This window comes from Sphingomonas pokkalii (assembly GCF_003096275.1).
In the GTDB taxonomy this organism is placed as follows: domain Bacteria; phylum Pseudomonadota; class Alphaproteobacteria; order Sphingomonadales; family Sphingomonadaceae; genus Sphingomonas; species Sphingomonas pokkalii.
In genome coordinates this window covers 1,366,901-1,419,754 of sequence record NZ_QENQ01000001.1, presented here as the reverse complement: position 1 = coordinate 1,419,754, position 52,854 = coordinate 1,366,901, and the positions used below count along the sequence as shown (strand labels likewise).

General features: G+C 68.2%; 58 protein-coding genes and 2 tRNA genes (1 of these 60 running past the window's edge). 9 read left to right on the top strand and 51 right to left on the bottom strand.

Features of this window, described 5'->3' with window-relative positions:
• From DD559_RS06475 to DD559_RS06465, 3 genes are all read left to right on the top strand, one after another.
• Nucleotides 1-1,190 (top strand): IS3 family transposase gene (locus DD559_RS06475; protein ID WP_240610147.1). Its coding sequence is split into 2 segments (ribosomal slippage), with 1,191 coding nucleotides annotated over them: nucleotides 1-226 and nucleotides 226-1,190; the frame shifts between segments, so codons are not numbered across the junction. This gene is flagged as partial in the annotation.
• Nucleotides 1,191-2,749: 1,559 nt separating this feature from the next.
• Nucleotides 2,750-3,091 (top strand): type II toxin-antitoxin system RelE/ParE family toxin, encoded by a 342-nt coding sequence (locus DD559_RS06470; RefSeq protein WP_116468463.1) that lies wholly within the window; start codon nucleotides 2,750-2,752, stop codon nucleotides 3,089-3,091.
• Nucleotides 3,088-3,375: a helix-turn-helix domain-containing protein gene (locus tag DD559_RS06465; RefSeq protein WP_116468462.1), complete on the top strand. Its 288-nt coding sequence runs from the start codon at nucleotides 3,088-3,090 to the stop codon at nucleotides 3,373-3,375. Before DD559_RS06470 ends, DD559_RS06465 begins: the two co-directional genes overlap by 4 nt.
• Here the strand turns inward: DD559_RS06465 and DD559_RS20360 are convergent.
• From DD559_RS20360 to DD559_RS06385, 19 genes are all read right to left on the bottom strand, one after another.
• Nucleotides 3,372-3,839 carry a tyrosine-type recombinase/integrase gene (locus DD559_RS20360; protein ID WP_206364463.1) on the bottom strand — a complete coding sequence of 156 codons (468 nt, stop codon included), beginning with the start codon at nucleotides 3,837-3,839 and terminating at the stop codon, nucleotides 3,372-3,374. The two genes, DD559_RS06465 and DD559_RS20360, sit on opposite strands and share 4 nt — an antisense overlap.
• Complete coding sequence (locus DD559_RS20355) at nucleotides 3,754-4,374, bottom strand: tyrosine-type recombinase/integrase (protein ID WP_206364462.1); 621 nt, start codon at nucleotides 4,372-4,374, stop codon at nucleotides 3,754-3,756. Before DD559_RS20355 ends, DD559_RS20360 begins: the two co-directional genes overlap by 86 nt.
• A 113-nt stretch (nucleotides 4,375-4,487) precedes the next feature.
• Nucleotides 4,488-5,282: a hypothetical protein gene (locus tag DD559_RS06455; RefSeq protein ID WP_116468461.1), complete on the bottom strand. Its 795-nt coding sequence runs from the start codon at nucleotides 5,280-5,282 to the stop codon at nucleotides 4,488-4,490.
• On the bottom strand, nucleotides 5,215-5,811 hold the full coding sequence (locus DD559_RS19940) for a hypothetical protein (protein WP_206364461.1): 597 nt from the start codon (nucleotides 5,809-5,811) through the stop codon (nucleotides 5,215-5,217). The genes DD559_RS06455 and DD559_RS19940 overlap by 68 nt, the downstream gene beginning before the upstream one ends.
• A complete protein-coding gene (locus tag DD559_RS06450) occupies nucleotides 5,801-7,090 on the bottom strand; it encodes a CopD family protein (RefSeq protein WP_165831013.1) in 1,290 nt (429 codons plus the stop codon). Before DD559_RS06450 ends, DD559_RS19940 begins: the two co-directional genes overlap by 11 nt.
• Before the next feature lies 1 nt (nucleotide 7,091).
• Complete coding sequence (locus DD559_RS06445) at nucleotides 7,092-7,448, bottom strand: copper resistance CopC family protein (protein ID WP_116468459.1); 357 nt, start codon at nucleotides 7,446-7,448, stop codon at nucleotides 7,092-7,094.
• Complete coding sequence (locus DD559_RS06440) at nucleotides 7,445-8,635, bottom strand: methanobactin export MATE transporter MbnM (protein ID WP_206364460.1); 1,191 nt, start codon at nucleotides 8,633-8,635, stop codon at nucleotides 7,445-7,447. The genes DD559_RS06445 and DD559_RS06440 overlap by 4 nt, the downstream gene beginning before the upstream one ends.
• 2 nt (nucleotides 8,636-8,637) lie before the next feature.
• A complete protein-coding gene (locus DD559_RS06435; RefSeq protein ID WP_116468457.1) occupies nucleotides 8,638-9,468 on the bottom strand; it encodes an MbnP family copper-binding protein in 831 nt (276 codons plus the stop codon).
• A 2-nt stretch (nucleotides 9,469-9,470) separates the two neighbouring features.
• Nucleotides 9,471-11,462 (bottom strand): TonB-dependent receptor domain-containing protein, encoded by a 1,992-nt coding sequence (locus DD559_RS06430; protein ID WP_206364459.1) that lies wholly within the window; start codon nucleotides 11,460-11,462, stop codon nucleotides 9,471-9,473.
• A 66-nt stretch (nucleotides 11,463-11,528) separates the two neighbouring features.
• Nucleotides 11,529-11,906: a superoxide dismutase gene (locus DD559_RS06425; protein ID WP_240610146.1), complete on the bottom strand. Its 378-nt coding sequence runs from the start codon at nucleotides 11,904-11,906 to the stop codon at nucleotides 11,529-11,531.
• Between the two features lie 23 nt (nucleotides 11,907-11,929).
• A complete protein-coding gene (locus DD559_RS06420; protein ID WP_116468455.1) occupies nucleotides 11,930-14,068 on the bottom strand; it encodes a TonB-dependent receptor in 2,139 nt (712 codons plus the stop codon).
• Nucleotides 14,065-15,207, bottom strand: a complete 1,143-nt coding sequence (locus tag DD559_RS06415) for a PepSY-associated TM helix domain-containing protein (protein WP_206364458.1) — start codon at nucleotides 15,205-15,207, stop codon at nucleotides 14,065-14,067. Before DD559_RS06415 ends, DD559_RS06420 begins: the two co-directional genes overlap by 4 nt.
• On the bottom strand, nucleotides 15,204-15,731 hold the full coding sequence (locus tag DD559_RS06410) for a DUF2244 domain-containing protein (protein ID WP_116468453.1): 528 nt from the start codon (nucleotides 15,729-15,731) through the stop codon (nucleotides 15,204-15,206). The genes DD559_RS06415 and DD559_RS06410 overlap by 4 nt, the downstream gene beginning before the upstream one ends.
• Nucleotides 15,728-15,901: a hypothetical protein gene (locus tag DD559_RS19755; RefSeq protein ID WP_165831010.1), complete on the bottom strand. Its 174-nt coding sequence runs from the start codon at nucleotides 15,899-15,901 to the stop codon at nucleotides 15,728-15,730. Before DD559_RS19755 ends, DD559_RS06410 begins: the two co-directional genes overlap by 4 nt.
• Nucleotides 15,902-15,998: 97 nt before the next feature.
• Entirely contained in the window at nucleotides 15,999-16,403 is a 405-nt protein-coding gene (locus DD559_RS06405; RefSeq protein WP_116468452.1) for a hypothetical protein, read from the bottom strand.
• A 33-nt stretch (nucleotides 16,404-16,436) separates the two neighbouring features.
• The gene (locus tag DD559_RS06400) at nucleotides 16,437-17,255 is read right to left on the bottom strand and encodes a DJ-1/PfpI family protein (protein ID WP_116468451.1); all 819 of its coding nucleotides are present in this window, start codon (nucleotides 17,253-17,255) and stop codon (nucleotides 16,437-16,439) included.
• A complete protein-coding gene (locus tag DD559_RS06395; RefSeq protein WP_116468450.1) occupies nucleotides 17,255-19,336 on the bottom strand; it encodes a TonB-dependent siderophore receptor in 2,082 nt (693 codons plus the stop codon). The genes DD559_RS06400 and DD559_RS06395 overlap by 1 nt, the downstream gene beginning before the upstream one ends.
• 103 nt (nucleotides 19,337-19,439) lie before the next feature.
• Nucleotides 19,440-19,814: a hypothetical protein gene (locus tag DD559_RS06390; protein ID WP_116468449.1), complete on the bottom strand. Its 375-nt coding sequence runs from the start codon at nucleotides 19,812-19,814 to the stop codon at nucleotides 19,440-19,442.
• Nucleotides 19,815-20,276: 462 nt separating this feature from the next.
• Nucleotides 20,277-20,369, bottom strand: a tRNA-Ser gene (locus DD559_RS06385).
• Nucleotides 20,370-20,530: 161 nt separating this feature from the next.
• On the opposite strand from DD559_RS06385, the gene DD559_RS06380 reads away from it, so the two are divergent.
• Complete coding sequence (locus DD559_RS06380) at nucleotides 20,531-21,280, top strand: DUF1134 domain-containing protein (RefSeq protein WP_116468448.1); 750 nt, start codon at nucleotides 20,531-20,533, stop codon at nucleotides 21,278-21,280.
• A gap of 44 nt (nucleotides 21,281-21,324) precedes the next feature.
• Here the strand turns inward: DD559_RS06380 and DD559_RS06375 are convergent, their stop codons facing one another.
• On the bottom strand, nucleotides 21,325-22,650 hold the full coding sequence (locus DD559_RS06375; protein ID WP_116468447.1) for a dihydroorotase: 1,326 nt from the start codon (nucleotides 22,648-22,650) through the stop codon (nucleotides 21,325-21,327).
• A 46-nt stretch (nucleotides 22,651-22,696) separates the two neighbouring features.
• Here DD559_RS06375 and ygfZ point away from each other — a divergent pair, with 46 nt between their 5' ends.
• Nucleotides 22,697-23,428 (top strand): CAF17-like 4Fe-4S cluster assembly/insertion protein YgfZ, encoded by a 732-nt coding sequence (gene ygfZ, locus DD559_RS06370; protein WP_116468446.1) that lies wholly within the window; start codon nucleotides 22,697-22,699, stop codon nucleotides 23,426-23,428.
• 204 nt (nucleotides 23,429-23,632) lie between these two features.
• Here ygfZ and DD559_RS06365 read toward each other — a convergent pair whose 3' ends face one another.
• From DD559_RS06365 to DD559_RS06260, 23 genes are all read right to left on the bottom strand, one after another.
• Nucleotides 23,633-24,772, bottom strand: a complete 1,140-nt coding sequence (locus tag DD559_RS06365) for an OmpA family protein (protein WP_116468445.1) — start codon at nucleotides 24,770-24,772, stop codon at nucleotides 23,633-23,635.
• A 108-nt stretch (nucleotides 24,773-24,880) separates the two neighbouring features.
• Complete coding sequence (locus DD559_RS06360) at nucleotides 24,881-25,384, bottom strand: DUF2793 domain-containing protein (protein WP_116468444.1); 504 nt, start codon at nucleotides 25,382-25,384, stop codon at nucleotides 24,881-24,883.
• Nucleotides 25,381-27,549 carry a GTA baseplate fiber-binding domain-containing protein gene (locus DD559_RS06355; RefSeq protein ID WP_240610145.1) on the bottom strand — a complete coding sequence of 723 codons (2,169 nt, stop codon included), beginning with the start codon at nucleotides 27,547-27,549 and terminating at the stop codon, nucleotides 25,381-25,383. The genes DD559_RS06360 and DD559_RS06355 overlap by 4 nt, the downstream gene beginning before the upstream one ends.
• Nucleotides 27,549-27,953 carry an NlpC/P60 family protein gene (locus tag DD559_RS06350; RefSeq protein WP_116468442.1) on the bottom strand — a complete coding sequence of 135 codons (405 nt, stop codon included), beginning with the start codon at nucleotides 27,951-27,953 and terminating at the stop codon, nucleotides 27,549-27,551. Before DD559_RS06350 ends, DD559_RS06355 begins: the two co-directional genes overlap by 1 nt.
• The gene (locus DD559_RS06345; protein ID WP_116468441.1) at nucleotides 27,950-28,756 is read right to left on the bottom strand and encodes a phage/gene transfer agent baseplate hub protein; all 807 of its coding nucleotides are present in this window, start codon (nucleotides 28,754-28,756) and stop codon (nucleotides 27,950-27,952) included. The genes DD559_RS06350 and DD559_RS06345 overlap by 4 nt, the downstream gene beginning before the upstream one ends.
• A complete protein-coding gene (locus tag DD559_RS06340) occupies nucleotides 28,753-31,011 on the bottom strand; it encodes a DUF2460 domain-containing protein (protein ID WP_116468440.1) in 2,259 nt (752 codons plus the stop codon). The genes DD559_RS06345 and DD559_RS06340 overlap by 4 nt, the downstream gene beginning before the upstream one ends.
• Nucleotides 31,011-31,568, bottom strand: coding sequence for a tail tape measure protein (locus DD559_RS06335; RefSeq protein ID WP_116468439.1), 558 nt, complete (start codon nucleotides 31,566-31,568; stop codon nucleotides 31,011-31,013). The genes DD559_RS06340 and DD559_RS06335 overlap by 1 nt, the downstream gene beginning before the upstream one ends.
• On the bottom strand, nucleotides 31,561-31,755 hold the full coding sequence (locus DD559_RS06330; protein WP_116468438.1) for a phage tail assembly chaperone: 195 nt from the start codon (nucleotides 31,753-31,755) through the stop codon (nucleotides 31,561-31,563). Before DD559_RS06330 ends, DD559_RS06335 begins: the two co-directional genes overlap by 8 nt.
• Nucleotides 31,752-32,066: a GTA-gp10 family protein gene (locus tag DD559_RS06325; RefSeq protein ID WP_116468437.1), complete on the bottom strand. Its 315-nt coding sequence runs from the start codon at nucleotides 32,064-32,066 to the stop codon at nucleotides 31,752-31,754. The genes DD559_RS06330 and DD559_RS06325 overlap by 4 nt, the downstream gene beginning before the upstream one ends.
• Nucleotides 32,063-32,470, bottom strand: coding sequence for a phage major tail protein, TP901-1 family (locus DD559_RS06320; RefSeq protein WP_116470754.1), 408 nt, complete (start codon nucleotides 32,468-32,470; stop codon nucleotides 32,063-32,065). The genes DD559_RS06325 and DD559_RS06320 overlap by 4 nt, the downstream gene beginning before the upstream one ends.
• An 84-nt stretch (nucleotides 32,471-32,554) precedes the next feature.
• On the bottom strand, nucleotides 32,555-32,956 hold the full coding sequence (gp17, locus tag DD559_RS06315) for a tail completion protein gp17 (protein WP_116468436.1): 402 nt from the start codon (nucleotides 32,954-32,956) through the stop codon (nucleotides 32,555-32,557).
• Entirely contained in the window at nucleotides 32,953-33,162 is a 210-nt protein-coding gene (locus DD559_RS06310) for a hypothetical protein (protein WP_116470753.1), read from the bottom strand. The genes gp17 and DD559_RS06310 overlap by 4 nt, the downstream gene beginning before the upstream one ends.
• Nucleotides 33,147-33,713, bottom strand: coding sequence for a head-tail connector protein (locus DD559_RS06305; RefSeq protein WP_116468435.1), 567 nt, complete (start codon nucleotides 33,711-33,713; stop codon nucleotides 33,147-33,149). The genes DD559_RS06310 and DD559_RS06305 overlap by 16 nt, the downstream gene beginning before the upstream one ends.
• 180 nt (nucleotides 33,714-33,893) lie before the next feature.
• The gene (locus DD559_RS20260; protein WP_133243785.1) at nucleotides 33,894-35,093 is read right to left on the bottom strand and encodes a hypothetical protein; all 1,200 of its coding nucleotides are present in this window, start codon (nucleotides 35,091-35,093) and stop codon (nucleotides 33,894-33,896) included.
• Between the two features lie 2 nt (nucleotides 35,094-35,095).
• Nucleotides 35,096-35,224, bottom strand: a complete 129-nt coding sequence (locus DD559_RS20255) for a hypothetical protein (protein WP_276308174.1) — start codon at nucleotides 35,222-35,224, stop codon at nucleotides 35,096-35,098.
• Nucleotides 35,224-35,490: a spike base protein, RCAP_Rcc01079 family gene (locus DD559_RS06295; protein WP_116468433.1), complete on the bottom strand. Its 267-nt coding sequence runs from the start codon at nucleotides 35,488-35,490 to the stop codon at nucleotides 35,224-35,226. Before DD559_RS06295 ends, DD559_RS20255 begins: the two co-directional genes overlap by 1 nt.
• Before the next feature lie 15 nt (nucleotides 35,491-35,505).
• Nucleotides 35,506-36,531 carry a phage major capsid protein gene (locus DD559_RS06290; RefSeq protein WP_116470752.1) on the bottom strand — a complete coding sequence of 342 codons (1,026 nt, stop codon included), beginning with the start codon at nucleotides 36,529-36,531 and terminating at the stop codon, nucleotides 35,506-35,508.
• A 71-nt stretch (nucleotides 36,532-36,602) separates the two neighbouring features.
• A complete protein-coding gene (locus DD559_RS06285) occupies nucleotides 36,603-36,971 on the bottom strand; it encodes an HK97 family phage prohead protease (RefSeq protein WP_116468432.1) in 369 nt (122 codons plus the stop codon).
• Nucleotides 36,968-37,276 carry a DUF6127 family protein gene (locus DD559_RS06280; RefSeq protein WP_116468431.1) on the bottom strand — a complete coding sequence of 103 codons (309 nt, stop codon included), beginning with the start codon at nucleotides 37,274-37,276 and terminating at the stop codon, nucleotides 36,968-36,970. Before DD559_RS06280 ends, DD559_RS06285 begins: the two co-directional genes overlap by 4 nt.
• Nucleotides 37,273-38,373, bottom strand: coding sequence for a phage portal protein (locus tag DD559_RS06275; RefSeq protein WP_116468430.1), 1,101 nt, complete (start codon nucleotides 38,371-38,373; stop codon nucleotides 37,273-37,275). Before DD559_RS06275 ends, DD559_RS06280 begins: the two co-directional genes overlap by 4 nt.
• On the bottom strand, nucleotides 38,370-38,648 hold the full coding sequence (locus tag DD559_RS06270) for an EF-hand domain-containing protein (protein ID WP_116468429.1): 279 nt from the start codon (nucleotides 38,646-38,648) through the stop codon (nucleotides 38,370-38,372). The genes DD559_RS06275 and DD559_RS06270 overlap by 4 nt, the downstream gene beginning before the upstream one ends.
• A 178-nt stretch (nucleotides 38,649-38,826) precedes the next feature.
• Nucleotides 38,827-40,083 carry a DNA-packaging protein gene (locus DD559_RS06265; RefSeq protein ID WP_116470751.1) on the bottom strand — a complete coding sequence of 419 codons (1,257 nt, stop codon included), beginning with the start codon at nucleotides 40,081-40,083 and terminating at the stop codon, nucleotides 38,827-38,829.
• Nucleotides 40,084-40,133: 50 nt separating this feature from the next.
• Nucleotides 40,134-40,625: a hypothetical protein gene (locus DD559_RS06260; RefSeq protein ID WP_116468428.1), complete on the bottom strand. Its 492-nt coding sequence runs from the start codon at nucleotides 40,623-40,625 to the stop codon at nucleotides 40,134-40,136.
• Between the two features lie 258 nt (nucleotides 40,626-40,883).
• Between DD559_RS06260 and DD559_RS06255 the strand changes: the two genes are divergently transcribed.
• The gene (locus tag DD559_RS06255; RefSeq protein WP_116468427.1) at nucleotides 40,884-43,613 is read left to right on the top strand and encodes a TonB-dependent receptor; all 2,730 of its coding nucleotides are present in this window, start codon (nucleotides 40,884-40,886) and stop codon (nucleotides 43,611-43,613) included.
• Here DD559_RS06255 and dapF read toward each other — a convergent pair.
• A complete protein-coding gene (gene dapF, locus DD559_RS06250; protein ID WP_116468426.1) occupies nucleotides 43,610-44,554 on the bottom strand; it encodes a diaminopimelate epimerase in 945 nt (314 codons plus the stop codon). The two genes, DD559_RS06255 and dapF, sit on opposite strands and share 4 nt — an antisense overlap.
• A gap of 33 nt (nucleotides 44,555-44,587) precedes the next feature.
• Nucleotides 44,588-45,253 carry a glutathione S-transferase family protein gene (locus DD559_RS06245; RefSeq protein WP_165831008.1) on the bottom strand — a complete coding sequence of 222 codons (666 nt, stop codon included), beginning with the start codon at nucleotides 45,251-45,253 and terminating at the stop codon, nucleotides 44,588-44,590.
• A gap of 100 nt (nucleotides 45,254-45,353) precedes the next feature.
• On the opposite strand from DD559_RS06245, the gene DD559_RS06240 reads away from it, so the two are divergent.
• Nucleotides 45,354-47,843: a DUF2339 domain-containing protein gene (locus tag DD559_RS06240; protein ID WP_240610144.1), complete on the top strand. Its 2,490-nt coding sequence runs from the start codon at nucleotides 45,354-45,356 to the stop codon at nucleotides 47,841-47,843.
• On the opposite strand, the gene DD559_RS06235 is transcribed toward DD559_RS06240, so the two are convergent.
• Nucleotides 47,828-48,289 carry a DUF6456 domain-containing protein gene (locus DD559_RS06235; protein WP_206364560.1) on the bottom strand — a complete coding sequence of 154 codons (462 nt, stop codon included), beginning with the start codon at nucleotides 48,287-48,289 and terminating at the stop codon, nucleotides 47,828-47,830. The two genes, DD559_RS06240 and DD559_RS06235, sit on opposite strands and share 16 nt — an antisense overlap.
• Nucleotides 48,290-48,379: 90 nt before the next feature.
• Here DD559_RS06235 and DD559_RS06230 point away from each other — a divergent pair, with 90 nt between their 5' ends.
• Together DD559_RS06230 and DD559_RS06225 are read left to right on the top strand one after the other, a co-directional pair.
• Complete coding sequence (locus DD559_RS06230; protein ID WP_116468423.1) at nucleotides 48,380-48,943, top strand: helix-turn-helix domain-containing protein; 564 nt, start codon at nucleotides 48,380-48,382, stop codon at nucleotides 48,941-48,943.
• Nucleotides 48,944-49,012: 69 nt separating this feature from the next.
• Nucleotides 49,013-49,381, top strand: coding sequence for a hypothetical protein (locus tag DD559_RS06225; protein ID WP_116468422.1), 369 nt, complete (start codon nucleotides 49,013-49,015; stop codon nucleotides 49,379-49,381).
• A gap of 85 nt (nucleotides 49,382-49,466) precedes the next feature.
• Here the strand turns inward: DD559_RS06225 and DD559_RS06220 are convergent.
• From DD559_RS06220 to DD559_RS06200, 5 genes are all read right to left on the bottom strand, one after another.
• A tRNA-Val gene (locus DD559_RS06220) sits at nucleotides 49,467-49,542 on the bottom strand.
• A 64-nt stretch (nucleotides 49,543-49,606) separates the two neighbouring features.
• A complete protein-coding gene (locus tag DD559_RS06215) occupies nucleotides 49,607-50,392 on the bottom strand; it encodes a helix-turn-helix domain-containing protein (protein WP_240610143.1) in 786 nt (261 codons plus the stop codon).
• Nucleotides 50,393-50,695: 303 nt separating this feature from the next.
• On the bottom strand, nucleotides 50,696-52,135 hold the full coding sequence (locus tag DD559_RS06210) for an NAD(P)(+) transhydrogenase (Re/Si-specific) subunit beta (RefSeq protein ID WP_116468420.1): 1,440 nt from the start codon (nucleotides 52,133-52,135) through the stop codon (nucleotides 50,696-50,698).
• Nucleotide 52,136: 1 nt separating this feature from the next.
• On the bottom strand, nucleotides 52,137-52,418 hold the full coding sequence (locus tag DD559_RS06205; protein ID WP_116468419.1) for a proton-translocating transhydrogenase family protein: 282 nt from the start codon (nucleotides 52,416-52,418) through the stop codon (nucleotides 52,137-52,139).
• A gap of 80 nt (nucleotides 52,419-52,498) precedes the next feature.
• A protein-coding gene (locus DD559_RS06200; protein ID WP_116468418.1) for an NAD(P) transhydrogenase subunit alpha crosses the window boundary here: on the bottom strand, nucleotides 52,499-52,854 show its final stretch. Its footprint extends 766 nt past the window's final position; the window shows 356 of its 1,122 coding nt (coding positions 767-1,122); the start codon falls outside the window, past its right edge; its stop codon occupies nucleotides 52,499-52,501.

Sequence of the window (52,854 nt, the reverse complement as noted above, 5' to 3'; positions counted from 1 at the left end):
AAGCTGCGTGAGGTGGAAATTGTGCTGGGTCAGGGTGGGACGACCGCTGAGGCTTGCCGGCGTATCGCGGTCAGCGAGCAGACCTACTATCGCTGGCGCAAGGAATATGGCGGCCTGAAGACGGATCAGGCGCGTCGGATGAAGGATCTGGAGAAGGAGAACGCCCGGCTGCGTCGTGCGATCTCGGATCTGACGCTCGACAAGCTGATCCTGCAGGAGGCAGCAAAGGGAAACTTCTGAGCCCCGCACGGCGCCGACGCTGCATCGATCAGGTCCGAGATGTGCTGGACGTGTCCGAACGGCGGGTATGCCGCGTGCTCGGCCAGCACCGGTCGACGCAGCGCAAAGTGCCATGCGGGGCAGATGATGAGCAGGCGCTCACCGACGACATCGTCGCGCTGGCGAAGCAGTACGGGCGCTACGGCTACCGTCGAGTGACCGCGCTGCTGCACGCGGCAGGCTGGTCGGTGAACCACAAACGGGTCGAGCGGATCTGGCGGCGCGAGGGGCTCAAGGTGCCGCAGCGCCAACCGAAACGCGGCCGGCTGTGGCTCAATGACGGCTCCTGCATCCGGCTTCGACCAGAGTATCCGGGGCATGTCTGGGCCTATGATTTCGTCGAGGAGCGTACCCACGATGGACGCAAGTTCCGCATCCTGACCATCATCGACGAGGCCAGTCGCGAGTGCCTGGCACTGGTCGTGTCACGCCAGCTCCGCCACGAAGACGTGCTGGCCGCGTTGGCCGACCTGTTCATCGAACGGGGTCCGCCAGCGCACATCAGGTCGGACAACGGCAGCGAGTTCATCGCCACCGCCGTCCAGACCTGGCTCGGCCAGATCGGCGTGAAGACGCTCTACATCGCCCCGGGCTCGCCATGGGAGAACGGCTATAACGAGAGCTTCAACGGGTCGCTTCGCGACGAGCTGCTCAACGGCGAGATCTTCTACAGCCTCGCCGAGGCCAAGGTGCTGATTGAGGCGTGGCGCCGACACTACAACACCGTTCGGCCGCACAGCAGCCTGGGCTACCGCCCGCCGGCTCCGGAAGCGGCGACGCCGCCATTGCCGGCCTCCGGTTCCGCTTCGCTCCACCTACGCCCGGCAATGGCGGCGGAAGGACCAAGCGTGGGAGGCGGGCCATTGCGGAAGCGTAATAGATTATGGGTTTTTAGTAAACTGTCACCGTAATTCCATTTGCGGACCTGACCCGCCGATCCGCATGTCTGGCCGATCTATTTCAGGCAAGGATGCCGTCGTTCGAGTTGCTGGTATTCCAGTTCCATCCCAAGTTGGGCCGCAGCTCCACGACCATCACAAAATCCGAGACTTGCCGGAGATACCCATATCACTTCCGATCCATCCTGATCCGGCGCTATGAGTATATAATAATCTCGCCCAGGAACAGGCTTGCCAGAAGTCCTCGTATATGAATACCGTTGACCATTAATTGACCCCAAAAGGGTCATCTTATGAATAAAATTGAGACGGCACGCTCCATCTATCGATATTCCATCGCTATCAGATTTTATATCTTCAACGCTTTCCAATTTTGCGAGAACGTAAGCTCCCTTAAGTTCTCCATTTTTGCGAAACTGAAGGAGTTACGCACGCACTCTGGATCAATAAGACCAGCGCGCAGATAGAACCTCTATTAGCGAGGCGGATATTTTTTAGCATCGTATATCCTATACTGCTCTGGGTTCACCTGATATCTTTCCCACGATCCAAAATTATCAGGGGACTTTATTATCCTGATTGATGGCGAACCCTGATACCTACCTAGCTCAAAGATATTCCCGCTAGCGGCGCTGATTTCATACGATGATTTGTTCGTAACCTTGACATAGTCATCGTCACGACCGTGCGGCGGCTGATACGCATCATAAGGATGGGTGTGCGCCGTGGTCACAGAATCAGTTGGAATCCAGAACCCGCCACCGCCTTGAGAGCCTGCAAGCTGAACAGGGGTCACCACCAGCTGACCATCAACGTTTCGTCCCACGGTAACAAACTTTTCCGCGCTGCCCCGCTAACGCGGAGGTTTAGCAATGGCTTAGATATCGCCACCATGAAATCGTCGAGATCAGCCGGAGGTGTTGTGTCAGGCCCCCCTCTATCCGATGGTGCCCTGGCTACAGCTTGCTCGACACCCTTGTTGCTATTGATCGTGTTAGCCTGCCGAGGCGGAGCTTGAAGTCCCCCGGTTTTATTCATCCCTTTGACCCAATCTGCGAATTGGGCAGCGGTCAAGGAGATGCCGGTTACTGCACTGGCTCGCGGAGCGGTAGCACCTTCAACTCCTCGCCGCTGCGCTGTCACCACGATTTCATCGGCCAGCGCATTCGCGCCTCCGCCCCCAAGGCCTAGCACAAGGTCGGGATCGATGGTGCGCACCGCCCCCGGCAACATGGCCGCCCGTTCTTCAGGGGTAAATTTCACCAGATCGGAGTTGATATCGTCATCGGCGCTACTGCCTCTGACACTACCACCCCCGGCCACACGGTCAGCCACTAAATTCCCTACCGTATTGCCGAGTATATGCGCCCCACGAAGGTTGGCGGAGCAGCGGGGCAGATAGCCGATGCGAATCAAGGGCTTGTTATGGCTTTAACCCAGAGGCAACTGGGGTGGCGCAGGCCGAAAGCCCCGACGCCGATTTCGGTGCAGCAGCGGCATGGCGGCTGATTGGGTGCGCCATTGACCTATACGCCATTGACCTATACGCCATTGACGCATAAATGAGACCGATGACCACCCTTCAGTCTGTCGTCGAGCTACCCGAGTTCCTGCGGCGGGCGAAGGCGATCATGTCGGACGACGAACGAATGGCGCTGATAGACTATGTCGCCGCCAACCCGGAGGCCGGGGTGTCGTTGGGCGGCGGGCTGCGCAAGGTTCGCTTCGCCCGCGAGGGCGGCGGCAAGAGCGGGGGCTACCGGACCATCTACGTGTTCGGTGGCACGCATGTCCCGCTGTTTCTGGTGACGGTGTTCGCCAAGAACGAGAAGGATAACCTGAGCAGAACCGAACAGGCCGAACTGGTGGCGCTGAGCAAGATGCTGCTGGCAAGTTATGGAGACGGACGATGAGTGCCTATGAGAGCATCAGGCAAGGGCTGAACGAGGCGCTGGAGTTCGCCCAGGGCCAGCAGACCGACGCGCGCATCCATCAGGTCGCAGTGCCCGTCGTCGACGTTGCGGCGATCCGGGCCAGCACCGGCCTGTCGCAGGGCGCGTTCGCGCGCAGCATCGGCGTTGCGAAGGGCACGCTGCTCAACTGGGAGCATGGGCGACGGCGCCCGACCGGCCCCGCCCAGGTGTTGCTCGCCATGATCGCGAAGAAGCCGTCGCTGGTGAGCGACCTGCTGCGCTAGGCGTCGTCGTCCTGTGCTTCGCGATCGAGGGCGTCGAAGAGCGCTTGGCGATCGGTGGTGTTGGACAATGCGGCACCGCCATCGACGCCGGCACGGGTGATCGGCCGTGCCGGATGGGTGGCGGTGTGGACGGCTTTCAAGGCCTTGATGCTGACCTGGGTGTAGAGCTCGGTGGATTTGAGATCGGCATGGCCGAGCATGGCCTGAATGAACCGCACATCGGCGCCGTTCTCCAGCATCAGGGTCGCCATGGTGTGGCGGAACATGTGGCATGCGCCCTTCTTGCCTATGCCGGAATCCTTGACCGCATCGCGCACGATCTCGGCGAGCCTGGCAGCCCCCAGGGGCTGGCCATAGGTGCTCAGGAACAGCGTGCCGTCATCGGCCCCGGCGGCGAGGTCGGGTCGCACGTACTCGACATATTTGTTGATCCAGGCCAGCGCCCTGGCGCCGATCGGGATCATCCGGTCCTTCCGGCCCTTGCCTTTCGCGCACCAGGATGACGCCGCGTGCCTGGTCGATGTCATAGAGGTTGAGGTTGATCAGCTCCTGGCGACGCATGCCGGTGGAATAGAATGTCTCCAGCATGGCGCGATCGCGCAGGCCCATCGGCAGCGATAGGTCGGGCACCGCCAGGACCTTCTCGACCTCCGCGATCGTCATCACGTTGCGCGGCAGCCGCTTGCCGATGCGCGGCAGTTCCAGCTCGGAGGCCGGATTGTAGAGGATGTGGTTTTCGCGGGCGAGCCAGCGGAAGAAGGCCTTCAGCGGATGGGTGTGGGCGAGCTGGCTCCTGACCGTCAACGGCTCGCCGTCCGCCTTGCGGTAGAGAAACAGATGGCGCTGCCAGCGTTCGAGGATCGGTTTGGTGATCTCCTGCGGCCGGATCAGGCCGCGCTCGGCCGCCCAGGCCGCGAACACCCGGATCGTGCGGGAGCGGCAGTCGATCGTGTGGTGTGAATAATCTCGCTCGAGCATCCACTGGGTGAAGCGGTTCATGTGGTTCCAGATGCTATCCGGATCGCCGCCGCCGACCGCGAGCGTGGGCGGATGATAGATGCCCTTGTGGGGCGTGCGCCCCTTCCGGGTTCCGCGTCCACGCTTCCTCGGCATCAGGCCAGCGCCACACCGCGCGCGTATGACTGCCCGCTGCCGTTCAGGGGGGTGAGGTGCGTTTCGGGAAGATCGGGCGGCACATCACCGGAAATCGGCAGACAAGCTGGGGTTGCGTGCTTCGGGGACGACCGACCGCCCGCCGACTGCACCCCGACCAGCGGCCGACCAGGGCCCGACCGCTGTGCCGCACGCCCCGACCGGTCACCGTCATAGGCGCGGGCACCGGGATCGCTGAGGCCCATCAGGAAGCGCTGGCCTTCGGCGCCTTCGCCGGCATAGAGCAGTTCATATTCATAGCCTTGGCCCGCCTTCACGCGGTGGATCAGGACATATTCGAGCTCGGCAAGGCGGCTGAGATGCACCTTGAGCTGGGTGTCCCCCCATCCGGTCAAGGCGCGGATCTGGCGCCGCGTGAAGCGCAGATCCGCCCAGCGGATCGCGGCGCGGGCACATTCTTCGACGGCCCAGGCATGGACCATGTCGAGCAGCCGGCGCGTCTGCGGCGGCAGTTCGTCGAGCGTGCGCCCCAGGACTTCGCTGGCGATTCGATTGGCGAGCGCGATGTCGCCGGCTTCGACCTCGATATAGCGCACCACCCGCCCGCGATGCTGCACCTCATGGGTCGGCCGCTGATGCTGGTGGAGCAGCGCGATCGAGCGGATGAGGGTCAGATATTTCATATGGTCGCGGCGCGTCCGCGTCTTGTCGTCGAGGAAGGTGAGATCATCGGCGAACGGGTTCACGACCGCCACGCTTTCCAGCAAGGTCTGGGCGTTGCGGTGCAGGGCCATCGCCGCTGGATGAACCCGCCACGCTTGCGCCGACAACCGGGTCGGAATTGCCTACTCGGTCGGACTGAGGCGGAGTCGCAGCGCTTCCTGGGCGACCACGCCCCCCACCAGCGACGCTTCTCGCCACCAAATTCCCGATGGTATTGCCGATAATATCCGGCAGGGCGGCCACCACGTTATCGCCAAAATCGCTACCCTCCAGCACGCTGCGCGCCGCGGCGTTGGCCAAGCCGCCTGCGGCGTTCCGCGCCAATAGCCCGGCGGGACCGCCCAGCCTGATCGAGCCCGTGGCCGCGGCACCAATGCCTGCCGCTGCCACGCCTACCCAATTGAAGCTCGGCTGCAGCCCGGTGGCGACCGCAATGCCTTGGCTGATGACGCTGCCGAGCGCTCCGCGCGCCGCCACGTTTCCAATGCCGGCAAGCCCCTCTGCGCCTTTCCCGAACACATTAACCTTGGCGAGGCCGCCGCTCACCGCTCCGCTGAGCGCAGACAAGGCGACACCGGACCAGCTGAACCTATCCTGCATCCCCGTGGCGATGCCGACCCCTTGGCTGGCAATAGAGCCGAGCGCACCGCCGATGGCACCGGCCGCGATCCAAGTGCCGGCACCGATCGACACCGTTGCCGCGGCACCGGCCGCAGCACCCGCCGCAGCGGAAGAGCCCAACCCGGTCATCGCGCCGAACGCCTGCCCGAAGGTCGCCTGAGAGAAGGCTGCCGCGGCGCCCGCAGTAGCGACGACCGTCACCGCCACCGCGACCACCATGAGCAGCACCTGTCCCAACACGCCGCAACCGTTCTTCTTCTGCGCGCGGGCCTGGGCTGCTCGCGCCGATCAGGCGATCCGCCATCGGCTGATTGTTGACGATCGTCATATAGCCGACGCCCGTCATCGCCCCTCCGGGCACCGCGGCTGCCCAGGGATCGACAACAGCGATCGGGCCATGCGCCGCACCCGCATCGCCATGGGCATGGGCTGCTTCGTCTGCGTCATGCGGTGACAGATAGGTGGTGAGATATGCCGTCGTGGTGAGCGCGCCGACGAACAGCAGGATCTCGGCGACAATCGCCCGGCGCAGCCAGACACGAGCGTCGGCACGGGCGGCAAGACGGGGTGTCAGGATCAGTTTGTTGATACCTGCCAGGACGAGCAGTGCGCCGGTAAAGGCGAGCTTGACAAGCAGTCCTTGCTGATAGGCACGCGCGAGATCGATCCGCAAGTCGAGCAAGGCGGCGGTCGTTGTCAGGGCAGCGGCGAGGAGGACGCCGACCACCCCGACAGCCTGTCGGCTGAACCGGTCGACCAGTGCCGGAAATTCCGCCGCGCTGGTCCGGCTCGCACCGAGCAGGATCCACAGGCCGCCCAACCACCAGGCGGCGGCGGTTACGTGCAGGATGACGGTGATCGATGTCACGATGCCGTTGGTAGCGGCATGGCCGACGACGCCGAACGCGGCGAGGATCATCGCCGCGCCGGCCAGCGCGAGGCGCCTCCTCGCGAACGTCGCAGCCCACACGCCGCCAATCAGGTGCAGCCCCAGCGCGGCGCCGAGCGGCGACAGGAACAGCGCGTCCAGCGTAGCTGCGTCCGCGCCGCCGCCGAGACGCACGAAGAACAGCAAGGCCTCCCCGGCGGCTGAGATCGCGAGCGCGATGCCCGCTAAACGCGTGACACCCGCCGCAATCGCTCGCGACGTAGCGCCCCCGCCCCGCGCCCAGGATGCCCGCGCCAGGATCGTGCCCGCAGCGGTCAGCGCCCCCGCATAGCCGATTCCCTTGGCGAGCGCGGCGAGCGCTTCGAGCATGTCAGGGCTTGGGCGCGCGGAGGACGATGATGATGCTGCCTTCGACGACATGGCCGTCGCGCGACAGCGCCCGCCACCGCACCTCGTTGCGGCCCCGCACGAACCCCGGCTTGGGCGCGTTGAACACCAGCGCCTTGCCGGTGGGCTTGAACGGCAATTGCCGCTCGCCGGCCGCCGTCACCAGGGTCAGCGAGGTCAGCGATGCGGGTTCGAGAAAGGTCAGCGTCAGCACCGGCGGCGACTGGGTAAGGACGCTGCCGCTCGCCGGGTTGGAAGTGCGCAGCGCGGTATGCGCCTGCACGGCCGCCGGCACCGCCAGCGCTGCCGCGACGATCGCGGCGGTCCACAATGTCTTCATTTGGCTGTTTCCTTCTTGGGCCAGGGGTTGGCGAAGCGCGGATCGTGCAGCAGCGCCTCGTCGGTCAGCGACGTCAGAAACGCGATCAGGTCCGCCCGTTCCCCCTGCGTCAGCGTGAAGCCGGGGGCGAACGAACTCTTATAGGGGTTGATGCGGCCAATCCCGGCGTGCGGCCCTGACGCGATCGTCCGCCCGCCCGCCGCATAATGATCGATCACCGCATCGAGCGTCGGGATCGAGCCGTCGTGCATATAGGGCGCCGTCACCGCGACGTTGCGCAGGCTCGGCGCGCGGAACCGGCCCATATCCTCGGGCCGGCCGGTAATCTCGGCGATGCCGGTGTTGTTCGCCGGATAGGCGCCGTTGCCGTCGAGATTGTAGAGCCCGGTATTGTGGAAGGCGATTTCGCCGGCCTTGTTGCGCTCGTGCAGCACGGTGTCGGCAAGGTTCAGGCCGTTATGGCAGTGATGGCATTCAAGCCGCTCGGAGAAGAACAGCGCTTCGCCCCGGATCGCCGAATCCGAAAGCGCGTCGGCATCGCCTTCGTAGCGATAGCGGTCATAGGGCGAGCGCATCGAGACGATCGAGCGCTCGAATGCCGACAGCGCCCGGACCACCGTGGCCAGTGAAATCTCGCCGTCCGCCTCGGGAAATGCCGCTGCGAACAGGCGCCGGTAGAGCGGTTCGACGGCGAGCCGCTGGACGATCTCGGCGTCCTTGCCGGCCAGCCCGAGTTCGACCGGTTCCTGCCCCAGCAGCGGCACCAGCGCCTGTTGCTCGAGATGCTTCAGCAGCGGATTGGCCCAGGTCAGCACCGGGAAATAGGCGACGTTGACCAGCGACATCGAATTGCGCGGCGTGCTCTCGCCGGTCACGCCTCTGGAGACCGCGCGTCCGTCGGTGAAGGCGCGCGCCTGTTCGTGGCAGGACGCGCACGCCATCGTGCCGTCGCGCGACAGCCGCGTGTCGTAGAACAGATAGCGGCCCAGCTCGACCTTGGCCGGCGTGGTCGGGTTGGCGGCGGGCTCCATCGGCCGGGGTGCCCAGGCCGGCAGACCGAAATCGTACCGGCTGGGCACCATCGCGTCGATCGGTTGGAGTGCCGCTTGCCGCTGCTGCGCGTGTGCCACGCTGAGGACCAGCAGGATCGCCGAGCACAGCAGGGCGAGGTTCAACAAGCGCTGCATGGCTATTCCGCCCGCACCCATTTCTGCCCCGTGGAGGGCTTGCCATCAAAGGGCAGGCCAAGCCAGTCGAAGATTGCCGTGCAGTCGCCATCGCCGGGGAAGGACATGCAGCCCGATGCCGATTTGGGCGCGTTGATGGTGATGTCGGTGCCGGCAAGTAGCGCGCCCATGTCGAGGATCACCGTCGATTTGGCCGGATCGAAGCCGTCGAGCCGGTAGCTGGGCCGGTTGGGATTGGCGCAGGGCGCGCTCGGTGCGGTCATCGGGGAGCCTTCGCCGCAAGCGGTGCTGCCGAGATGGATCGAGAAGCCGGTCGCGGCATTGGGACCGCCCGCGCCGCCGCTGGTCTGCAGATCGATCGTGGTGAACTTGTAGCCGACCCGCCATGGCCAGGTCAGCGCGGTGACGTTCAGCGGCGCGGCGGCGAGCGTCGGGTCCTGGTGGTTGACCGCCTGCGGCACGCCGATCTCGAAGATCAGGCCGCGATAGTCACCCGCAGGCACGGTGCCGCGCACCACCATGTTGGTCGCGGCATTGCCGTTGCAATTACCGGTTCCGTCCTCGAAGTCGAGCAACGTCACCTGGTCGCTCTGCCACTGATCGTCGGGGGTGAGCGTCACCGGCACCGCGCGTCCGCTGGCATCAAGCAGCTTCACCGCCGACACATAGATGCGCAGATCCTGGAAGCGCAGCCCGGCCTTTGCCGTGCCGATCCCGGCATAGGCCCGGCCGCACCGTGCAGGCTCGGTGCCGACCCGCGCATCGAAGCGGATTTCGACCGGTTGCTGCGCAGCGATGGCAGCGGCGAGTGCGGAAACAAGCATGAGTCCCATGATCAATACCTTGCCGAAAGCGTCATGCGGACGCTGCGCCCTTCTTCATAGGTGTCTGGATAGACGGTTGAGTTGCGGTAGAGTGCGTAGCGTTTGTCGAACAGGTTGGTGACGCCGATATCCAGCCGGAACGGCAGGTGACGCGGCGTCAGCGTGACGAAGGCGTCATGGGCGCTATAGGCCGGGCGCCGGCGCAGGACCGTGCTGTCATAATCCTGCGCCCAGACCACCAGCGTGTTCCAGCGCACCGTGGCGATCGGCGCGATGCGGAGGCCCGCGCCCAGATTGAGCTTGTCGGGGGGCGAGAACAGATTGGCCCCGCTGTCCCGGTCGACGCTGCGCACGCGGCTATAGGCCGCCGACAGGTCGAGGGCGCCGATGCCATAGCCAAGCTCGGCCTCGACGCCGTTCCGCCGCGCGCGGCTTACATTCTGATATTGCAGGATCGGACGGCGGCCGAGGAACGGGTTGCTATAGGTGCCGACCGTCACCGATGTGATCAGGTCGCTGACATTGCTGCGAAACCAGGTTCCGCGCAGTTGCAGGCGATCCTTCCCGGCGAACAGGCCCGAGCGGGCATAGGCCAGCCCGAGGTTGAACTCGGTCGCGCTTTCGGGGCGCAGCGCCGGGTTCGGTCGAAAGTTCGAGAAGCCAGTCGCGACCGAATAGTTCTGATAGAGTTCGCTGACCGTCGGCGCCCGGAAAGCTTCGCCGTAGCTGGCAAAGGCCAGCAGCCCGGCGAGCGGGCGCACCGCGGCCGTGCCCTTGAAGGTGACGCGGTCGCTCGTCTTGTCCGGCGAGCTGCCGCTATCGACCGATGTCTTGAACTGGTCCCAGCGCAGCACCGGCGTCAGCGACAGCCAGGGCGTGAGGCCGACTTCATTCTGGGCGAAACCGCTGATGACGGTCTGCTTGCCGTCCGGCGTGACCGAGTTGCCGACACCGGCACTGGTCGATCGGTCGCGCTCTTCATACGCGTCGATACCGGCAGTGAGCGTGTTCGCGATCCCGCCGACATCGAAGCGCAGCGTCGACTGGAGCGCGCCGCCGGTGGTGCGCGTCAGGCCGTTGCTGCCCGTCAGCGCCGGCGTGGTATCCGGGTTGTCATAGGTGATGACGCGAAGCGCGGTGCGATACAGGGTGGCCTTCAGGCTCCATTTGCCCGCGGCATCGCCGCCGGTCAGGTTGACCACGCTTTCGTCCTGGGTCGAACGATGGGCCTGCATATACGGGAAGGCGGCGTCGGCCTGCGGGTTGTTCGGTCCGAAATCGTCGAGCGCGAAGTAGTGCTGCGATCCCTGGAGCCGGAAGCCGCCGCCGAGATCGACCCCGACCTTGGCGAGCCAGGTCTTGCTGTTGCTGTCTTCGGGGCGCAGTTCGACGCCGCCGCCCTGGCGGATCGGGCCGCTGTCACGCGAGGCGACGGCAAACAGCGCGTCGATCGCGCCGGCACGGCCATAGACCTGCCCCGCATAGCGCTGGGCACCGGCGCCGCTGGCATATTCGGCGAGCGCGCGTGCGCCGACCGTCTGCCCCTCCGCCAATTGGCTCTCTGCCGATATCGTCTCCAGCGCGAGCACCCCGCCCAGGCCGCCGGCACCATGCACCGCCGAACTCGCGCCGCGCAGCGTTTCGATCTGGCGAACGAAGCTGGGGTCGATGAACAGCGGCGTGCGCAAGGTCTCGGTCGTGTTGCGGCGCGAGCCATCGACCGTGATGATGATCTGCCGACCGGTGAAGCCGCGGATCGAGGGTGTCTCGCCCTGCTGGCGCGGGCCGCCGCCGACGTTGAGGCCTGGCTGAAGGCGAAGGGCGTCGAACACGCTCAGCGCCTGCCGGCCCTCGAGTTGTGCCGCTGTCACGACCGAGACCGGTGCTGCGGTATCGGCCAGCTTTTCCGGTACGCGCGTCGCGACGACGACGATGTCATCCGGTGCAGGCGTCGTCTGCGCCAGCACCGATGTCGAGGCGAACAGGGCCGCGACGGGGATCAAAGACGTCTTTAACAAGCTGATATTCCCCCTTTTACTATATGTGCGTTGTTCCGTGTCAGCGCCGATTTACGACGTTGTCCCCAGCCGCTTGCCCGCCGCCTCGGCTGCTTCGCGGGCCTGGGCCTGTCCGCCGGCATTGTTGCGGATCACCGCCGGCAGGGTACCCGCCCTGGCGACGAGCTGTTCGAGCGACTGGCCGACGAGGGCGGGCGTTTCGCCCACCGCCTTGTTGAGCGCGTCGACATAGGCCTTGTGGTGCCGGTCGTGATGGATGGTCATCGTCTCGGCATCGATCGCCGGTTCGAGCGCGCTGGTCGCATAGGGCAAAGGCGGCAGCGTGAAGGCGGCCGCTTGCGGAACTGTGGCTGGTGCAGAGGACTGCGCGGAAGCGACAGCCGGCGTCAGCAGCGCGGCGGCAGCGACAAGTGCAGGGATGGCATACATGCGTTCGTCTCCTGGAAAGCGCGTCAGAATTTGCGGGTGAACGACAGCTCGACGCTGCGCGGCGCGCCGATGAAGACGAGGCCGGAGGCGTAGCCGGACCAGTCCGCATAGAATTTGTCGGTGAGGTTGCGTCCGCGCAGCGTCAGCGTGCCGAAGGATGCGTTCCACGACACCGCAGCGTCGAACATCGTGAAGGCGTTGACCTTGGTGACGTTCGCGGTCTCGGTGTAGAAATCGCCATTGTGGCGCATGCTGCCGACCAGCGTGATCGGGAGCGCCTTGGGCGACCAGGTGACGACGAGATCGGCCAGCTGCTCGGGGACATTCTGCGGCCGGTTGCCCGCGCGGTTGACGCCGCCCGCCTCGATCAGTTCCAGATATTCGGCATCAAGCAGCGTCCCGCTTGCGGTCACGTTCAGCTCCGGCGTGACCGGCAGGTTGAGCGAGATTTCCGCCCCGCGCGAGCGCTGCGCACCGCCCTGGAACACTACCGCCGGGTTGGTCGGATCGCGCGTGAGGATGTCGTCCTGCCGGATATAGAAGGCCGACGCGGTCAGTTCGACTCCGGTTCCGCTGAGCGAGGTCTTGATACCGCCCTCGTAGGAATAGCCGGTGGTCAGTTCGAACTTCGCGTTCGCGGCGCTGAGAAACAGCAGGCCGCTGACCGGGGTGACCGCGCGGGTATATTGCGCGAACAACTGGGTACGGGGCGTGACACTGTAGACCGTGCCCGCGCGCCACGAGATCGGGTGATAGGTCTGGCCATAGGCCTGGACCGCGCCGCTGGTGGCGTTGCGGACGCTGCGGTCGAGCTTCACATCGTCATAGCGGAACCCGCCGACGACCAGCCACTGGTCGGTCAGATTGAGCGCATCCTCGGCGAAGATCGCAAGCGCATCGACCTTGGCGGTGACGTCCTGGCGCGTCGAGAAATTGGCGGGGGTGTCGGCCGGGAAGGTGCCCCGCACCGGATTGAACGGATCGACGGACGAGGCGCCGAAGCGCCGCACCGTGAAGAAATCGGTATGGCCGAATTCGGCGCCGATCGTGAAGCGATTGCGGAGCCCTGCGATCCGGCCGTCAAAGGCGAGGTGGAGGCGCTGGTTCCAATATTGGTGATCGTGGCTGATATAGGTGGCGCCACGATCGATCCGCCCGGTCGTGGTGTTGAAGCTATATTCGTCGGCGTCCTTATAGTCGCGGAAGCTGTCATAATAGCTGGTATCGCTGACGAGCTTGAGCGTGTCGCTCAGCGCATAGTCGGCGCGGGCGCGCAGCCAGGTCGTGTTCGACCCGTCGTTGCCGTCGGTATAGTCGAAGTTGGTCCGGCGCATCGCCTTGTCGAGCACCAGCCCGGAACTGCCCGACACCGCCGATGACGGGTCGCGCGCCACCGACCGCGCGACGACCGGCGTGCCGTAATAGGCGGTCTCGAACCGGTCCTCGAAATGGTCGACCGAGACCACCAGCGAGAAGCGGTCGCTGGGCTTGAACAGCAGCGAGCCCGTCGCCGCGAAGGTCCGGCTGTCGGCATCGTCGATCCAGCCTGACGATCGCGAGAACGACACGTCGCCGCGCACCGCCACTGTCTTGCCGAGCGGCAGGTTCACATCGGCGGCGAGGCGTGCGGTATCGAAGCTGCCATAGCTCGCCAGCATCTCGCCGCTCGCCCCGTCGAGCGTGGGGCGGCGCGGCACGAAGTTGATCGCGCCGGCCAGCGCGCCTTCGCCCGAGGTGACCGAGGCCGGTCCCTTGATGACTTCGATCCGCTCGAACGACCAGGCATCCCAGTTGCGCACGCCGACGTCCGAATTGGCCATGCGCACGCCGTCATAGAGATAGTTCACCGCGCGCTGAAAACCGCGAATCGACACCGCGCCGATCGATCCGGGCAGGTTGCCGGAGGCGACCCCGGGCGCGGCGTTCATCGCCTCGATCGCGTTGCGGACGCCCTGGAGCTGGAAATCCCGCTGGGTAACGATATCGACCACCGCCGGCGTCTCGCGGATCGAGAGGCCGAGCCGGCCGGACACCTCGGTTTGCTGCTCGAGCTGCTGGCCGGTAACGAGGATGGTGTCGCGCTCGGCGGAATTGTCGGTGATCTGGGCCAGCGCCGGAGACGCGACAAGACACGCCGTGATGGCGGCGAACGATGATTTCACGAGAAACTCCCTGTTTTATGTGCTTGGGCGCGGGCCGCGAGGCGTCGGCGCCAGTGGAGGAACCCGGTCGCGAACAGACCGAGCGGAACGAGGCCGAGGATCACGGCGAGGATGCGGGTCGAAAGGCCCAGGATCGATCCGTCGTGCAGGACGCGGATCCATTTGACGGTGGTCGTCGCGGCATTGCCGCGCCGCACGTCATGGACGGCGAGCACGGCGCCGGAATATTGGTCGATAAAGACGAAGCTGCCGGGGAAGCGGCGATGCGGGTCGCCCGGCATTTGCACCCGGATGCGGAACGGCTTCGGTCCCGCGCCCGGCACGTCGATAAAGGCGAGGCGAGCCTCCGGCACTGCCCGGCGTGCGGCGGCGAGCGCCCGCGCGATCGGGATTTGCCGTCCGCGCGACGCGCTTGATTGCGGGTCGGGGATGGTGTCGGGTACCGCGATCGTCGCGGTCAGTAACTGCGCCTTGACCGTAGGCAGCGCCAGCAGCGCCCCGGTGCCGACCAGGACAAAGAGCAGGCCCATGCTCCACACGCCCGCCAGCTTGTGGAGGTCACGCAGCCGCCGAATCGGCACGGCGTTGCGCTTGAAGGCGAGCGCCTTGCGCCACGACCCACGCGGCCACCAGACAACGATGCCGCTGACCAGCAGCACCAGCATCGCGCATCCCGACCAGCCGACGACCTGGCTGCCGAGCTCGCCCGCGAGGAGGTGCATGTGCAGTTCGTAGAGCCAGCTCATCAGATAGCCGCCCCAGGGCTCGGCGCGGAGCACTTGGGCACCATCGGGCGAGAACCACACCATCTCGCGCGGCGCGTGGTGGCCATGCTCTTCCGACGGGTAGTAGCGCGCGGGGATGGCGCCGGGCTCGCCGGTCGACTCGAACGACCAGTTGCCGTGGGGATCGGGCCAGTGCGTCCGGGCGGTCGCCAGTGCGCGGTCCCAGGTCGGCGAGGCCCAGTCCAGCGCCGACGTGGACACGGGCTGTTGAATCGCCGGATGCAGCGCCTTGTCGATCTCGATATAGAAGACCAGCGCCGAGCCGGTCGCGCCCAGCAGCGCGAACAGCCCGCCGAGCCCGAGGCCGAGCCAGAGATGGAGCTGGCGCAGAAGGATACGGGTGCGTGCGGTCACGCGGCGCCCCGCGCGGTTTGCAGCAGCGCCCGGATTCGCGGCTCGAGCGCGCGCCGCTCGGCGGCCGACACGCATTGGCCGATCGGGTATCGCTCGCGGCGGAAGACGAGCCACAGCGCATGGTCGAGTTCGGTGCGACCGCTCGCCTCGATCCGCGTCCAATAGGCTGGCAGGGCGATTCGGGACTGGCGTCCGCGCCCGTCGAGGCGGACGAGCTCGACGATCCCGCCCGCGACGCGCAGCCGTTCCTCGGGGACAGGACCCTTGCTGAACAGGTACAGCGCCACCGCGAGACCGCCGATGTCGAGCACCGAGAACAGGAGCACCGGCCAGGCACCGATCAGGACGAAACGCAGCGACACCAGCGCGGCTGCGACACCGGCGGCCCAGAGCAGATATTTGCCCTGGATCGGCAGCGTTGACCGCGGCGCGATCATGCGGATCTCGTTCTCGGTGTTGGCTGTCGCCTGCCACGGACCGATCGCGTCTGGCGGCGTGCGCCCGGAAAGGGCCTCGGCGCTCATTGGGACATCGCCGCCATGGCGGGCGTGCTCGGATCGGCGGCGGTGCTGTCGCCAAGCACCGCGTCACCAACGCGAAAGACCAGGCACAGGCCGATCAACAGCCAGGCCGAGCGGCGCGTCCGGCGCAGCCAGGCGATGAACGGCGTGGGCGCCGTTGCAATGTTGGACATTTTGGGACCTCATCAGCTCTTCGAACCCCCTGAGGGGCCTGCGCATGGCCAGCCATGCGCCGTCAGCGGCGACCGAGATCGATGCGCCGCGCCTGCGTCAGGCGCGCGAAGGAGGGCCTTGGGCGGGCGGCGGCGGCGCCGCGAGGCTGTGGACGGCCATATCCTCCATTGCGTGCGGAGGCACTGCATTGAAGGTTTGCGGCACCTTGACGCCGAACGCCGTCTCGATCGGCTCGATCAGGGGACCGCCGAGCCCGGCGGCGAAGGCGCAGGGGGGCGCCGCCGGGCCATGATGGTCATGGCCATCCTCACGCTGGGGAATGGGCAGGAACGCCTTCACTGCGCCCTGGCCCGTGCAGAAGGAGATTGTGATGCCATGCGCATAGGCGACCGGCATGTACCCTGTCGGGATCGCAGCCCGGATCGCCAGGACGCACAGCAGCAGCAGCGCGAAGACGCGCCGTGCGTGCGTGGAGTGGCGGATCCGGGCGGTCAGCGGCATCGACTCAGCCCTGCAGCCTTGGGTTGCGCGCAATCACGACGGCCCCTTCACCGCGGCGAGCGCCGCACGCACCTGGCCCGGAAAGGCGGTGTACATCGACTTCATGATGGCCTGCACCTCTGGGGGGGCGGTGCGGGTTGAGCCGGCATGGAAGGGCGGCTGCGGATCGTATTCGCAGCCCAGCTGCACACCCTGCGCATAGACTGGGTCGCGCAGCTCGGCGACCATCGCGAGCCCGAAATCGAGCCCGGCGGTGACCCCGGCGCCGGTGATACGGTTGCGGTCGCGCACGACGCGCTCGGACACCGGCGTCGCGCCGCAATCGGTGAGCGTTTCCAGCGCGGCCCAATGGGTCGTCGCGCGATAGCCCTTGAGCAGTCCCGCAGCCCCCAGGATCAGCGCCCCGGTGCAAACCGAGGTGACATAGCGTGCTCGGGCACCGCGATCGGCGATGAAGGCACGCGTGGCGTCGTCGCGCATCGCCGCCAGCGTCCCGCTCGTGCCGCCGGGTGCGAACAGCACGGTCAGGTCCTTCGGGCACTCCGCGAAGGTCGCGGTGGGGAGGATGGTGACCCCGGTATCGCTGGTCATCGGATCGCGCGTCTTGCCGACTAGATGGACCGTCGCGCCCATCAGCGCCGCGAACATATATTGCGGCCCGATCAGATCGAGGATGGTCATGCCGGGATAGCAGAGCATGGCGATCTGGTCGGGTTTGACCCAGCCCGGCGGCATCGCGGCCATGGCGTGGCCGGCGTGTGGATCGGCGGCGGTCTGCGCGCTGGCCCGGCTGGCGGCCAGTGCGCCGAACAGCCCCATCATCAGCGCGGTGCGGCGATCGAAGCCCTCCATCAGAACGCTCCCTTGAGCGTGAGGAAGGCCGAGCGCGGCTGGGTGGGGATCACATAGGGGCCGCCGAAATACTGGTACGGCTCCAGCCCGTCGTTACCTAGCAGGTTGGTCACCGACAGGCTGAGCGTGACGGGGCCGAGATCGTAGGCGGCCTGGGCATCGACCAGCGCCATTCCCTGGATCGATACCGTGTTGGGCAAGGTCAGTTCGCGCCGCGAGACGGCGGTGACGCCGCTTCCCAGCGAAAAGCCCCGCAGTGCGCCGTCGCGGAACCGGTAGCGCGCCGCGAGCCGCCCGCTATGCGCCGGCACCGCGCGCAGCCGGTCGCCGACCGGCAGGCTGTTGTCCTTGGTGACCTTGGCGTCGGTATAGGCATAGTTGAATAGCAGCGACACCGAGGGGACCGGCTCATAAATCAGGTCGAGTTCGGCGCCGCGGGCGCGCTGCTCGCCGGTCTGGATGTTGGCGAAGGGGATCACCGGATCGGCGGTCACCACATTTTGGCGGGTGATCTGGTAGAGCGCGGCGGTGCCTGTCAGGCCCTTGATCGGCGCCGCGAACTTGATCCCGCCTTCCCAGGCCTGCGACGTCTCGGGCTTGGGGGTGATGGTATAGAAGCCGCCGCCGACCACGCCCTGGAACCCCTCGGCATAGCCGCCGAACAGCGAGATGCCGTCGACGAGGCGGAAGGTCGCGCCGACTCGCGGGGTCACCTTCTCCGCGGTGTCCTCGGTCGCCACGCCGACATTGCTGGCAACCTTGATATGGGTCCAGCGCAGGCCGAGCGTCACGTCGAGCCGATCGCCAATGCCGATCTGGTCCTGCGCGAAGAAGGCAAAGCTCTCCAGCCGGTCGTGCTGGTCGAAATAGAAGGGAGGATCGCCGCCGAAATTCGGTGCCGGCAGCGGCTGGGCATAGTCGATCGTCGCCCAGGCGGGGTTGAAGTACATCGCTCCGAAATAGCGGGTATGGTCATAATCGGCGCCGACCAGGATCGTCTGGCGCAGGCCACCCTCCCCGAAGCGGGCGGTAACCGTGCCGGTCGCATAGGTCTTCTTGCTCTCGGACGGCAGATAGGCGGTGCCGAAATTATAGATCGTCCCGCTGATCTGGCCATACGGGAAGCTGCCCCGTTCCTCGAAGCTGGTGATGGTGCGCGCGACGGTCAGATTCGCCTCCACCCGGTCCGAGAAGCGGTGGGTGAGCGATCCGGTCAGTCCCTTGTTCTCGATCCAGGTGCGCGGCATGTCGCGCGATCCCGCATAGGTGGCGCGGTCGATCACTGCGGCGGGGGCGAGCAGCGACACCGGCAGCCCGGCATATTCGGTCTGCTCGACCCTGCTGTAGCGCCCGCGCACCACGAGGCTGGTATCGGTGCCGAGGCCGATCGCCAGCGTCGGGAAGATCGCGCGGCGATCGCGGCTGACGAAGTCGACATAGCTGTCGGCGCTGTCGATCATGCCGGTCACCCGCAGGGCGACGCCCGCCATCAGCGGCAGATTGACGTCGCCCTCTGCGCCCACCGTGCCGAAGGATCCGGCCCGCGCGGTAAGCTTCACGCCCAGCCGGTCATAGGGATCGCGCGAGACGAGGTTGATGATCCCCGACAGTGGCGCGCCGCTGCCCCCGCCATAGAGCGTCGCGGTCGGCCCCTTGGCGACGTCGATGCGCTCGACATTGACCAGCGTGCCGGGGTCTCCGACGCCGGCCGGCAGCTGGTAGGTCGGCACGCCGTCGATGTAATAATTGACCGCGAAGCCGCGGATGAGCGTCGGCTGGAGCACGGTCTGCTCGATGCTGGTGGGCACCACGCCCGAGACATTGACCAGCGCGTCAGGCAGCGTCTGGAGATCCTGCTCCTCGATCAGCGTGCGGGTGATCGTCTGGATCGACTGGGGGATTTTCTCGACCGGCGTGGCGGTGCGCGTCGCGGTCGTGGTCTGCGGCATGGCATAGGTTTCGCGCTGACCGGTCACGACGATGGCGTCGGCGGTCCAGCCCTGGGCGGGCTTGTCCTGAGCATGGACGGCAACGGGCGCGACGGTGCAGGCGAGCGTCGCCAGCATTCGGGTCTTGAGCATGGAATTCTCCGGCAGGGCTGGGAATGCGCGACAGGCGCGCAGCACACCGGAGAACAGGGAAACAAGCCGCGCGGCGCGCGACGGGATCAATCCACTCCGGCGCTTAAGCGCGCGCGGGCGGCCCTCGAAGCGGCGGGGTCAGGAAATCGGCGTCGGCGAGGCGAACGTCCGAGGGCGGCGGCAGCGCGAATTCGCCCAGCACCATTGCTGGCAGCACCATGGCGAGCGCGGGATCGGCGCCGAGTACAGGCGCCGAGAGCCCCGCAAACGCGCACGGCACGGTCGGCTTCTCATGCTCGGGATGGTGCTTGCCCTTGTCCGGCAGGCCGACGTCGATGACCATCGTCTTGCCGCTGCTCATGCCGTCGCACATGCGCACGACGATGCCATGCGCCGTCTGGGCGGGCATGAAGCCGGCGGGGATCGCGATCCGCAGCAACAGAGCGCATGCGAACAGGGCAGCGGCAAGGCTGCGCACGCTCTTCCTGCTTCGAATTGCCCCCAACATAGCAAAAGCCTTAGCGACGCCGTGTCGTCTTGTCATCTGCAACGCTCGGTTGCGGCATCAACTCGGTGGGAGACCATTAATGTCCTTCCCGAGCGCCACAGATTTTGCTTGCTACGCTCAAGGCCGCGCCTTGACCATAGGACGGTTTGTCTCATCTCCACTCCGTGTCGAACTTCGGTTGAAGACAGGGGATTGGCAGGAAGGCGATGATCGCGATCGCGTTCAGCCGCGCCGGAATCCAGCGGGCAGGGTGTGGCAAATAGCCCGTAGGTCTGCTGCCCCGCCTTGTTTCGGGCGAGAGGGCAACGAGTCTGCAAACCAGATTCGCCTATCCGTGCGTCAAATTTTGTGGGTACAGATTGGGGTACACGGCACCTGCTGAGAGCCCTGCAATACCTTGATTTTAAACGGAAATGTGGCGCAATTTTCAACTGGCGGAGACGGAGGGATTCGAACCCTCGGTACGAGTAATCCCCGTACGGCGGTTTAGCAAACCGCTGGTTTCAGCCACTCACCCACGTCTCCGGATGCGCCGAGGCGAGCCCTATAACGAGCCCTTCGCCCGCAATCAACGGGATTAACCGCCCCGACGCGAAATCGATTCGATCCGGCGCCCATTCATTGCCGCGACAGGCCCGCGCCCCTAGAGTAGCGCGCGAAAAGCAGCAGGGTTCGGGATATTTTTGATGATGCGATCGGGTTGGTTCACGCTTCTGGCAGTCGCCCTTGCCGGGCTGGGTAGCGTCCCCGCCGCCGCGCAGATGACGACGATCGATCCCAATACCGCGATCGATTCGGACCTGAAGACGCCGCCGCCCCAGCAGCAGCAATCCTACCCGCCGGCCGATACCGCCCCGCCGCCGGTCGAGACGCCGCCGCCGCCGGCCCAAACCGCGCCGGCCAGCCCGGTCGCAGCCGATCCTGCCGGCACCACCGCGCGCCAGGCCGCCACCGATACGTTCGAGAAGGACGATCTGCTGGCCGCGGCCGAGGGTACGTTCGGCAAGGGCGCCTCGGGGCTCGCCAAGCTGCTCGAGGACATTCTGAAAGACCAGGGCAAGCCCAACGCCTATATCGCCGGGAGCGAGGCATCGGGCGCGATCGGCGTCGGCCTGCGCTATGGCAAGGGTGAGATGTTCCACAAGATCGAAGGCCAGCGCCCGGTCTATTGGACCGGCCCCTCGATCGGCTTCGACCTCGGCGGCGACGCGAACAAGGTGTTCGTGCTGGTCTACAACCTCTACGATACCCAGGATCTCTACAAGCGCTTCCCGCAGGGCGAGGGCCATGCCTATTTCGTCGGCGGCTTCTCCGCCTCCTATCTGCGCCGGGGCGACATCGTGCTGATCCCGGTGCGGCTGGGCGTCGGCTGGCGGCTGGGCGTCAATGCCGGCTATATGAAGTTCAGCGAGAAGCAGCGCTGGCTGCCCTTCTGATCCTGTGACGGGCGGGGCCGCACCGGCAGCCCCGCCCCCTCGCCTCAGCCGAATTCGACGGCTTCGAACTTCACCGGCTCGCCGATCGCCTGCTCGGCGAGCTGCGCTTCCCACATCACCCGGTGCCCGCGGATGATCGTGCCGACCGGGCGACCGGTCAGCTGCATCCCGGTAAACGGCGACCAGCCGCAGCGCGAGGCCAGCCAGGCCTCGTCCACCGTCCAGCGCGCCTTGAGGTCAACGACGGTGAAATCGGCATCATAGCCCGGCACGATGCGGCCCTTGCCGACCAGCCCGAAGATGCGCTGCGGGCCGGCGCTGGTCAGGTCGATCAGCCGCTGCAGCGTCAGCCGCCCTTCCGCGACATGGTTGAGCATCAGCGGCAGCAGCGTCTGCACGCCCGGCATCCCGCTGGGGCTGTCGGGATAGGGCTTGGCCTTTTCCGCCAGCGTGTGCGGCGCATGGTCCGAGCCGAGCACGTCGGGCACGCCCTGGCGCAGCCAGTGCCACAGCCCGTCGCGATGCGCGCCCGAGCGGATCGGCGGGTTCATCTGGGCATAGGTGCCGATGCTGGGATAGGCCTCCTCGCCCGCCAGCGTGAGGTGCTGGGGCGTGACCTCGCAGGTCGCGATATCCTTGTGCTGCCCCAGCAGCTCTAGTTCAGCCGGCGTGGTGACATGGAGCACATGGATCCGCCGCCGCGCCGCCCGCGCCAGCCGCAGGATGCGGCGGGTGGCGAGGATCGCGCTCTCATCGTCGCGCCACACGGGATGCGAGGAAGGATCGCCGGGCACGCGCTCGCCCAGCCGCTCCTGCATCCGGAACTCGTCCTCGGCATGGATCGCGACGCGGCGATGGCCCGAGGCGAGCACCCGCGCAAGATTGGCGTCGTCCGATACCAGCAGGTCGCCGGTCGAGGCGCCCATGAAGATCTTCACGCCCGCCGTTCCCGGCAGCCGCTCCAGCTCGGCCAGCTGCTCGGCGTTATGGTTGGTCGCCCCGACATAGAAGGCATGGTCGCACCACATGCGGTGGTACGCGCGCTGCAGCTTGTCGGCCACGGCCGCCTCGCTGTCGGTATTGGGCTTGGTGTTCGGCATCTCGAACACCGCGGTCACGCCGCCCAGCACCGCCGATCGGCTGCCGCTCTCCAGGTCTTCCTTGGCCTCCAGGCCGGGCTCGCGGAAATGCACCTGGCTGTCGATCACGCCCGGCAGCACGTCCAGCCCGGTGCAGTCGATCGTCTCGCCGGCATCGCCCACCGCGCTGATCGCGACGATCTTGCCGCCCGATACGCCGACGTCCACCTCCGCGGGGCCGCTGGGAAGATGCACGCGACCGCCGCGCAGCTTGAGTTCGACATTCGCCATGGCTTTGCCTCTTTCGTGAGCGTTTGCCGCGTCCTACCTGTTCGCCATGAACGATACCAGCACCTGGCTAGACGATCGCGCGCTGCTGCGCCTCACCGGCGACGATGTTCGCGGCTTCCTGCAGGGCCTGCTGACGCAGGACCTCGCCCGCGTGACGCCGGATACGCCGCAATGGGCGGGGCTGCTCACGCCGCAAGGCAAGGCGCTGTTCGACTTTCTGCTCTGGGCGGATGGCGATGCGATCCTGATCGATTGTGAGGCCGCTGCGCGCGAAGCGCTGGCCCGCCGCTTGACCCTCTACCGGCTGCGCCGTGCCATCACCATCGCGCCGATCGATGGCGGCGTGCACTGGTCGCCGGCGCCACGGGCCGGGGCAGCCGCCGATCCGCGCCTGCCCGCGCTCGGCTATCGCTGGCTCGGGGCGGCCGGCGGAAGCGGCGCTGCCGATGCCTGGCGCGCGCATCGCCTGTCGCTCGGCGTCGCCGAAGGCGCGGCCGAACTCGGCAGCGACAAGACGTTATGGCTCGAATGCAATGCCGGGGAACTGGGCGGCGTCAGCTTCACCAAGGGCTGCTATGTCGGGCAGGAGAACACCGCGCGGATGCATTATCGCGCCAAGGTGAACCGCCGGCTGGTCGTTGCGCCTTTGGCGGAAGCCGGCGATCGCACGCGTGCAACCTATCCGGAACTCGGGATAATGGTGGAGCTGCGCCGCGTGGAGGCGCTGGGCGATGCGCTGGTGCCGGCCTGGCTGGCGGGTGCGCTGGCCGCCGGCTAGCACGCGCCAGAGCATTTTCAAGGTGACCGTTTACGGTCAACGGCTCGGAAAATGCGGCAATCAACAACGTAGAGCGTCTTCGCCCAAGGGGAAAACGCGCTTAGCGCGCAATGACGCTGCCGGCGGCGCGCGCGGCACAAAAAGAAAGGGAGGCCGGTCGCCCGGCCTCCCCTCTTTGCTTCGTCCCTTGCGGGCGGGCAGGTCTTACTGACCCGAACCCGGACCGTAGGTGATTTCCACACGACGGTTCTGCAGTTCGCGGACGCCGTCGGCGGTCTCGACGCGCGGACGGCTTTCGCCGAACGCTTCGGTCGTGATCACGCCGCTCGGAATGCCCTTGCCGGTCATGTAGGCCTTCACCGAGTCCGCGCGACGCTGCGACAGACCGACGTTGTAGCTCGCCGAACCCGAACGGTCGGCGTGGCCGGCCAGAACGACCTGGGTGTTGCTGCAATCGGCATAGTTGCTGATCGCATTGTCCAGGATGCTCGCCGCTTCCGGAGTCACATCGGCCTTGTTCCAGTCGAAGAACACGATGTACGGCCCAGGCGTGCAGACCTTGGCTTCCGGCGCCGGGGGCGGCGGGGGCGGCGGGGCCGGCTCGGCGACGGGCGGCGGCGGGGGCGGCGGAGCCGGCTCGGCGACGGGCTCAGGCGCACCGAAGTTGTAGGTCAGACCCACGAGCAGGCTGTGCGAGCGGAAGCGACCCTTCCACTGGTTGCCGCCGATGTCGACCAGCTTGACGTCCGGCGCGTTGAAGAAGCGATACTTCAGCGACACGTCGACCTTCTTGCTGATCGGCGCGCGAACGCCGGCCAGAGCCTGCCATGCGAACACGGTGTCGGAGTCCGCGACCGTATCGGCAGTGCCGTTGACGAACAGGTTGTTCTTCACGCGCGACACGCCGGCACCGCCGCCGACAAAGCCCTGCAGGCCGTTGTCGTCACCGAAGTCGAGCAGGCCGTTGACCATGAACGACAGAGCCGAGGTCTTGCTGCCGGTGTTCTGGTAGCTACCCGCCGGATAGACGGCTGCTGCACCCGCGCTGTTGCGGATCGGAAGGCCGACCGTCGAACGGAGCGAGTCACCCGAAACGCGGCGATAGCTGACTTCGGCTTCCGCACGGAACGGGCCGAAATCATAGCCGATGTTGCCGCCGACATCCCAGCCGGCGTGATTGTTGTTCTGCGTCACAGCATCCTTGCTGGCGCCGACGTCGAAGTGAATGTCTTCGACGAGCATCGCGCCGCCTTCAACACCCACATACCACGCGTCGTCGCGGGCGAAGGCGGGCGTGCTCAGCGCGGTCGTGGCAAGTGCCAAAGTGACGGCTAGCTTCCGCATTATAATCCCCTTTCATGGTCGTCCTAACGGACAGCCCAAACTCACTACTCAAACCAAAGTTTCGGTGCAAGCGCACAAATCTGCGGACTGTTGCATGAACGTCACAGCTTATCCAGCATCGATTAGCCCGTGTCCGCGCAACGCGTCCAGCACCGCAGAAATGGTTCTACGCGCCTCCACGTCAACCGTCGTCCCGCCTTCCGGTTCCGCGATGGCCGCGCCTCTTTCGCCAACCACTTGATGCCCTTGGACAAAAACTTCCCCATAGGTTCTATTCTGGTACCATTCTCCGCCAAGGAAGCGGGCGGGAACGCCGCTATCCTCGATCCACAGCTGCAGGCCTTCCCGCGGTGCAACAAAGCGCCAGCCTCCCGCCGTCCAGGCGGCCAGGCTCCCGGCATGGCCGGCCCATGCGCCGGACGGCGCATTCCCGATCAGCCAGCACTGGCCTAGCTGCGGCGAGGAAGGCGGAACCTCCATTTGTGCCGATACGACGGACGCGTGCGTCAGAATGTCGATCCGCAGCAACGCCTCGTTGTGGAACATCTCCTTCTGCGCCTGCCCCGGCTCCAGCAGGGGCAGATCGAAACGGTCGGTGGCAGCAATCGTCATGGCACCTCTCCTAGGCTGGAAAGCGTCAGCGTCGCCGCGGTGGAGCGGCCATAGGTTCCGATCTGGAAGACGCGCAGCGTCGCGGGGAACTGCAGTCCCGCCGCGCCGATCGTCACGCTCGGCTGGGACGTGGAAAGCCTGTCCACCCGGCCGGCGGCATCGATTTCCACCGCATAGGCTTCGCTCTGTTCACCGATCGGAATGTCCACCCCGTCCTGCCATGCCCCGCCGGCGCGGCTCCGCCGCGCCCATCGCAGCCGGATATCGCTTCCCTCCCGCGTTGCACGCAGTTGCACCGGCGCCGGGGGCAGCAGCGAAATGCCGGAAACCGGGGCGGTCAGCGGCGCGACGTCGCTCTCCGCTTCCACCCCTTGCGCCAGGAGCTGCACCGATCCGCCGATCGCAACGTCGAGGTCGATCAGCTTCACCGTGTCGCGCGTGAGCAGGACAAAGCGGTCCCCGGCCCTCTGCGTGCCGATCGCAGGGTCCGTGCCCCGTCGTCCCCGCCAGAGCCGGGAAAGCCGCCAGTGCGTGCCGCCCAGCGGCTCCGCGCGGGCGAACTGGATCAGTTCCGCCCCCAGCATCGCAAGGTTGGCGCCCGCATCGAGCCCGCGATCATCGGCGTTCGCCAGCACCATCGCCGCGTTCGCAAGCTCCACGATCACGTGATGGATGCCATCGGTCAGCGTCGCGCATCCCGTGCCGGGCGGCTCCACGATCGTTCCCAGCACCGCCGGATAAGCCGTGCTGCCCGCCGCTTCCCAGGAAATGCCGCCATCCCTGCTGTACGACAGCATCGCCCGGCGCCATCCGGCCGCCGTTCCCGCCGCCGCCACGGCGAAGCGGGGGCGGGCGAGCGGCGTGTCGTCGAGGGGCGGCAGTTCGAACCAGCACGCCATGGTGGTGCCATGGCGCTCGTCCGGCGCCGCGACCGCCCGTCCCGCGCTTGCGCTGCCGGCGATCGGTGTCCGGGCGATCCGCACGCATTCCAGGCGCACGGTCATCCGCTCCAGCGCCCATCGATCGACCCGCCATTGCCCTGGCGCGCCCTCGATGGCGATCCGTTCGCCCGGACGAACGGCAAGCGCGTCCCAGCCCAGCGTGATCGTGCGGCGCTCGCGGCCGCTATCCGCGCGCAGCAAGGCGCCCGCCGCCAGCGCCTTGGCGGCGGGCGCCTCCAGCACCGCCGGCAGTTCGATCCGAGAGTCGCGATTGCCCGGCCCGTCGCGGCAGGCCTGCTGCACGCCCGCCTGATAGTCGCGCGCCGCGTCGTAATACTGCACGCTCACCCGTCGCGCCGCGGTATCGGCGGCGGCGATCGATCGGGTGCCCCGGCCGCGTCCCGCCTCGCCGCGATGTGCGCCAGCATCGGGCCAGCGTTCGGCGGCGCCATCGCCTTCGATCAGCCGCAGCGCCTGCCCCTCGCTGCGCAGCCAGCCGCCGCTTGCCGCCAGGATGTTCTCCAGCACGGAACCGATGGTCGGCCCCTGGACCGAAAAGCCGGCGACCGGCAGCGACAGCGCGGCCCCCTCGATCGCAGGCGCAATGCTGGAAGCGATCGTCCCCAGCGCGACCGGCGCCGGATCGGCCACCACTTCGAAACTGAGTTGGGGGATGCGGTTGCCGAAGGTCGCCAGTTCCAGATCCTCGAACACCGCATAGGCGATGCCGCGATGCGCCGGGGCCAGCCCGATTCCCTCCGCCGATGCGATCAGCGGATCGACCGGCTGGTCCTCGCTGCCGTGATGGAGGCGGAAGCCGGTGCGCACCTTGAAGTCGCCCGCCGCACCGCGCAGCAGCTGTCCGTCCGCCCAGATCCGCTCGACGCGCAGGATCGGCCGTGCCGAAAGCGCCACCGCGAACGACGCCGTGTAGGTGAACACCGTCGCTGCGCCGCGCCCCTTGCCGCCGCCTTCGGTCGCGCGATGCTCGATCAGGTCGGTCGCCCAGATCACCGATCCGGCTACCCGCAGCCTGCCGAACAGCTTGGGGATCTGCGTGCCATAGCTCGACGTCTGCACCCGCAGATCGGCCAGCCGCGCGCCCTCGCGGGTGCCCGGTCGCAGCAGCTGGCGGTCGATCGTGTTGCCGATCAGCCCGCCCAGTCCCGCGCCGAGCGGTCCGCCGATCAGACCGCCGGCGATGGTCAGTACCACCGTCGCCATCATTCCTCTCCTTTCGGCCAGCGCCAGCAGCGCAGGATCGGCCAGGGCGGCACGCCCGGCCGCTCGACGACGCGGCGCAGCACCGCATCGGCATGGACGATGCTTCCCTCGCCCGCGATCGCCAGGTGGAGCTGCCCCGGCCCGGCCCGCAGCAACAGCACGTCGCCCGGCGCGGCGTTCTCCACCGGCAGCAGCCCGGCCCGCCGCAGCGCCGCCGCCGCCCGTGCGGCATCGCCGGTACGCAGGGGATAGTCGTCGGGGATCGCCGTCCGCATCCCCTGCGCCCGCAGCGCCAGCGCGACCAGCCCCACGCAATCCAGTCCGTGCGCCGGATCGCGGCCGTGCAGCCGGAAGCGCACGCCGATCGCCGCCCGCGCCGCCGCGAGCCCCTGCGCCCCGCTCATCCGCCAGGATACCGGGTCAGCAGGTCGGTGCCCGGCAGATAGGGCTCGCCGCGAAAGTTCGCCGCGTTGCCGAAGCGCGCCGCGCAGGTCTCGATCCGGCCGTCGCATCCCTCGATCAGCTCGACCAGCGCGCCCGCGCCTTCGAACCGCGGCGGCACGCGCAGCGTCACCGTCGCGCCGTCCGATGCGGCGATCCCGTCCACCAGCCCGCTATTCGCCCCGCCGAACCAGCGCAGCCGCCCGCCGCCATAGGCGTTGGCGACGGGCTCGGCGGCATCGAGCGTCAGCACGGCGTCCTCGATCGCCACCACCCGCGCGAACCGCCGCCGCCCGGCCAGGTCGATCCGGCAGCGCGCATCGCCCAGCGCCGCCCGGCAATCGGGCGAGGTCGCCTCCACCACCGGCGCCTCGAACGCAGCGGTCGCCCCACGCAGCTCGGCGGTGATCGCGCCGTCGCGGGTCTCGATCGCGCCCAGCACGCCCTCGCCCAGCGGAACGGTCTCCCCCGGCGCCGTCCAGTCGGTCGCGAAGATCGCCACCCGCGCCCCGTCCCAGCGCCCGGCGAGCAGATCGGCTTCGCTGATCGCATCGCTCGCCAGCACGCCGCGCACGTCCATCGCATCCGCCTCCAGCGAGGCGCTGCGCTCGATCGCGCTCGGCGTCATTCCCGGTGCCGCGCGATAGAGCAGCCCGTCGCGCCACAGGTCGCGATCGTGCGCGGTCAGCCCGATGGTCACGCCGTCGCGCCGCTCGATCCGCCAACACAGCGTGACCGTGGTGAGCGCACCCTCCAGCCAGGTCATTCGCGAATCTCCACCAGCGGCACCGATGCCGCCGCGCCCGCCAGGAAGCTCGCCCGGCTCACCCGCAGCTGGTCCTCGGCGAAGCGCACCGGCACGTCGAACAGGAAGGAGGCGGTCACCTGCACGCCCGCGGCGGGCGCCGCGTCGAGCGTCACCACCCCGCCCGCGCCCAGCGCGAAGGCCGCGGTCGGCACCCCGTCCAGCCGCACCGAAACCGTCCCCGCCACCGGCCGAGTGATCCGCCGCACGCTCTCGCCGTACCGCTTGACCAGCTGGAACCGCGCGACCGTGCCGTCGCCAGTGCCGATCGCCACGTCCCGCCCTTCGAAATCGAACGGATCGCGCAGGCGAAAGCCCCGCGCCGGCCCCATCCGTGCCCGGAAAAAGCCGAGCAGTTCGGCGATGTCCGCCTCGGATCGCACCCCCGGCCCCACATCATAGCGGGTGCGCGCTTCCGCCCATTCGGCATTGCGCCGCTCGGCCCCGCCCGCGCTGGTCACGATCGCGGTGGCAACCTCCGGCGCCACTTCCGCCTCGCGCCCCAGCGCGATGGGAAAGGACACATCGTCAAAGGGCGTCATCGCCGCCTCCTGGTCGAAATGGATGAAACCGTCGCGCAGCACCTGCGGCAGCGCCCACACATAGGTCGCCGCCACCCCGCGCCGGCGGCCGCGCGCCGCCGCCTCGGCAATGCCGCGCCACTGGTCCTTGTCTTCGGGCCGCAGCACGAAGCCGGCGAGATAATGCTGCCGCTCCACCGGATAGCCCAGCCGCGCCTCGGCCGCCGCCACCGCCCGTTCGGAGCCGGCGGCATTGCCCGCCGCCGCCCAGTCATAGTCCTCGAGCTGCAGCACATCGAACGCCGGCGAGGCCCAGCCCAGCGGCAGGTTCACCCGCTTCGCCTCCGGCATCGCCGGATCGAGCACGGTCGGCAGATAGGCGAGCAGCAGCACCACCGCGCCCGGCGCCGCTGCCTTCACGGCATCGCGCAGGGCAAACGTGGATTGCGCCAGCAACGCCCCCGCCGCCTCCAGCACCGCGGCATCCACCGGCTCCCGCAGATTCTGCGGCGCGGGATCGCCAAGCGCCGCCTTGGCCGCCGCATCATGGATGCACAGACCGCCATCGGCCATCACCCACCACCAAGGCTCGCCGATCTGGAACCGCACCGCCAGTCCCGCCGCCTGCGCGATGCCGACAAACGCCAGCGCCACCGCGCGCAGATAGGCCATCGCGCCGCCATGCGCCGGCGACAGCAAGGTCGAAGGCGGGTCCCACCCGGTCAGCGCCGGGCTGCCATCGGCGGCACGCTGCTTCCAGTCGCCCCAGCAATGCTGGTCGAGCAGCTCATAGCTGAGCGACCAGATCACCCCCAGCCCCAGCGCGTTGGCACGGCTTGCGAAATCGCGGTGCCACGCCGCGCAGGGTTCGGCGAGCACGCCCCCCGCCAGGCTGACATAGAAGCCGCCGGCCTGCGCCTCGAGCCGGAAATAATGGCTCATCCCGACATAATGGAGGATGTCGCCGCGATAGCCGAGGTGCAGGATATTGCGCAGCAGCCGCGCCGGCGCCAGATTGTAGCAATCGTCATAACCGGTGGCGATGCGCAGGCCATGTTCGGGCACCACCGCCGCGCCGATCGGCAGCACCGATCCCGGCCCGTCGCACGCGATGCCGGTCAGCTCCACCCATGCAGCCACCGGCGCGGCAAGCGGCGTCGCATCCTCATCGGCATAGCCCGGCGGCACCAGCGACACGAACATCCGGTCGACATCGCCCGCCCAGACCGGGTCGGCCTCGCCCGGCAGCAGGAACCCGCCCGCCACCGTCGCGAAATCGATCGCCACCACCGCATCCTCGGCCGTGCCCTCGGCATAGTTCCACAGCCGCACATACCAGCTGCGCGCCGTGCCGGCCGCATCGCGCCCTTCGATCGTCAGCACCGGCCCGTGCACCGCATCGAGCGGGATCACGCCCGAGGATCGCCAGCGGAACCGCAAGCGGCAATCCCGGAAATCGCGCCGCGTCGCATAGGCAAGCAGCGGGTGATCCCACCGATCCTCCGCCGCCCAGATCAGCCCGGCCAGGTCGCCGCGCCGGTGAAACACCAGGTCGACGCGCAGCGCATCCGCCGCCGTCGTCACCAGGCTGGCCAGCATCGGCCGGGGGAAATCGACCGTCCAGAACAGCGGATCGAACCGTTTCACCACGTCTTCCGCCTGGCCGCGCCGCTGCTCGGCAAGCCACCAGCCCATCAGTCGAGCCCCGCCAGCGCCGATCGCACGGCGCGCGCCACCTGCCGGCTCGATTGCGCCAGCGCCTGCGGGGCCTCGCCGGTCGCGGCGTTGACGGTAATCGAAACCCGCACGTCCCGTCCCGCGCCCGATGCCGTCGGCGTCACCTGCCCCGCGCTGGTCGGCACGAACAGCTCCGGCCCCCGCTCGCCCACCCAATAGGGTCGGCCGGGGCTCACCGGGCCACCCGTCGCCCGGCCGGGCAGGCCCAGCAACCCGCCCAGCAGGGAAACCAGCCCGCCGCTGCGTCCGCCGATGCCCAGGGACGGGATGGCAATGCCGATCGCGGCACGCGCGATCTCGTCCATCGCCTTCACCGCCACGCTGCGCAGATCGTCGAAGCCGATCCGGCCGGTCCGCGCCGCGCGTAGCAGCGTGGTCTCCAGCGAGCGCCCCGCCCGGTCCACCCCGGCCTCGAACGGACCCTCCAGCGATCCGCGCATCGCCTCCACGTCGCGCGCGAAGCCGGCGGTATCGGCACGCACCGATACCATCAGTCTTTCGATTTCCTCATCCATCGGGAAACTGCTCCTGCAATCGCGCCAGCAGATCCGGGGTCAGCGGTTCGCCCGCCTCGCCCGCCGCCGCGCCGATCAGCGCCGCCAGCTCGGCGGGCGTAGATCGCCAGAAAATGTCGGGGGACCAGCCGAACGCCAGCCCCGCCATGCCCGCCAGCCGCGCCGCCTGGTCCGAAAAACGGCTCATCGTCCGGCCAGGATCTGGCCGATCAGCGTCTTCAGCACCGGGGTGGCCGCAGCCAGCCCGCTTGCCACCACCGCTTCCGAAAAGGCCTCGCGCGTCAGCGCCTCGGGCGCCTCGTGCCGGCAATGCCAGAACAGCGCCACCAGCTCCGCCAGCGCCAGCCGCCCGGCGGCGGCCCGCTCCACCAGCGCGAATAACGGCCCCACCTCCGCCTCGGCCGCCACCAGCGCCTCGAAACTCGGCCGCAGCACCAGCGCCACGCCACCCGCGCGCAGCATCGCCTCGCCGCGCGCAGGATTGGCCGCGCCACTCATGCGCTCACCACCGGGCCGGAGCTTTCCAGCGCCAGCGTGTAGCTGCGCTCGCCGTTGAAATCGCCGGCATAATCCAGCCGGGTGACCAGGAACCGGCCGGTCATCGTCTCGCCGCTTTCGAAGCTCAGCCGATAGTCGTCGAGAACCCCGGCCAGCGCATTGGCCTTCAGCCGCGCCTCGGCCGCCGATCCGGTGAACACCCCCGCGCCCGATACGCTCACCGATCGCACGCCCGCGCCCGACAGCAATTCGCGCCACCCGCCCGAATCCTTGCTGGTGATCGCTACCGCCTCGCCATTCACCGAAAGCTGCGTCGTGCGCAGCCCCGCCACGGTGGCATAGGCCACCGGCATCGCGCCGTTGCCGATCTTCAGCAGAAACGCGCTTCCCTTCTCCGCTGCCATCATACTCTCCTCAAAGAACATTCCTCCCCGTGCCGGGGAGAAACGAAACGGCCGCTTCCCCCAGGGAAGGAGGAAGCGCGCCCATCACCCCTCGCGCAGCATCCGCACCCGAACGTCGATCACCGCCGTCACCCGGTTCTCCCCCTCCGCGACCATGCGGCTGCGCTGGAGCACCAGGCTTACGATCCGCCAGCCGTCGCCGATCGCGGAGGGCAGCGCCGCCAGCACTGCCTCCACTTCGCCTGCCAGCGCCCGCACCCGCTGGCGGGCCTCGCCACTGTCGCGCACCAGCACGCTCAGCCGGCCTTCGCGGCCGGGCTGGTCCTTGGTGCTCCAGTCGGTCAGCACCGGATCGTCCACCAGCAGATAGGGCCGCGTGGCCCGGCCCGGATTCGCGTCGAACACGCCGTTCACCGCGCCCGCGATCGGCGCATGGGCGGCCAGCGCCACGCGGACGGCGCTGGCCAGGGTCTCATGCGGATTCATCGCAACAGCCCTCCCAGCCAGCGCAGCGCCGGATCGGCCAGCCAGCGCCGCCACAGACCCCGCCCGCGCAGCGTTACCCCCGCCGCATCGCTTTCCGCGGCGATGCCGGGGAAGGTCTCCCGCACCGCCGCCGCCAGCCTTGCCGCCCGATCGGCGGCGGCGGCACGGCCGATCGCCTCCCCCCGGGCTTTCAGCCGATCGAACATGATGCCCGCCTCCCACCGCACAGCTGCACGCGGCGCCACGGCCGCCATAAGGCGGCAACCGCCGCCGGCGGGGCCGACGCGGCACCACGGCTTTCCAACAGATGGGCGGCCAGCAGCACCGCGCCTTGCGCCAGCGGCGGTGCCACGCCGTCCCATGCCGGCGCGGTGCCGGCGGTGAACGTCACCCGGATCCGGGCCGGGGGCTGCGCCGCTGCGATCCGCACCCAGCCCCCGCCCTGCGCATCGATATCGATGGCGTAAGCGGGCAGCGGCAGGATCGCCGCCGTCCCGTCGAGCGCCAGCGCGGCAACGCTGGTGATCGCGGTCACCGGCGCGGTCGGCAGGCGTTGCCACCCGCCCGATCGCGAAAGCGTCGCCTGCCATTCGCGCGCGATCCAGGCGGTGCCGGTAAAGGCCTCACCCAGCGCCAGCGCCGTCCGCGCGGCGGCGTCGATCGCGGCATCCTCGCCGGTTCCTTCAATGCGCAGATATGCCTTGATCGCGCCGCGCGCGGCATCGATCGCCGCCGCCGGAAAGGGCGGTGCGTCCATGGTCCTGTCTCCTGTTGCCCGTTCGGTCTATTCGGGGTTCTGGGTCGATGGGCCGCGATCGGGATCCTCGCGGGCCACTGTCGCCCCGGTCCGGGATCGTAGGGCGCCGCGCCGTCCCATTCGATCCGGTTGACCGTGATGCCCGCCTCGATCACGCGATAGACCGCCATCGCCCGCTCCTCAGCTGAAATACCAGGTCAGGCGCAGCTCGCCGCGCCCGCCGGTGCCGCCGGCGCCCGAAGCGAAGCCGATGTCGCAGGCGCCCCCGCCCCCGCCACCGCCCCCGGGATCGCCGCCGGCGCCGCCACTGGTGCCGGCGCCGCTGTTCTGGCCGGAAGCGCCGCCGCCGCCGCCGCCCGCCCCGATCTGCGCCAGCGGATTGGCGAGTGCGCCGGCCGCGCCGCCGGTGCCGCCTGCGCCGCCGGATGCGATTGCGCCGCAATGGGTGGAACCGGCGCCCCCGCCCGATGCCGCGCGGATCGCGTTCGCCGCATCCAGGCTGCCGCCGGCGCCGCCACCGCCGGTGATGCCCGCCGCACCCGTCGCCGCGGCGCTGGTCGGCACCGATGCGCTGCCCGCACCTGCCGCGCCGAAGGTGCCGCTCGGCGCCGTGCCTCCGGTGGCCCCGGCGGTATAGCCGCCCACGCCGCCGCCGCCGCCCGCGGCGCTCACCAGATTGCCCAGCAGCGTGGTGCCGCCCGTGCCGCCGGTGACGCCGCCGGATCCGGTCCGGCTCGCGCCGCCGCTGCCGCCCGCGCCGATCGTCACGCTCTCGGTCGCGCCATGGGCGGCGGCGGGAAAGCGCAGATAGTGTACCGCGCCGCCGGCACCGCCGCCGCCGCCGGTCCGCACCGTCCCGGTCGTGCTGGAACAGCCCGATCCGCCGCCACCGCCGCCGCCGATCGCCACCACCTCGAACGCCGTGGCCAGCGGCGGCCGGGTGCTGGTGCCCGAACTCGCAAAGGCCATGCGCAGCGGCGCGATCCCCCAGTGCAGCGGCACCCAGGCGGCACCGGTCCAGTAGCACGCCACCGCGTCATGCTGCGCGGAAAGCCAGGCGATGTCGGTGCTGCCGTCGCGCACCGTCACGCGGTTGGCCGATGCATCGCTCTTGCGAACGTGCAGCAGGTCGCCCGCGCTCAGGCCGCTGGCGCCGGGCAGGGTGAAGACCATACCGCCCGACGTCGCATCGCCGACGAACAGCTGGTCCACCTCCGTCGCCGCGATCGTGTAGGCGGCGGTCTTCACCACCGCCGAAACGCCGCTGCGCCCGGCATAGAGGTCGTCGAAATTGGCGTTCGCCTTGATCCAGGCGGCACGCTCGGTATCGCCGGTGCCGTCATTCGCGGCGGCACCCACGTTGATGCTCTGTTTTGCCACGCTCAGCTCCTGTCGATGGTGCGCAGCGTGGAATCCACGCTGCTGGTGGTCCGGTCGACGCGCGACGACAGCGGCGGCGCCACCCGCCGCCGCGCCGCCACCGCCGGAATGGAAAGCCCCAGCCCGTCCATCAGTACAGCGCCAGCATGTCGGTGGCGGTGGTGCCGCTCGCCCGCACATATTGCGCGCGCAGCGGCAGGATCGTGCCGCTCGCCACATTCTTCCACACCGTATCCGCGGTGGCGTTCACGCCGCGCATCGTGATGGTCCCGCCGGTGCCGATATACAGCCCCTTGGGAATGTCGGGCAGCGGCGTGCCGTCGCTCGGCACCACCGCCACCGCCCGCGTCGCCGGCGCCGCGACATGATCGGCGCTGTTCGCGAAACTGTCTGCCATGCTGCTCCCTCCGGCTCAGTTCGCGGAGAATTTCAGAAGCTTGATCGCCTCCGAATTGCTCACCATCCCGCCCAGCCGCTTGGTCGCGTAGAAATGCACGAACGGCTTGTTGGAATAAGGATCGCGCAGCAGCTGCGTCTCGCCCCGCTCGGCGATCAGATAGCCCGCCTGGAAATTGCCGAACGCGATGGCGGTGCTGTTCGCCGCGATGTCCGGCATGTCCTCGGCTTCCACCACCGGGTATCCGAGCAAGGTCGCCGGCTGCCCCACCGCCAGGCTCGGCTGCCACAGCATCGCGCCGTCGCTGGTCTTGAACTTGCGGATCCGCGCCAGCGTCGCCGAATTCATCACCCAGCTCGCCCCCTGGCGATACGGCGCGCGCAGCGCCTGGACGAGGTCGATCAGCTTCTCCTCGGGGTTCGCCGCAAACGCCCCCGCCGCGCCGGTCGCCAAATATTGCAGCGTCCCGAACGCCCGCACCGAATCCGCCGTCGTCGCGGTCGGCGCGGTCAGGAACCCCTTGGGCCGGTTGATCCCGCTGCCGCTGACGAACGCCGCGCCCTCGGCCGCCGCAAACTCCCGCGCGATCTCGTCGGCCAGCCACGCCTCGACATCGAACAGCGCATCGTCGAGCATCGCCTGGCTGGCCGCCGGATTGGCATAGAGCTCGCCGAACGGCGGCGCGACTTCGTTGAAAGTCGGCGTCGCCGTCATCGGCCGCCCCGCCGTTTCCGCCGCCCAGCCGCTTTCAATGCCGCCGCTCGCCACCAGCTTGCGGTATCCGCTCGTCCCCACCTTCACCACATTGGCGATGGCGCGGATCGGCGAGATCGCCTTCAGCGTCGCATCGATCCGCGCGTCGATCTCGCGCGGCACGGCATAGCCGCCCTCGGCGCCGCTATTGCCCGACAGCGCCTTGGTCTCGACGCCGCCGCGCAGATAGCCGTCGAACGCCGCGCTCGCCACCGGCCGCCCACCGGCCAGCATCGGCCGCACCGGCGGCAGGTCCAGCTGGTCGAAGCTCGTCACCAAATCGTCCATGTTCATCTCCCACGCCAAAAGCCCCCGCACAGGCACCGCCCGCCGGGTAAACATCAGAAATCGTCGGAATTTCAGGTGACCGCGTGCACCCGTGCGAGCGGCTGCATCGGCTGCGCCACCAAACTCACTTCGATCAGCCGCAACCGGGTCAGCTCGCGCACCATGCCCTGCCGCGCCGCCTCCACCCGGTAGCCGAACGACAGCCCCGCCACCGCGCCCTCGGCCACCAGCGCCGCCAGCCGGGGATCCTCCACCCGCCCGATCACGCGCAGCCCGCGCGCATCCTCGCCGATCGCCTCGATCACGCCCACCGGCGCGCCTTGATGCTGCCACAGCAGCGGCACCGGCGCCACCGGCCCGAACGCCCCCGGCCGCACCACATCGCCGCCGCGATCGGCGCGATCGAACACCGCGGCATAGCCGGCGAAGCGCACGCTCATTTCAGCCATCCGGGAAAGCCCAGCCGCATCGCCAGCACCACCAGCACCAGCGCCGCCACCGTCCGGCCCAGCCATTGCATCACCGCCTTGAGCATCGATTTCTTGGCATCGCGCCAGGCGCCGAGCAGCTCGCGCAGCTCGGCCATGTCCTTGGCGGCGCCGGGGTCGTCCAGCCCCAGCCGCGCCAGCGCACGATCGGCGCCCACCGTGCCCGCCTCCTCGGCGATCGCGCGCAGCGTCGCCAGGTCGGCGCCCTCCTCCTCGGCCTGCTCGATCAGCTGGGCCAGCATCGCTCCATCGGTCATGGCAACCCCACCAGTTTGCGTTTCTCGTCATCGGTCAGGAAATCGGCGCCGCTCACCTGCCGCCACAGCCGCTCGCGGTCCTCGGCCAGCGCCGACACCCGATCCAGGTCCACGGCAAGCCGCGCGTCGGGAAACCAGGGCGCCAGCCCCTGCGCGATTCCGCCCAGCAGATGTTCGGCGATCGGCAGGATCGCCAGCCGCCACAGCGCGCGATTGGCCTCGCGGTAATTGGCGTAGGCGGCGTCGCCCGGCAGCCCGAGCAGCATCGGCGGCACGCCGAACGCCAGCGCGATCTCCCGCGCCGCCGCCGCCTTCAGCCCCACGAAATCCATGTCGGCGGGGGATAGGCTCATCGCCTGCCATTTCAGCCCGCCTTCCAGCAGCATCGGCCGCCCGGCATTGGCGGCACCGGCAAAGCCCGCCTCCATCTCTTCCTTCAGCCGGGCGAACTGGTCCGGCGCCAGCGCCGATCCGTCGCCGGGATCATAGACGAGCGCGCCGCTCGGCCGCGCCGCATTGTCCAGCAGCGCCTTGTTCCACCGCGTCGCCGCATTGTGGATCGCGATCGCGCCCGCCGCCGCGTCCAGGCAGCCCAGCCCATAATGATCGTCGGCCGGGTGGAAGGCGCGCAGATGCACGATCTGCGGCCGTCCGCCATCGTCCGCGGCCAGCCGGGTCAAATGCTCGCCCACCCGGTAGCGATAGGCGACCGGCCAGCCATGCGCATCCGGCTCCACGCTCACCCGTTCGGGCCGCAGCGGATACAGCGCCTGCACCTGCCCCGCGCCATCGGTCAGCAGCTGGACATAGCCGTTGCCGTGCAGCAGCAGTTGCGCCGCCAGCGTCTCCAGCAGCCGCTGCCCGCCGGATCGCGCGGCAACCAGCGCCACCATGCCGGGATCCGATCCGGTGATCGGCGCCCCGCCCACCCCTTCGGCCACCAGCCGCACCGCGCGCTGCGCCACCGGATTGTGGCAATAGCCGTCGCGCAGCTGCGCCTCATAGCTGCGCGGCCAGTCGCCGAAGCTGCCCCAGCCGGCCCGCGCCAGCGCCGGCCGCTGCCCGTCGCGCGCGGCCTTCCGCCCGAACCACTTCATCGCGCCAGCTCCACCGGGCTCAAGCGCCCGTCACGGTTCCGGTCCTTGGACCAATAAGCCGCGGTAACGCTCGCCCGCATCCCGTCCCAGAAGCCGCCGGTCAGCGTCGCGGGCGGAAACACCCGTTCCACCATCGCCTGCACTTCGCCGGCGTCGAGCATCCCGTCGCCGTCGCGATCGTTCACCGCCACCGTGACGCCGGCGCCCACCGCGATTCCGGTCTGGGCATTGAGCGCGCACGCGCCCGTCAGCAGGGCGATCAGCCCTGCAGCCATGCAGTTTCGCATTGGTTTCTCCTATCGGCTGAAAAGCCCCTCCCCTTTAGGGGAGGGGTTTGGGGTGGGGCTGTGTCTCACCGAGACCAACAGAGGTTCTGGAATCCCTCCACCCCCAACCCCTCCTCCAAGGAGGAGGGGCTTGGAATCGCTGCACCACCACCGCGCTGCTAGGCCCTCAAACCACCCGCACCGCCGCCTTGCCGCGCCGGCCGAGCATCAGCTCGGTCACTGCCCAGACCAGCGCATCGGCACGATCCGGCGAGCGGCCGGGACCTTCATACCCGCCCGAGGCCTGAAGCCCGGCCAGCTCCGCCTCCAGCTCGGCGAACACGCCCGAATGCCATACCAGCCCGCGCTCATAGAGCAGCGCCACCGGCTCGGCGCGGGCGGACTTGCCGCGGCTGGCATGGACCAGCCGGAGCGGCAGTGCGCTGTCCGCCGCTTGGAGGATGCTCGCCACCATCGCGCCGCCCTGGTTCTTCTCGGCCACCACGCATTCCGCCTCGAACCGCTGGGCACAGTCCGCCACCGCCGCCGCCCAGCCCTCGGGGCTGAGGCCGGCGACGCTGGCATCGGCCAGCACATATCCCTGCTTGTCGGCCCCGAGCCCGACCGCGACGATCCCGCAGGCATCGCCCTCGGTCCCGGCGGGCGGATCGACGCCGATCACCACCCGCACCAGCGACACCTCGACTGCACGGCGCTGCCGCTCGATCAGCGCACGCGGCCACAGCGCGCCCGCCACGTCGTCGATCATCTCGCCGTCCAGCTCCTGCCGGCCAAGCCGCGTGCCGGCATATTCCCGCACCATCGCCTCGACGAAGCTGCGCGGCAGATGGATATTGTCGCGGGTCCGCCCCCGCGTCTCGTGCAGGTCGGGCAGCCCGATCGCTATCACTCGCCGCATCAGCTTCACCGGCCGCGGCGTCGTCGTCACCACCACGCGCGGCTGCGCGCCGCGGCGCATCCCCATCATCAGATTGTCCCAGGCCGCATCGGCGCAGCCCGCCGACCATTTCGCCAGTTCGTCCGCCCAGGCGAAGTCATGCTCCGGCCCGCGCAGCTTCTCCGGCGCCTCGGCCGAATAGACCAGCGCGCGTGCGCCCGATCCGAACACGAGTTCGCCCGCTGTCGCGCGCCAGTCGAGCGTCTCACCCTCCAGCCCCACCGCCAGCAGCCCCGATGGTCCCTCCACCATCACCCGCCGCGCATCCTCCAGCGTGGCGCCGATCAGCGCGATCCGCGCGCCCGGCACGTCGCGCGCCATCTGGCTCACCCATTCGGCGCCCGCGCGCGTCTTGCCAAAGCCGCGCCCGGCGCGGATCAGCCATATCCGCCAGTCGCCATCGGGCCAGAACTGGCCTTCATGCGCCCAGCGTTCCCACCATTCGTTGAACACGCGAATCTCGGTGTCGGACATGCGCTCCAGCATCCGGTCGCGCTCCTTGCGCGGCAGCAGCGCCAGCCGCTCGAGCGGGTTGCTCACTTGCCCTGCTCCGCCTTCAGCCGTTTCTCCAGCGCATCCAGTCGTTTGGACAGCGCGGCCTCTGCCTCCTCGCGGCTCATGCGGTGGATTTCCCCGCCCCGCCGCTTGCGTCGGCCCTCCACCGCTGGCCGGTGGGCGCGGAGCAACGTTAGTGCCAGCTCGGCATCGAGCGGCGCCTCCGGCGCGTCGCCGCCACCGAAGTCGATATCGTTCACGCCTGCACCGGCACGGCGCAGCAGCCGCTCCTCCAGGCGATCATAGCCCATCAGCAGCGCTTCGCGCCAAAGCGCGGCGAACTCCTGGTCGCGACGGCGAAGCTGATAGACGCCGGATCTCGACATGCCTGCCTCCGCGCAGGCGATGTTGACGTTGCAGGTCACCGCCAGCGTGTCGAGAAAGGTCTGCCGCTTCTCGCTCGTCCAGCCGGCTATCTTCACGTGCTGCATCTGCCGCCGCCGCTGGTTGCCTGCCGAAATCGTCAGTCCCACGCGCTCTCTCCCGAAATGCGAACGGGCCGCGGCAACTGCCTGCCCGGCCCGTTCCAGCGGGTCGCCATCCGCGACTCGCAATTCTTCAGCGTTCCTGTTTTGTGCCATATTAGCGTGACGATTTCAAGGGAAATAACCCATTTGGTTATCGCCTCCGGAATAGTACGGGTGGCCCACCCCCGTGATTTTCACGATTGGTTATCGCTTTTCCGACTAGTTACCGAACGTAGGTGCGAAGACGCCGCGGGAGGATGACGAATGTCGAAGTCTGCTTTGCTCGTTTCGGCCGCAGCGTTGGCAATATTCGCAAGTCCCGCCGCCGCGCAGGATCTGCGTGGATCGGCAGCGGACGCCAAGGATGCCGCCGAAGCGCCGCCGCCCAACAGCGCCGATATTGTCGTCACTGCCACGCGCCGTTCCGAACGGCTGTCGAACGTGCCGATCGCGGTTTCGGCCTTCAACCAGCTGGCGCTGCAGAATTCCGGCGCCACCGATATCCGTCAGATGACGCAGCTGGCCCCCTCGCTGCTGGTTTCGTCCACCGGATCGGAAGCCAATGCCGCCGCCCGCATCCGCGGCATCGGCACGGTCGGCGACAATCCCGGCCTGGAAAGCTCGGTCGCGGTGTTCATCGACGGGATCTACCGCAGCCGTACCGGCTCCGGCCTCAACGATCTGGGCGAAATCGAACGGATCGAAGTGCTGCGCGGGCCGCAGGGTACGCTGTCCGGCCGCAACGCCTCGGCGGGTGCGATCAGCATCTATACCAAGCTGCCCGAATTCCAGTTCGGCGGCTTCGCCGAGGCGAGCTACGGCAATTACAACGCGGTTCGGCTGTCGGGGGCGCTGACCGGGCCGATCGTCAACGAAACGCTCGCCTTCCGCATCGACGGTGTCTATTCCAAGCGCGACGGCTTTCTCCGCGATGTCGTCAACAACACCGATTACAATGATCGCAACCGCGTCTTCGTGCGCGGCCAGCTCCTGTACAAGGTGAACCCCGATCTCGCGATCCGCCTGATCGCGGATTATACGCGCCGGGACGAAAAATGCTGCGGCGCGGTCTATGTCGATACGACGGAGAAGCTGGATCCGACGCCCGGTACGCCCGGCGATTTCGCGATCAACCCGGCCGGCAACCGGGTCGCGGCGATCCTGCGCAGCATGGGCGGCGTGCTGCCCAGCGATGGCGATCCCTATAACCGCAAGATCGCCTTCACGCCGGGGCGGGCCTATTCGAACCTCACCACCGATTATGGCGTGTCGGCGCGCGTGCGCTGGAATATCGGCAATACCCAGCTCACCTCGCTCACCGCCTATCGCGAATATAAGTCGGGCGGTGCGGCCGATATCGATTATGGCAATGTCGATCTCGTCTATCGCCCGAAGGACGGGAACAGCTATCGCCAGTTCCACACCTTCACCCACGAAAGCCGCTTCTCGGGCACGATCCTGGGTGGAAAGCTCGATTGGCTGGTCGGCGGCTATTATGCGCATGAAAAGCTGCGGGTTGCCGATAATCTCCGGTTCGGCACGCAATATGGTGCCTTTGCCGCCTGCCGGATGGTGGCGACGCTCAATCCGGCGGCGGTGCTGCGCGATCCCAGCCGTCCGGGCTGCCTCAGCGCGGCGGGGCGGGCGGCTCTCACCCCGGCCGTCGGGCCGCAGGTGGTCGGCGGCATCGATCGGCTGAGCACGCTCAACGATCGCGGCAGCCTGCTCGATCTCTACGATCAGACCAGCAACAACTGGGCGCTGTTCACCCACAACATCTACCGCGTCACCGATCGCTTCAGCGCGACGGTCGGCATACGGTACACGCGGGAAGCCAAGACGCTTTCGGCCGGGTTCAACAACAACAATACGGTCTGCCCGGCGCAGCAGGCGGCGCTGGCGCCGTTGCTGCGCAGCCCGAACGCCACGCTGCAATCGCTCGCGGGCGCGCTGATCACGCTCAGCTGCACGGGCAATTCCACCGCGGCGCTCACCGGCCTGGGTCTGAACGATCGGCTGAAGGAAGGCCAGTTGACCGGCACCGGCGTGCTGTCGTGGAAGGTGAACGACGCGACGCTGCTCTATGGATCCTATGCGCGGGGCTATAAGGCGGGCGGCTATAATCTCGATCGGTCGGATCTCACCGCCACGGTGTTCGCCACGCCGGTTGCGGGCGATGTGCGCAACCTGCGCTTCGATCCGGAAACCGTGAACGCCTATGAACTCGGGCTGAAATACAGCGCGCACAAGCTCACCGCCAATGTCGCGCTCTATCGCTCCGAATTCACCAATTTCCAGCTGAACACGTTCAACGGCACCAACTTCATCGTCCAGAATATCGGCGGCTGCAGCACGTCCCTGAACGGCGCCGATCGGGACAATTCCTCGGCCAGCGGCGCGTGCGCCGGCAAGGTCGGCAAGGGCGTGGTGACGCAGGGCGTCGAAATCGAAGTCGGCCTCACGCCGACGCATGATTTCAGCGTCAACCTCGGCTATACGCTGGCGGACGCCAAATATCAGCGGAACCTGGTCGGCAGCAAGGCGGGCGAACCGCTCAACGCGGCGTTGTTCCTGCTTTCGGGCGCGCAGATGTCCAACGCCCCCCGCCACACCGTCACCAGCGCGGTGACGTGGACGCCGGCGCTCGGCGGCTCGGGGCTGACCGGCCTGTTCTACATCGATGGCCGCCTGACCAGCGACTACAATACCGGTTCGGACCTGTTCGTGGAGAAGCTGCAGGATGGCTTCTTCCTGATGAACGCCCGCATCGGCGTGCGCGGCAAGGACGAGCGCTGGGCGCTCGAGCTCTGGGCGCAGAATCTGCTCGATACCAACTATCAGCAGGTCGCGTTCAACCTGCCCTTCCAGGGGGCGGGCAGCCGCTCGCAGGTCCAGGCGTTCGGCGCGCCGGCCTTTGCCGCGAGCAACACGCTGTTCGGATCGTTCCTCGCGGAGCCGCGCACCTACGGCCTCACGCTGCGCTCGCGCTTCTAGGCGAGCGCCGCCACCGCCGCGGCCCAGGCGCTGCGTTCCGCCGCGCGCGCGCGCAGCGTCTCGACCGGGCCCAGCGTGCCCGCGGCGAAGTCCACCGCCACCGCCTGCTCGGCTTCGAACGTCGCATTCCCGCTCAGCAGCACGCGGGTATCGACCTCCGCCTGGCCGCGCACCATCCCGCCGCGGTTGAACACGGCGATCGGGGTCGCGAACGGGACCCGCCCGGTCAGCGCGGCGCTCAGCACCGATGCGGCCATCGCGCTGCCGCAGCTGTCGGTCAGGCCCACGCCGCGCTCGAAGGTCCGCACGAACAGGCTGGTCGGCCCGCGCTGCTCGACGAACGAGACGTTCGCCCGCGCCGGGATCAGCGCCGGCCGGCGCTCGCACCAGCTGCCCAGCGCCACCAGTTCCGCCTCGTCCACCTGGTCGACGAACGTCACCAGATGCGGATTCGGCATCGCCACCGCCGTGAAGCGACGCGGATTGGGCAACCCGTCGATCGGCGCATCGAGCACCTGGTCTGGCGCGCCCACCAGTCCGACATCGGCGGCGCGCGTGGCATTCGGCCCCACCAGCGTGCGGATCGTCGCGACGCCGGGGGCGATATCCTCCTCCCGCGCCACGCGGGCGGAACTGGTCTTCAGCTTCACCTGCGCGGCGTCGATGCCCAGCAGATCGAACCCGAGCCGCGCGGTGCAGCGCAGGCCGTTGAGACAGGTTTCCGCTTCGGACCCGTCGGTGTTCCACATCCGCATCCCGAACGCATGGGCATCGTCGCCCGGCACCAGCGCCAGCAGCCCGTCGCCGCCGACCGGGCCGGCCCGGTCGGCAAGCAGCCAGGCAAGCGTCGCCCAATCGGCTTCGGACAGCGCCAACGCGCGGGCGTCGATCAGCGGGAAGTCGTTTCCCGAACCATGGCATTTGATGAAGGGGATGCGCATGGCCGCCCATCTAGGGCGTGCGCGGCGCTTTGGCTATGCCGCGCGCACCGCGCCCCCGCCCATCGCCGCCACCTGCGCCCGGTCGCGCGCGATGATCGTGGCGAAGCTCGGCCGCGCATGGATCGCATCGACATAGGCGGCGGTCCGCGGATAGCGGGCGGGATCGACGCACACGCCGATGCACCCCAGGGTCGCCAGCGGGCTCGCCACCGAGATGTCGGCCAGGGTGAAGCGATCCTCGACCAGGAAGCCGCTGTCCGGAATCATGCGCTCCAGATAATCCAGCAGCGGCGGCAGCTGTTCCTTCTCGGCCTGGTCGGCGGCGTCGTGGTCGCAAGGAAGCTGCATCACCCGCGGCTTGACGAACCGGTTGCCGAAGATCGCGCCGCCGGCCGCCATCATCAGCGTATCGGCCATTTCGTCGAACCAGATGGTGCGCGCCCGCGCCTGCGGTTCCAGCGGGATCAGGTTGGGCTCCGGAAACTTGGCGTCGAGATAGGTCACGATCGCGGTCGAATCGGCGATGGTGAAGTCCCCGTCGCGAAAGGCGGGCATCTTGCCGAACGGGCTGGCCTCGCGAAATTCGGGGTCGGGGCTGCCCGGCCCGGCGAACTTCAGCTGCAGTTCCAGCCCCTTTTCCGCACCGAATACCATGCATTTGCGCACATATGGCGAAAGCGTTGAACCATAGACGATCATCGGCAATTCTCCCCGTAATGGCGCGCAGCATAGCCGAAATCGCGCCACGTCGCGCCCCCGATGCGCGACATTGTCGCGGAGGCGTGCCAAGCTGGTGCCGATGATCGGTTCGCTCCTCCTGCTTGTCGCCTGTGCCGCCGCGTTCGGCTTTCTCCTGCTCCAGGCCCGGATCGCGCAGCTGGAGCGCAGCGTGCAGGCGATGGCGGAGGAACTCGCCCGCCTGCACGATCGCACGCAGCCGACGCCGATCCCCCGTCCGGCCGCCGCCACCGCGCGCGCCGTTCCGGCCCCGCCGCCGGTGCCCGAACCGGCCCTGCGCAGCGAACCGGAATCGCTGCAAGATGCGCCGCTCGAGCCCAGGACGCGCTTCGCGCTGCCGCGGCTCAGTTTCGAATCGCTGGTGGGGGGCCGGCTGCCGATCTGGATCGGCGGCGTCGCGCTGGTGCTCGCGGGCTTCTTCCTCGTCCGCTATTCGATCGAACAGGGGCTGCTCGGCCCCGCCGCCCGCACGACGATCGCCGCGCTGTTCGGCGTCGCGCTGGTCGCCGCCAGCGAGGCGGTGCGGCGATTGCCGGCAACGCGCGACGATCCGCGGCTGGGCCAGGCACTCGCCGGCGCGGGCATCGCCAGCCTCTATGGCACGCTCTACATGGCCGCCGCGCTCTATCATCTGGTCGCGCCGCTTTCCGCCTTCGTCCTCGTCGTGCTGGTCACGCTGGCAGCGATGGCGCTGTCGCTGCGCCATGGCCCGCCCACGGCGGTGATGGCGCTGGCCGGCGGCTTCCTCGCGCCGCTGGTCGCCGGGTTCGACGCCGCCGGCATCGGCCCGCTGCTGGTGTATCTCGGCCTGTTCGTGGCGGCGCTGTTCGGGCTGGCGGTCCATCGCGGCTGGGGCTGGCTGGCCTTTGCCGCCAGCTTCGCCGGCCTGGCCTGGGCACAGTTTCTGATCGCGGTGCTCGGTGGCAGCGGCAATCTCTCCTCGGTCGGCGGCTTCACCATGCTGCTCGCCGGCGGCGCCAGCGCCGCGCTGCCCGCCGCCGGTATCCGCAGCCGCTGGCTCCGGCTGGCACCGCTGCTTGCCGGATTGCTCCAGCTGGTGGTGATCGCGCCGGGGCTGGAATTCGGCGCGCTCGCCTGGAGCTTCTATCTGGTGCTCGCCGCAGCGGCGCTCGCCCTTGCCTGGCGCGACGCGGCCTATCTGCCCGGCGCACTGGCCAGCCTGGTGCTGTTGCTCGCGCTCGAGGGGCTGGCGCTCCTCGCCCCGGCGGCCGGCCCCACCCCGCTGGCGGCCCTCGTCGCCACGCTGCTGTTCGGCGGCACCGGCCAATGGCTGGCGCGGCGCAGCCGGGATTGGCTGTTGATGGCGCTGCTCGGCACCGGCGGCCCGCTGCTGGTCGCGCATCTTTTCGCCCCTGCCCTGTTGCCCGGCTGGGGCTGGGGGCTGCTCGAAGCCGCCGCAGCCGCAGCATGCGCCCGTCTCGCCGCGCCGCTGCGCACCGAAGCGGAGGGCCGCGCGCTGATCGCCATCACGCTGGCCACCGCGCTCCTCGGCACCGTCGCGCTCGCGCAGTTCGTGCCGGACCAGTGGGTCGCGCTGCCGCTCGCCGCCGCGCTGCTGCTGCTCGGCGTCTGGGCGCGGCAGAATCGGGTGCCGGCGCTGTTCGCGCTGCCGGTGCTGCCGCTGGTTGCCGCGCTGGTCGCCGCCGCCCCGCAACTGTTCGGGCTCATCGGGCTGGTGTTCGAAACGACAAGCGGCACCCGCATCGCCTATCCGCTGCTGCCGCCGCTCGCCGATCTGCTGCGCACCCTTGGCCTGCCGATCCTGGCGGCGATCGCGCTGCTCGCCGATCCCCGCCAGTTCGGTGCCGCCCGACGGCTGACCGCGCCGCTGGCGGCGGGGCTGGGCCTGATGCTGCTCTATGCGCTCGCCAAACAGCCGCTCGCCATCGCCACGCCCGAACGCTTCCTCGCCTGGGGCTTTGTCGAACGCGCGCTGATCACCCAGGCCTGTCTCGCGGCCGGCTGGGCGCTCGCCCGCGCCGGCCGCCTGCCGTCGCTCGGCCTGGCGCTGTTGCTGCTCGGCTTGGGCCGAATCGTGCTGTTCGATGGGCTGATGGTCAATCCGGTGTTCGTGGCGCAGTGGAGCGGCCCGCTGCCGCTGGTGCATTTCGCGCTTGCCGCCTTCTGGTGCTGGACGCTGCCCCATCCGCGCTGGCGGATCGCCGCCGCCCTGCTCACCCTGGCCGCCGCGTTCGCCGCCGTCCGCCAGTGGACGCATGGCCCGATCCTCACCGGCCCGATCGGCAGCTTCGAAAATGGCGGCTATTCGGCGGCGTTGCTCGGCGTCGCGCTGGCGTGGCTGGTGCGCGGCATCACCGCCGCGCGCCACGATCTGCGCATTGCCGGCCTCGTCCTGCTCACCTGTACCACCTTCAAGGTGTTCCTGATCGACGCCGCCGCACTGGACGGGCTGCTGCGCATCCTGTCTTTCCTGGGGCTGGGCGTGGCGCTGATCGCGATCGGCTGGGCCTATAGCCGCTTCCTCGCCCGCCCGGCCGTTGCGCCGCTGGCCGATCACGGCAGCCCATAATGGTCCGCCAGCCGGTCGAGCGCGAGGCACAGCACCAGCTTGCCCGCCCGGCTGGGCCAGCCCAGCGCGCGTTCCGCATCGCTCAGCCCCTCGCCGGCGCACACCACCCGCCACAAGATATCCGCCAGGCCACGGCCGGCGATGCCGATCGCGGCGTCGAACCGGCGTTTGGCGGCGATTTGCGCCAGCGTCGGGTCCATCGGCTCGGGAGCGCTGCGCCGTCCGGGCGCGCGGGGGGCCGGATCCCAGCGCATCGTCACCCTTGGCCCGATCGCGGCCATCTCATAGTCCCCGCGCAGCCGCTCCCCCGCTTCGAACTGGCGGGCATCCACATGCCCCCGCGCGCGCAGCCATTGCAGCGGCGATTCCGCGAGGTTCATCGTCACCTGCCGGCGCGCACGTCCCTTGGCATCGATATCCAGCACCCGCTCCACTCGATCCTGCACCACATGATCTCCTTTTGTTCCGGATCACCCCTCTTGCCATGGGGGCGTATCTGTAGGAAAGGAGAAAACCGATTTGGTTAGGAGCAGGCGATGATAACGGCCATCCGCGAAGTGCGCCGCGCCAAGGGGCTGACGCTGGACGATGTCGCCCGCCGCTGCGTGCCGCCAACAACGGCACAGACGATCGGCAGGTTGGAAACCGGCACGCGCACCGTTTCGGTCGCCTGGCTCAATCGCATCGCGGCGGCACTGGATGTCGACGCTGCCGATCTCGTCCAGCTTCCCGAACGGCCCGACATTCCCGTCGCGGCGCTCCTCGAAGCCGATGGCGCCCACGCGCCCCGCCGCCCCTCGCATCTGGTGCCGCCACGGCCCGAACCCGGCACGATCGCCGTCGCGGTGGAGGCAAGCGTCGGCGAATATCGTGCGGGCGATGCGATCTGGTGCGAACGGCTTGCGCCGAACGATTTCAGCCGGGCGCTCAACCGCGACGTGCTGGTGCCCCGGCCCGCCGGCCGCTTCCTGTTCGGCCGATTGATCGGGCGTGAAGGCGATCGGCTGCAATTGCTGCCGCCGGGCGCGGGGAGCCGGCAGCAGGTGGTGGTCGATCCGGCCTGGATCGCCGTCGCGGTCCGATTGGTCCGCACGCTATAGGCATTGTTCCGCCCTTGCCCACAGCCTCGGTTGGGCGCAAAATGCTGCGCAACAGGAGGGAAGAAGACCATGCAGAAACTGGCAATCATCGCGTCCGCGGCGATTCTCGCGGCGGCAAGCCCTGCGCTGGCCGACGACTGGGATTTCCTGCTTACCAACAACACCGGCAAGCCGATCGAGAAGATCGAAGTCGCTCCCTCCGATAGCGGGGTCTGGGCCGAGAACAAGGTCGATACCGAACTCAACAAGACCGGGAAGGTCAAGCCCGGCGGGAAGACGACGGTGCATTTCGAAAAATCGCCTTCGGTCTGCAAATTCGATCTGCGCGCGACGTTCGAAGATAAGAGCAGCGCGATCTGGTCCACCATCAATGTGTGCGAGTACAGCTACGTCATCATCGCCTTCACGGGCGGCAAGCCGACATACAAGGTGAACTGAACGTAGCGCTACAGGGCGGGCGCCGCAGGCGTCCGCTTCTCGGTGCCGGCACGGCCCGATGGATGGAAGGAATGGAAGAAGAAGATGGTGGGCGGTGACGGGCTCGAACCGCCGACCCTCTCGGTGTAAACGAGATGCTCTACCAACTGAGCTAACCGCCCGCGGGTCCGCCAAGGCGACCGCGTTCGATGCCGATGCCAAAGCCGGACGCGAAGGGCAAGCCCCTCAAGCCAAATTCAGTCCCGCGCGCTTCACCGCACTCACATAGCGCAGCATTCCGTCCCGCGCCCGATCGGTCAATCCGATATAGGCGCGGCGGCGATCGTTGGTATCGGCGCGGCGCTCGAACAGGCCGCTCTCGTTCATCGTGCCGATCCAGCGCAGCGCCGTCGTCGGCGGCACCGCAGCCGCGATGCACAGGCTGGAGACGGAGACCTGGCGATGCTCGAGTTCGGACGCGAACAGGTCCAGCAGCATGTCCCAGGCAGGATCGGCGAAAAGCTCCGCCTGGAAATAGTCCGCGCGCATCCGGCGTGCCCGAATCACCCGCCGGATTTCCTGGGCGCTGGGCGCCTCATCGTCGGTGGGGCGGAAAGCGATGCTGTCGTTGCGCACCAGCGCCGGAACCTCGCCCATGTCCGCCCGGCTCAACCGGGCAAGCGACTCCGCAATCCGGGCGACTTCCTCCTGGAACCGGCGCATCCGCACCATGTCTGTGTCGCGCGCGCTGTCATGGAGCCGCGCCGTCGCCGGTGGCCGCAGCAACAGGGCGGCGGCCATCCGGTCGGAATCGCTCGGCTGGCATTGCAGCACGCACCCCTCCGGCAACAGGGCGGCGGCGCCATCGATCTGCGCGAGGGCCACGGTGGCGATCATGGGAATCTGCCACGCTTCCGCCAGCGCGCCGATCGTGGCCAGCAACGGCTCCGCCAGCGACCAGTCCAGGTCCGCCACCTCCAGCAGCACCATCTGCGCACCGCCGATCAGGTCCTGTTCGATCAAGGCAGCCATGGGATCGATCGGGGGGGGTGTCCGATATCCCGCCAGCGCGGCCGCCCGGCAGGCAGCCTCCGAACCCGCGCCCGGCGCGGCCACGATCACCGCCCTCTCCGACGCCTGATCGTAACGAACCGCTATGTCCCCTGCGTCCAGCGCCACCTCGTGCATGTCTCTCCCCCTCGGCTCGGCGTCCGTTCCCCACCCTTGCAGCAACGGTCCGGAACGACGGAGAAGGAGTTCCTCCATTTCGGATCAACCATCCGTACCGCCGCCGGGTTTCCGTCCGATCCGGACCAAGCCGCGCCGGGTCGGCAGCTACTCGATCGCCTTCACAATCTCTTCCACCATCTTCTTCGCGTCCGCCAACAACATCATAGTATTATCCCGATAGAATAGTTCGTTATCCACGCCAGCATAGCCCACACCACCCATGCTACGCTTGATGAACAATACAGTCTTCGCCTTTTCCACATCCAACACCGGCATCCCGAAAATGGGTGAGGACTTGTCAGTCTTGGCCGCGGGATTGGTAACGTCGTTGGCACCGATCACGAAGGCGACATCGGTCTGTGCGAATTCGGAATTGATATCTTCCAGTTCGAACACTTCGTCATAGGGCACGTTGGCCTCTGCCAGCAGCACGTTCATATGGCCCGGCATCCGCCCTGCGACGGGATGGATCGCATATTTCACCCGCACACCGTGCGCCTTCAGCTTGTCGCCCATTTCGCGGAGCGCGTGCTGGGCCTGGGCCACCGCCATGCCATAGCCGGGAACGATGATGACTTGCTCGGCCTGTGACATGAGGAACGCGGCGTCGTCGGCCGAGCCGCGCTTCCACGGCCGGTCGATCGCTGCGGCACCGCTCGCGCCGCCGCCGGCGTCGCCGCCGAAGCCGCCGGCGATCACGCTCACGAAGCTGCGGTTCATCGCCTTGCACATGATGTAGCTAAGGATCGCGCCCGAGCTGCCCACTAGCGCGCCGGTGATGATCATCGCCGAATTATGCAGCGTGAAGCCCATCGCCGCCGCCGCCCAGCCCGAATAGCTGTTGAGCATCGACACGACGACCGGCATGTCCGCCCCGCCGATCGGCACGATCAGAAGGAAACCGATCGCGAAGCTCAGTACCGTGATCGTCCAGAAGATCCAGGGTGACTGATCTTCCACGAACAGCACCACCAGGCCCAGGATGGCCGCGAGCAGCGCCAGGTTAATGACATGGCGGCCCGGGAGCAGGATCGGCTTGCCCCCCATATTGCCGTTCAGCTTCAGGAACGCGATCACCGAACCGGAAAAGGTGATCGCACCGATCGCCACGCCAAGACTCATCTCGATCCGGCTCACCGGCAGGATCGTCACCACGTCGGGACCGAAGATCGGGCGGATCACCTGCGCGATGCCGAACGCCACCGGGTTCAGAAATGCCGCGGCCGCGACCAGCACGGCGGCAAGGCCCACCAACGAGTGGAATGCCGCCACCAACTGCGGCATCGCCGTCATCGCGATCCGGCGCGCCGTCACGAAGCCGATCGCGCCACCGATAGCGATCGCCGCTGCCAGCTCGATCGGGCTAGCGATGTCATGGGTAATCAAGGTGGTGACCACCGCGATCCCCATGCCGATCATGCCCAGCCGGTTGCCCCGCCGGCTGGTCGCAGGGCTGGAAAGCCCCCGCAGCGCCAGGATGAAGCAGACGCCGGCGACCAGATAGGCCAGCGAGACCCAAGGATTTACAGGCAGCGCCTCAGGCATTTCAGCGCTCCTTTTTCTTGTACATGGCGAGCATCCGCTCGGTGACGGCGAACCCGCCAAAGATGTTGACGGAGGCGAGCGCGACAGCAACCAGCCCCAGCCATTTGGCGATCTCCGCCCCGGCCGCCATCGAAGCGACCAGCGCACCGACGATGATCACGGACGAAATGGCGTTGGTCACCGCCATCAGCGGCGTGTGCAGCGCCGGCGTCACCGACCAGACGACGTAATATCCGACGAAACACGCCAGCACGAAGACCGACAGGATCGAGATGAAATCCATGATCTACTCCTGATCCGGCCCACACGCGGTTGGGCACAGATCCTCCTCGGAACGGGAATGGTGGGGGAACGCGACAGGCGTCATTGCAACAGTCTCTCGTGCACCACCTTGCCGCCCTGCGTGACCCGCACGGCGTTGCCGATCTCCTCGTCCAGCACAGGCCGGCCCGCTTCCTTGTCCCAGAAGGCGGAAAGGAAGTTGAACAGGTTGCGCGCGAACAGTGCAGAGGCATCGGTAGCCAGCCGGCTGGGCACATTGCGATGGCCGATGATCTTCACGCCGTGGCGCTCGACGATCTCGCCCGCCACCGCGCCTTCCACGTTCCCACCCTGCTCCACCGCAAGGTCGACGATCACGCCGCCGGGCTTCATGCTGGCGATCTGCGCATCGCTGATCAGCCGCGGCGCCGGGCGCCCCGGAATCAGCGCGGTGGTGA

What these genes read in the sequence shown, in the direction of transcription:
- DD559_RS06470 (WP_116468463.1), top strand. Translation starts at nt 2,750, where the DNA reads ATGACCACCCTTCAGTCTGTCGTCGAGCTACCCGAGTTCCTGCGGCGG.
- DD559_RS06465 (WP_116468462.1), top strand. Translation starts at nt 3,088, where the DNA reads ATGAGTGCCTATGAGAGCATCAGGCAAGGGCTGAACGAGGCGCTGGAG.
- DD559_RS20360 (WP_206364463.1), bottom strand. Translation starts at nt 3,839, where the DNA reads ATGATCCCGATCGGCGCCAGGGCGCTGGCCTGGATCAACAAATATGTC.
- DD559_RS20355 (WP_206364462.1), bottom strand. Translation starts at nt 4,374, where the DNA reads ATGAACCGCTTCACCCAGTGGATGCTCGAGCGAGATTATTCACACCAC.
- DD559_RS06455 (WP_116468461.1), bottom strand. Translation starts at nt 5,282, where the DNA reads ATGGCCCTGCACCGCAACGCCCAGACCTTGCTGGAAAGCGTGGCGGTC.
- DD559_RS19940 (WP_206364461.1), bottom strand. Translation starts at nt 5,811, where the DNA reads ATGCAGGATAGGTTCAGCTGGTCCGGTGTCGCCTTGTCTGCGCTCAGC.
- DD559_RS06450 (WP_165831013.1), bottom strand. Translation starts at nt 7,090, where the DNA reads ATGCTCGAAGCGCTCGCCGCGCTCGCCAAGGGAATCGGCTATGCGGGG.
- DD559_RS06445 (WP_116468459.1), bottom strand. Translation starts at nt 7,448, where the DNA reads ATGAAGACATTGTGGACCGCCGCGATCGTCGCGGCAGCGCTGGCGGTG.
- DD559_RS06440 (WP_206364460.1), bottom strand. Translation starts at nt 8,635, where the DNA reads ATGCAGCGCTTGTTGAACCTCGCCCTGCTGTGCTCGGCGATCCTGCTG.
- DD559_RS06435 (WP_116468457.1), bottom strand. Translation starts at nt 9,468, where the DNA reads ATGGGACTCATGCTTGTTTCCGCACTCGCCGCTGCCATCGCTGCGCAG.
- DD559_RS06425 (WP_240610146.1), bottom strand. Translation starts at nt 11,906, where the DNA reads ATGTATGCCATCCCTGCACTTGTCGCTGCCGCCGCGCTGCTGACGCCG.
- DD559_RS06410 (WP_116468453.1), bottom strand. Translation starts at nt 15,731, where the DNA reads ATGAGCGCCGAGGCCCTTTCCGGGCGCACGCCGCCAGACGCGATCGGT.
- DD559_RS19755 (WP_165831010.1), bottom strand. Translation starts at nt 15,901, where the DNA reads ATGTCCAACATTGCAACGGCGCCCACGCCGTTCATCGCCTGGCTGCGC.
- DD559_RS06405 (WP_116468452.1), bottom strand. Translation starts at nt 16,403, where the DNA reads ATGCCGCTGACCGCCCGGATCCGCCACTCCACGCACGCACGGCGCGTC.
- DD559_RS06400 (WP_116468451.1), bottom strand. Translation starts at nt 17,255, where the DNA reads ATGGAGGGCTTCGATCGCCGCACCGCGCTGATGATGGGGCTGTTCGGC.
- DD559_RS06395 (WP_116468450.1), bottom strand. Translation starts at nt 19,336, where the DNA reads ATGCTCAAGACCCGAATGCTGGCGACGCTCGCCTGCACCGTCGCGCCC.
- DD559_RS06380 (WP_116468448.1), top strand. Translation starts at nt 20,531, where the DNA reads ATGATGCGATCGGGTTGGTTCACGCTTCTGGCAGTCGCCCTTGCCGGG.
- DD559_RS06375 (WP_116468447.1), bottom strand. Translation starts at nt 22,650, where the DNA reads ATGGCGAATGTCGAACTCAAGCTGCGCGGCGGTCGCGTGCATCTTCCC.
- ygfZ (WP_116468446.1), top strand. Translation starts at nt 22,697, where the DNA reads ATGAACGATACCAGCACCTGGCTAGACGATCGCGCGCTGCTGCGCCTC.
- DD559_RS06365 (WP_116468445.1), bottom strand. Translation starts at nt 24,772, where the DNA reads ATGCGGAAGCTAGCCGTCACTTTGGCACTTGCCACGACCGCGCTGAGC.
- DD559_RS06360 (WP_116468444.1), bottom strand. Translation starts at nt 25,384, where the DNA reads ATGACGATTGCTGCCACCGACCGTTTCGATCTGCCCCTGCTGGAGCCG.
- DD559_RS06355 (WP_240610145.1), bottom strand. Translation starts at nt 27,549, where the DNA reads ATGGCGACGGTGGTACTGACCATCGCCGGCGGTCTGATCGGCGGACCG.
- DD559_RS06350 (WP_116468442.1), bottom strand. Translation starts at nt 27,953, where the DNA reads ATGAGCGGGGCGCAGGGGCTCGCGGCGGCGCGGGCGGCGATCGGCGTG.
- DD559_RS06345 (WP_116468441.1), bottom strand. Translation starts at nt 28,756, where the DNA reads ATGACCTGGCTGGAGGGTGCGCTCACCACGGTCACGCTGTGTTGGCGG.
- DD559_RS06340 (WP_116468440.1), bottom strand. Translation starts at nt 31,011, where the DNA reads ATGGGCTGGTGGCTTGCCGAGCAGCGGCGCGGCCAGGCGGAAGACGTG.
- DD559_RS06335 (WP_116468439.1), bottom strand. Translation starts at nt 31,568, where the DNA reads ATGGATGAGGAAATCGAAAGACTGATGGTATCGGTGCGTGCCGATACC.
- DD559_RS06330 (WP_116468438.1), bottom strand. Translation starts at nt 31,755, where the DNA reads ATGAGCCGTTTTTCGGACCAGGCGGCGCGGCTGGCGGGCATGGCGGGG.
- DD559_RS06325 (WP_116468437.1), bottom strand. Translation starts at nt 32,066, where the DNA reads ATGAGTGGCGCGGCCAATCCTGCGCGCGGCGAGGCGATGCTGCGCGCG.
- DD559_RS06320 (WP_116470754.1), bottom strand. Translation starts at nt 32,470, where the DNA reads ATGGCAGCGGAGAAGGGAAGCGCGTTTCTGCTGAAGATCGGCAACGGC.
- gp17 (WP_116468436.1), bottom strand. Translation starts at nt 32,956, where the DNA reads ATGAATCCGCATGAGACCCTGGCCAGCGCCGTCCGCGTGGCGCTGGCC.
- DD559_RS06310 (WP_116470753.1), bottom strand. Translation starts at nt 33,162, where the DNA reads ATGTTCGATCGGCTGAAAGCCCGGGGGGAGGCGATCGGCCGTGCCGCC.
- DD559_RS06305 (WP_116468435.1), bottom strand. Translation starts at nt 33,713, where the DNA reads ATGGACGCACCGCCCTTTCCGGCGGCGGCGATCGATGCCGCGCGCGGC.
- DD559_RS20255 (WP_276308174.1), bottom strand. Translation starts at nt 35,224, where the DNA reads ATGGACGGGCTGGGGCTTTCCATTCCGGCGGTGGCGGCGCGGCGGCGG.
- DD559_RS06295 (WP_116468433.1), bottom strand. Translation starts at nt 35,490, where the DNA reads ATGGCAGACAGTTTCGCGAACAGCGCCGATCATGTCGCGGCGCCGGCG.
- DD559_RS06290 (WP_116470752.1), bottom strand. Translation starts at nt 36,531, where the DNA reads ATGGACGATTTGGTGACGAGCTTCGACCAGCTGGACCTGCCGCCGGTG.
- DD559_RS06285 (WP_116468432.1), bottom strand. Translation starts at nt 36,971, where the DNA reads ATGAGCGTGCGCTTCGCCGGCTATGCCGCGGTGTTCGATCGCGCCGAT.
- DD559_RS06280 (WP_116468431.1), bottom strand. Translation starts at nt 37,276, where the DNA reads ATGACCGATGGAGCGATGCTGGCCCAGCTGATCGAGCAGGCCGAGGAG.
- DD559_RS06275 (WP_116468430.1), bottom strand. Translation starts at nt 38,373, where the DNA reads ATGAAGTGGTTCGGGCGGAAGGCCGCGCGCGACGGGCAGCGGCCGGCG.
- DD559_RS06270 (WP_116468429.1), bottom strand. Translation starts at nt 38,648, where the DNA reads ATGGCTGCAGGGCTGATCGCCCTGCTGACGGGCGCGTGCGCGCTCAAT.
- DD559_RS06265 (WP_116470751.1), bottom strand. Translation starts at nt 40,083, where the DNA reads ATGCTGGAGCGCATGTCCGACACCGAGATTCGCGTGTTCAACGAATGG.
- DD559_RS06255 (WP_116468427.1), top strand. Translation starts at nt 40,884, where the DNA reads ATGTCGAAGTCTGCTTTGCTCGTTTCGGCCGCAGCGTTGGCAATATTC.
- dapF (WP_116468426.1), bottom strand. Translation starts at nt 44,554, where the DNA reads ATGCGCATCCCCTTCATCAAATGCCATGGTTCGGGAAACGACTTCCCG.
- DD559_RS06245 (WP_165831008.1), bottom strand. Translation starts at nt 45,253, where the DNA reads ATGATCGTCTATGGTTCAACGCTTTCGCCATATGTGCGCAAATGCATG.
- DD559_RS06240 (WP_240610144.1), top strand. Translation starts at nt 45,354, where the DNA reads ATGATCGGTTCGCTCCTCCTGCTTGTCGCCTGTGCCGCCGCGTTCGGC.
- DD559_RS06230 (WP_116468423.1), top strand. Translation starts at nt 48,380, where the DNA reads ATGATAACGGCCATCCGCGAAGTGCGCCGCGCCAAGGGGCTGACGCTG.
- DD559_RS06225 (WP_116468422.1), top strand. Translation starts at nt 49,013, where the DNA reads ATGCAGAAACTGGCAATCATCGCGTCCGCGGCGATTCTCGCGGCGGCA.
- DD559_RS06215 (WP_240610143.1), bottom strand. Translation starts at nt 50,392, where the DNA reads ATGGCTGCCTTGATCGAACAGGACCTGATCGGCGGTGCGCAGATGGTG.
- DD559_RS06210 (WP_116468420.1), bottom strand. Translation starts at nt 52,135, where the DNA reads ATGCCTGAGGCGCTGCCTGTAAATCCTTGGGTCTCGCTGGCCTATCTG.
- DD559_RS06205 (WP_116468419.1), bottom strand. Translation starts at nt 52,418, where the DNA reads ATGGATTTCATCTCGATCCTGTCGGTCTTCGTGCTGGCGTGTTTCGTC.